Source organism: Pseudodesulfovibrio karagichevae, from assembly GCF_041414475.1.
GTDB lineage: Bacteria > Desulfobacterota > Desulfovibrionia > Desulfovibrionales > Desulfovibrionaceae > Pseudodesulfovibrio > Pseudodesulfovibrio karagichevae.
Genome location: NZ_JBGLYH010000001.1, coordinates 115344 through 173014 on the forward strand (window position 1 = coordinate 115344; position 57671 = coordinate 173014).

38 protein-coding genes and 1 tRNA gene (2 of these 39 cut by a window edge) are annotated in these 57671 nt (G+C 62.1%); 27 read left to right on the forward strand and 12 right to left on the reverse strand.

Going from position 1 to position 57671, the window contains the following annotated elements:
- Both pepT and AB6M95_RS00480 read left to right on the forward strand, forming a co-directional pair.
- Positions 1–1095 carry the 3' portion of a peptidase T gene (pepT, locus tag AB6M95_RS00475; RefSeq protein ID WP_371384764.1) on the forward strand. It extends 162 nt beyond the left edge of the window, so the window shows 1095 of its 1257 coding nt (coding positions 163–1257); its start codon lies off the left edge, out of view; the stop codon is at positions 1093–1095.
- 184 nt (positions 1096–1279) lie between these two features.
- Positions 1280–1807 carry a class IV adenylate cyclase gene (locus tag AB6M95_RS00480; RefSeq protein ID WP_371384765.1) on the forward strand — a complete coding sequence of 176 codons (528 nt, stop codon included), beginning with the start codon at positions 1280–1282 and terminating at the stop codon, positions 1805–1807.
- Positions 1808–2286: 479 nt separating this feature from the next.
- On the opposite strand, the gene AB6M95_RS00485 is transcribed toward AB6M95_RS00480, so the two are convergent.
- The gene (locus AB6M95_RS00485) at positions 2287–3501 is read right to left on the reverse strand and encodes an ISL3 family transposase (protein ID WP_371384766.1); all 1215 of its coding nucleotides are present in this window, start codon (positions 3499–3501) and stop codon (positions 2287–2289) included.
- Positions 3502–3859: 358 nt separating this feature from the next.
- Here AB6M95_RS00485 and AB6M95_RS00490 point away from each other — a divergent pair, with 358 nt between their 5' ends.
- From AB6M95_RS00490 to AB6M95_RS00565, 16 genes are all read left to right on the forward strand, one after another.
- The gene (locus AB6M95_RS00490; protein ID WP_371384767.1) at positions 3860–4906 is read left to right on the forward strand and encodes an IS1595 family transposase; all 1047 of its coding nucleotides are present in this window, start codon (positions 3860–3862) and stop codon (positions 4904–4906) included.
- A gap of 75 nt (positions 4907–4981) precedes the next feature.
- Positions 4982–5920 carry a hypothetical protein gene (locus tag AB6M95_RS00495; protein ID WP_371384768.1) on the forward strand — a complete coding sequence of 313 codons (939 nt, stop codon included), beginning with the start codon at positions 4982–4984 and terminating at the stop codon, positions 5918–5920.
- A 97-nt stretch (positions 5921–6017) separates the two neighbouring features.
- A complete protein-coding gene (locus tag AB6M95_RS00500) occupies positions 6018–6686 on the forward strand; it encodes a Crp/Fnr family transcriptional regulator (RefSeq protein ID WP_371384769.1) in 669 nt (222 codons plus the stop codon).
- A 75-nt stretch (positions 6687–6761) separates the two neighbouring features.
- The gene (locus AB6M95_RS00505; protein ID WP_371384770.1) at positions 6762–10520 is read left to right on the forward strand and encodes a proton-conducting transporter transmembrane domain-containing protein; all 3759 of its coding nucleotides are present in this window, start codon (positions 6762–6764) and stop codon (positions 10518–10520) included.
- Between the two features lie 4 nt (positions 10521–10524).
- Entirely contained in the window at positions 10525–11475 is a 951-nt protein-coding gene (locus tag AB6M95_RS00510; RefSeq protein WP_371384771.1) for a respiratory chain complex I subunit 1 family protein, read from the forward strand.
- Between the two features lie 11 nt (positions 11476–11486).
- Positions 11487–11930 carry an NADH-quinone oxidoreductase subunit B family protein gene (locus AB6M95_RS00515; RefSeq protein WP_371384772.1) on the forward strand — a complete coding sequence of 148 codons (444 nt, stop codon included), beginning with the start codon at positions 11487–11489 and terminating at the stop codon, positions 11928–11930.
- Positions 11930–12466: a 4Fe-4S dicluster domain-containing protein gene (locus AB6M95_RS00520; RefSeq protein WP_371384773.1), complete on the forward strand. Its 537-nt coding sequence runs from the start codon at positions 11930–11932 to the stop codon at positions 12464–12466. Before AB6M95_RS00515 ends, AB6M95_RS00520 begins: the two co-directional genes overlap by 1 nt.
- Positions 12467–12468: 2 nt before the next feature.
- A complete protein-coding gene (locus AB6M95_RS00525; protein ID WP_371384774.1) occupies positions 12469–13008 on the forward strand; it encodes an NADH-quinone oxidoreductase subunit C in 540 nt (179 codons plus the stop codon).
- Entirely contained in the window at positions 13008–14090 is a 1083-nt protein-coding gene (locus AB6M95_RS00530) for a hydrogenase large subunit (protein ID WP_371384775.1), read from the forward strand. Before AB6M95_RS00525 ends, AB6M95_RS00530 begins: the two co-directional genes overlap by 1 nt.
- Positions 14091–14130: 40 nt before the next feature.
- Positions 14131–14634: a hydrogenase maturation nickel metallochaperone HypA gene (gene hypA / locus AB6M95_RS00535; protein ID WP_371384776.1), complete on the forward strand. Its 504-nt coding sequence runs from the start codon at positions 14131–14133 to the stop codon at positions 14632–14634.
- A 22-nt stretch (positions 14635–14656) separates the two neighbouring features.
- The gene (locus AB6M95_RS00540; protein ID WP_371384777.1) at positions 14657–15217 is read left to right on the forward strand and encodes a 4Fe-4S dicluster domain-containing protein; all 561 of its coding nucleotides are present in this window, start codon (positions 14657–14659) and stop codon (positions 15215–15217) included.
- 4 nt (positions 15218–15221) lie between these two features.
- Positions 15222–17129 (forward strand): anaerobic carbon-monoxide dehydrogenase catalytic subunit, encoded by a 1908-nt coding sequence (cooS, locus tag AB6M95_RS00545; protein WP_371384778.1) that lies wholly within the window; start codon positions 15222–15224, stop codon positions 17127–17129.
- A 57-nt stretch (positions 17130–17186) separates the two neighbouring features.
- Entirely contained in the window at positions 17187–17957 is a 771-nt protein-coding gene (locus AB6M95_RS00550) for an ATP-binding protein (protein ID WP_371384779.1), read from the forward strand.
- Positions 17958–18768: 811 nt separating this feature from the next.
- Positions 18769–19728: a site-specific integrase gene (locus tag AB6M95_RS00555; protein WP_371384780.1), complete on the forward strand. Its 960-nt coding sequence runs from the start codon at positions 18769–18771 to the stop codon at positions 19726–19728.
- A gap of 202 nt (positions 19729–19930) precedes the next feature.
- Positions 19931–20134: a helix-turn-helix domain-containing protein gene (locus AB6M95_RS00560; protein WP_371384781.1), complete on the forward strand. Its 204-nt coding sequence runs from the start codon at positions 19931–19933 to the stop codon at positions 20132–20134.
- Positions 20135–20137: 3 nt separating this feature from the next.
- Positions 20138–21325: a tyrosine-type recombinase/integrase gene (locus tag AB6M95_RS00565; RefSeq protein ID WP_371384782.1), complete on the forward strand. Its 1188-nt coding sequence runs from the start codon at positions 20138–20140 to the stop codon at positions 21323–21325.
- Between the two features lie 77 nt (positions 21326–21402).
- On the opposite strand, the gene AB6M95_RS00570 is transcribed toward AB6M95_RS00565, so the two are convergent.
- Positions 21403–21478: transfer RNA gene (locus AB6M95_RS00570), tRNA-Ala, on the reverse strand.
- A gap of 96 nt (positions 21479–21574) precedes the next feature.
- Positions 21575–22396, reverse strand: coding sequence for a nitroreductase family protein (locus AB6M95_RS00575; RefSeq protein ID WP_371384783.1), 822 nt, complete (start codon positions 22394–22396; stop codon positions 21575–21577).
- Between the two features lie 223 nt (positions 22397–22619).
- On the opposite strand from AB6M95_RS00575, the gene AB6M95_RS00580 reads away from it, so the two are divergent.
- From AB6M95_RS00580 to AB6M95_RS00610, 7 genes are all read left to right on the forward strand, one after another.
- Complete coding sequence (locus AB6M95_RS00580) at positions 22620–23102, forward strand: SH3 domain-containing protein (RefSeq protein ID WP_371384784.1); 483 nt, start codon at positions 22620–22622, stop codon at positions 23100–23102.
- Positions 23099–23998, forward strand: coding sequence for a M48 family metalloprotease (locus AB6M95_RS00585; protein WP_371384785.1), 900 nt, complete (start codon positions 23099–23101; stop codon positions 23996–23998). Before AB6M95_RS00580 ends, AB6M95_RS00585 begins: the two co-directional genes overlap by 4 nt.
- A gap of 1 nt (position 23999) precedes the next feature.
- The gene (locus AB6M95_RS00590; RefSeq protein ID WP_371384786.1) at positions 24000–26105 is read left to right on the forward strand and encodes a CHASE2 domain-containing protein; all 2106 of its coding nucleotides are present in this window, start codon (positions 24000–24002) and stop codon (positions 26103–26105) included.
- A gap of 484 nt (positions 26106–26589) precedes the next feature.
- The gene (locus AB6M95_RS00595; protein WP_371384787.1) at positions 26590–29010 is read left to right on the forward strand and encodes a VCBS domain-containing protein; all 2421 of its coding nucleotides are present in this window, start codon (positions 26590–26592) and stop codon (positions 29008–29010) included.
- A 633-nt stretch (positions 29011–29643) separates the two neighbouring features.
- Positions 29644–38343 carry a cadherin-like domain-containing protein gene (locus AB6M95_RS00600; RefSeq protein WP_371384788.1) on the forward strand — a complete coding sequence of 2900 codons (8700 nt, stop codon included), beginning with the start codon at positions 29644–29646 and terminating at the stop codon, positions 38341–38343.
- Positions 38344–38415: 72 nt separating this feature from the next.
- The gene (locus AB6M95_RS00605) at positions 38416–39246 is read left to right on the forward strand and encodes a hypothetical protein (RefSeq protein ID WP_371384789.1); all 831 of its coding nucleotides are present in this window, start codon (positions 38416–38418) and stop codon (positions 39244–39246) included.
- A gap of 263 nt (positions 39247–39509) precedes the next feature.
- Complete coding sequence (locus tag AB6M95_RS00610) at positions 39510–40850, forward strand: TolC family outer membrane protein (protein ID WP_371384790.1); 1341 nt, start codon at positions 39510–39512, stop codon at positions 40848–40850.
- A gap of 337 nt (positions 40851–41187) precedes the next feature.
- Here AB6M95_RS00610 and AB6M95_RS00615 read toward each other — a convergent pair whose 3' ends face one another.
- The 5 genes from AB6M95_RS00615 to AB6M95_RS00635 form a co-directional block, all read right to left on the reverse strand.
- Positions 41188–43290, reverse strand: a complete 2103-nt coding sequence (locus AB6M95_RS00615) for an HD domain-containing phosphohydrolase (RefSeq protein WP_371384791.1) — start codon at positions 43288–43290, stop codon at positions 41188–41190.
- 45 nt (positions 43291–43335) lie between these two features.
- Positions 43336–44025, reverse strand: coding sequence for a transglutaminase-like cysteine peptidase (locus tag AB6M95_RS00620; protein WP_371384792.1), 690 nt, complete (start codon positions 44023–44025; stop codon positions 43336–43338).
- A 40-nt stretch (positions 44026–44065) separates the two neighbouring features.
- Positions 44066–45394 (reverse strand): HlyD family type I secretion periplasmic adaptor subunit, encoded by a 1329-nt coding sequence (locus tag AB6M95_RS00625; RefSeq protein ID WP_371384793.1) that lies wholly within the window; start codon positions 45392–45394, stop codon positions 44066–44068.
- 7 nt (positions 45395–45401) lie between these two features.
- Complete coding sequence (locus AB6M95_RS00630) at positions 45402–47609, reverse strand: type I secretion system permease/ATPase (RefSeq protein WP_371384824.1); 2208 nt, start codon at positions 47607–47609, stop codon at positions 45402–45404.
- A gap of 623 nt (positions 47610–48232) precedes the next feature.
- Entirely contained in the window at positions 48233–49228 is a 996-nt protein-coding gene (locus AB6M95_RS00635; protein WP_371384794.1) for a zinc-dependent alcohol dehydrogenase family protein, read from the reverse strand.
- Positions 49229–49369: 141 nt separating this feature from the next.
- Between AB6M95_RS00635 and AB6M95_RS00640 the strand changes: the two genes are divergently transcribed.
- Together AB6M95_RS00640 and AB6M95_RS00645 are read left to right on the forward strand one after the other, a co-directional pair.
- A complete protein-coding gene (locus tag AB6M95_RS00640) occupies positions 49370–51190 on the forward strand; it encodes a YgiQ family radical SAM protein (protein WP_371384795.1) in 1821 nt (606 codons plus the stop codon).
- Positions 51191–51351: 161 nt separating this feature from the next.
- Positions 51352–52935 (forward strand): sigma 54-interacting transcriptional regulator, encoded by a 1584-nt coding sequence (locus tag AB6M95_RS00645; protein ID WP_371384797.1) that lies wholly within the window; start codon positions 51352–51354, stop codon positions 52933–52935.
- A 475-nt stretch (positions 52936–53410) separates the two neighbouring features.
- Here AB6M95_RS00645 and AB6M95_RS00650 read toward each other — a convergent pair whose 3' ends face one another.
- The 4 genes from AB6M95_RS00650 to nifE all read right to left on the reverse strand — a co-directional run.
- Positions 53411–53656 (reverse strand): hypothetical protein, encoded by a 246-nt coding sequence (locus AB6M95_RS00650; RefSeq protein ID WP_066802129.1) that lies wholly within the window; start codon positions 53654–53656, stop codon positions 53411–53413.
- Between the two features lie 67 nt (positions 53657–53723).
- Complete coding sequence (locus AB6M95_RS00655; protein WP_371384798.1) at positions 53724–54992, reverse strand: radical SAM protein; 1269 nt, start codon at positions 54990–54992, stop codon at positions 53724–53726.
- Positions 54993–55077: 85 nt separating this feature from the next.
- Complete coding sequence (locus tag AB6M95_RS00660; RefSeq protein ID WP_371384799.1) at positions 55078–56445, reverse strand: nitrogenase component 1; 1368 nt, start codon at positions 56443–56445, stop codon at positions 55078–55080.
- Positions 56438–57671, reverse strand: the 3' portion of a protein-coding gene (gene nifE / locus AB6M95_RS00665) for a nitrogenase iron-molybdenum cofactor biosynthesis protein NifE (RefSeq protein WP_371384800.1). It continues 170 nt past the right edge of the window; the window shows 1234 of its 1404 coding nt (coding positions 171–1404); its start codon lies off the right edge, out of view — the gene reads right to left on this strand; its stop codon occupies positions 56438–56440. Before nifE ends, AB6M95_RS00660 begins: the two co-directional genes overlap by 8 nt.

Here is a 57671-nt window from a genome sequence, read left to right on the forward strand (position 1 = left end):
GCCGAGCTCACGGACTACGGCGTGGTTTTCGGCACCCTGAAGGGCAACGTCGCCGACAACGAGGCCCCGACCATCGCCTTCGTGGCCCACGTGGACACCGCCCCCTCGTTCTTTGCCGAGGGCGTCAAGCCGCTGGTCCACCGCAACTGGGACGGCCGGGCCATCGTCCTGCCCGACGACCCCGAAGTGGTCATCGATCCGGTCATGCAGCCCTACCTGAGGAGCAAACAGGGCGAGACCATCGTCACCGCCAGCGGCACCACCCTGCTCGGGGCCGACGACAAGGCGGGCATCGCCATCATCATGGGCCTCATCGACCACCTCAAGGCGCATCCGGAGATTCCCCGGGGCGACGTCCGCATCTGCTTCACCCCGGACGAGGAGATCGGCCGGGGCGTGAGCGACGCCATGGTCCGCGACCTCAAGGCCGACTTCGCCTACACCCTGGACGGCGAGAATCCCGGCGACCTGGTGGCCGAGACCTTCTCGGCGGACAAGGCCGTAGTCAACATCAAGGGCATCTCCATCCACACCTGCTGCGCCAAGGGCAGGCTGGTCAACGCCCTGTACCTGGCCTCGGAGATCATCGCCCTGCTGCCCAAGGACCATCTCAGCCCGGAATCCACCGAAGGGCGCGAAGGGTTCATCTTCGTGGACAGCATCGAAGGCAACGCCGCCGAGCTGAACATGATGATCAACCTGCGCGACTTCGAGCTGGAGGGCCTCGAGAAGCAGGCCGAACTGCTTCGGACCCTCTGCGAGCAGGTCAACCGGACCGAGCCCAGGGCGCGGATCACCTGCACCGTAACCCCCCAGTACCGGAACATGCGCTACTGGCTGAAGGACGACCCACGGCCCGTGGACATCGCCAAAAGGGCTTACGCCGACGAGGGATTTCCCCCGAACATGCTCGCCTTCCGGGGCGGCACGGACGGTTCGATCATGACCGAGAAGGGCATCCCCACCCCGAACATCTTCTGTGGCATGCAGGCCCCTCACGGCCCCATGGAATGGGTCAGCCTCCAGGACATGGACAAGGCCCTGAGCATCTGCGCCCGCGTGGTCCGCTACTGGGCCCAGGAAGCCCGGGCCTAACCTCGCCCTGCGGACGCCGCGAACCGAAAACAAGGGCCTGCGGAGTCGCTCCGCAGGCCCTTTGGTTTGTCGGGCGGCCACAATTCCCGCTTCAACATGGCACAACTCACGCAGTGAAGGGCAACGGCGTAGACCAAGTGTCTCGGGCGAGGTCGAGATTTGTTAACACATAAAAGGGATACTCATGTCCAACAACATTGAAATCAAGGCCTCGGTTGAAGACGCACAGCACCTGAGGGAGCTCATAGAAACTTCATGCGGAAAACCTTCGGATATATTGATTCAAAGGGACATTTTCTACCGTTTGAACAACTCCAGGCTCAAAATGCGAAACGTAAATGGACACTCTGAGCTGATTTATTACAGCAGAGCAAACACGTCGGGCCCAAAGCTGTCAAAATATCTCAGAGTACCAATAATATTCCCCGGCATTGTCCATTTCGTATTGAAAACAATTCTAGGGGTTCGAGGCGTAGTCAATAAAAAGCGAGTGTTATTCTTTTCCGAGAACACGCGTATCCACCTGGATGAAGTCGACAAGCTGGGCGCATTTCTAGAACTCGAAGTGGTCCTCGAGCAAGCAGAGGACTCCGAAGCGGGCATCGCAAAAGCCAATCAGCTGATGAGCATATTCAACATCAAGGAAGAGGACCTTATCTCCCGATCCTACATTGACCTCCTGGAGAATGACATCGAACCCCACAACCTTTAAGCCGTGCATCGCATCAGCACTCCCTCTTTTCTTCCTATTCAAGACGAGGCCAGAGTTCCACAGCCCTTCGTCTTTCGCTACTGATCTCATGACAATGGGAGTTCATGATCATCCTCACGGTGTGTACTGAGCCCCTCCTTTCATATTTACCCGATATCATTTGTATATTCTTTTACATGCCCCACAAAAAAAGGCTTAGAAGGAAAACCTTCTAAGCCTTTTGCTTTCTTGTGGTGGAGCTGGAGGGAATTGAACCCACGACCTCTTGAATGCCATTCTTGAAGGCGTCAAACCAGAACATATAGATAACAATTCAATTAAACTGGACTTATTTGTCGCCAAGCGATTCGAGACACTCTGTAGCATAATGTGCAGAGGGCGCGGAATGTCGTTGATTTTGCATGGAGTCAGGAGAAAAGCGGACACATAGCGGACACGGAAACGCCCCATTAGTTCGTATACTCAACACATAAAAAGGTTCATCCGGTTAAAGCGTACTTCGATTCATGAATGCCCATAATTCTGAGCTTGAAAAACTCGGTATCCCTATAGCCATAGGCTTGCCGTTTTAGCGTCTTAATCTTGTTGTTTGTTCCTTCCATTGGTCCCGAAGAGATCGGGTGGTCGAACCAGGCGAGGATGCCGAATCGATACGCGGCCATGGTTTTGCCCATCTGCACCAGTGGACCAACGCCTGACTCAATCGCTCGATCTATCCACCCTTGCAGAAAGGCTTCCGCTGCCTGTCTGTCTCTCTGGTTCCATATCTGCCGTAGATCCTCCTTGAGGTAGTAGGCCTTGGCCAGCGGCTCATTCATCCGCAACGCCTCCTCAAGCCGACCATCCTCGCCCCGCTCCTTGTTCAGGTTCTCCGGGTTCTTCAGCAGAATCCAGCGGCTCCCCTTGAGTACGTTCCTGGCCAGCGTGTCGCTCAGCTCTTGGTAAAGTTTACGCCGGACTTCAGTGAGCTTGTCGTTCATCAGCTTGACCACATGGAAATGGTCAAAAACCAAGGGCACGCCAGGCAGGTTTTCGAGCACCGATCCAATGTAGGCGGTACTCATATCCGTTGCCACAGCGCGTATTTTGGTCCGTGAACGCTTCAATCGTGCCCAAAACGGAGTCAGCGCGCTGGCTCCCTTGCCATCTCCAACAAACACGACAGCACCGCTTTGCAGGTCCATGACCAAGGTCAGGTACTTGTGCCCTTTGCGGACGCTGATCTCGTCGATAGCGATGTACTTGAGCCTGGATAGTCGCGGTCTTCCGAAGCGAGCTTGCAGATGGCGTTTGAGGATGTCCTTGACCCCATCCCAGCCAATGCCAAGCAAATTGGAGACATCAAGCATTGTCATCACCTTGCTCAAGGCCAACGCGAAACGCTCGAAAGCTCTTGTGTACCAGCGTCTGGGCTCGGCTATCTTGATGTCGATTCTACGGACACAGCCACAAGCTTTGCACTCGACTCGAGGGACTTCGATGACAAGCCATACTGGCTTAAAACCGATGGGAACCGTTCGTAGCCATCGCTCCGACTGACCCCGCCTGACAACATCTCGACTCCCGCAGCACGAGCAAACAACCATCTTGGGCTTTGGTTGGACAGCGAAAATCAAACTCCCGGCGACATACGACTGCCGGGTGTAATCATAGCCTTGCAGGCCAAAGGCATGGTACAAAAGACTCGTGGACATGGCGGTTTACCCTCCCGATTTTCATTGGCGTGATAATCGGTTGGACGCCATGTCCCTTCATTTTGTCAAAAGTACGCTTCACCCGGATGAACCCATAAAAACTGGTTAGTTCGTGAAAAACAGCTATCAAAAGACCGGAACAGTTTATTTAGCAACCTATCCTGACATCACGCCAAACTGATTGTCCTCGCAACTCATGCTCCCTGTACTGAACAGCAAACCACCGACATACGGAACCACACCATGCACACCATTGCCATTTTGATCATTTTTAATTAACGGCATTTTAAAAAATAATGTTGCTTTTGCCAAAAAAAAGTCTAACTTTTAAGTATGGACTAACAGGAGGCAAAGCGCAATGTCTATCGAATCTGTCATCAACCAGTTCAGATCGCTGAACAAAGACCAGCAGGAATCCTGCGCACGCCGTATTGAATCCTATCTCCACGAACACATCGAGGGGTTGAAGGGGTTCAGGGACACTATTGTCGAGGCGCGTTTTGCCGACGGCAGGCACTGCCCCAGGTGCGGAAGCGTCGATGTGAAGCGCTGGGGCGCTTACAGCGACAAAAACGCCTACATGGCCCGCCAGCGGTACATGTGCAAGGATTGCGGACGCACCTTCACCGAGCTGACCGGGACGCCGATGGCGGGGACCCACAAGCCTGAGCTGTGGTCACGCTACATCCGATGCATGATCGAGGGGTTGAGCCTTCCCCGGACCGCCAAGCGGCTTAAGATATCCGTTCCGACCGCCTTCTACTGGCGGCACAAAATCCTCCGCGCCTTGAAGGCCCTGCACGACAGAGACATTCTGGAAGGTATCGTCGAGATGGACGAGACCTTTTTCGTGGAGTCCAACAAGGGAAGCCGGAATCTGAAGCATCGTCCTCCGAGGAAGCACCGTGGAGTTGCCAGGAAGCGGGGCATCTCGAACGAACAGGTCGCCGTACTGGTGGGCATCAGCCGCGACGGAGACATCCTCAGCCGGGCCGCCGGCCGAGGGCGATTGTCTGCGGACCAAGTAGCTCGGGCTGTGGGCGGCAACCTTATGCCCGACAGCACCCTTGTCACTGATTCAATGTCCGGCTTCACCACTTACGCCAAGCGCGAGGGCATCCGGCATGTCCGCCTGAACAGCCGTCAGGGCGTGTATACACAAGGTGTTCACCACATCCAGCACGTCAACAACTACCATGCGGGCCTCAAGGAATGGATGCGCCGGTTCTGTGGTGTGGCTTCGAAGTTCCTCGACCACTACATGGCGTGGTTCAATCTGCTCCGGGGCGTGACCAAGCTGGAATCCAAGAGCAGGCTTGAGGAGTTCTACCGCCAGTCCTGCCGCAAGACCGCCTACACGCCGGTCAGGGATTTCCGGGAGTTCAAGGTGGGCATGGAACCGTAACCGGTCAGAATATTTCGCTCCGGGCTGGACCGTCCCGCGCCATTGTCGTATGGGGAGGAAAAATCAGGAGCGGACATGAAAGTCGAAATAGGCGAATCGCTGGTAAGGACATGGGTACGCCATTGCAGGGGGTGCCAACTGGCCGAACTGAACTGGAAACCTTCCCCCATATGGCCCGGCGAGATCACGGCCGAACATGAACAGTGGTACAGGGAAGGCGCGGCCGAGTTCTCGGAAAAGGTCTTGAAAAAGACATCCAGTCTTTCCCAGTTCCTCGGCCAGGCTGAAGTCGACGTACTCGGCGTGCAGTTCGTGCAAGGGACGGCAAGGAAAGTCATCGCCGCCGACATCGCCTTTCACACGAACGGGCTGCAATACGGCCCCAAGGCCGAAACCGCCGCCCGGATCGTCAAGAAGCTGTTTAGGACGGCCCTGACCATGGACATCCATTTCCCCGGCGTGCCCGTTGAGATCCTTTTCCTGTCGCCCAAGGTCAACAACGCCACTATCCAAGGCGTGGAGGAAGCCGCCCGGATGATGGAATCCTTCTTCCGTGGGCGCCGGGACGGCTTTCGGTTCCAGACCATCATCAACCAAGGCTTCAAAAACATCGTACTCGACGATGTGACCCCGCTCCAAAAACAGGTGGCCGACACAAGCGAACTATACCTGCGGGCGGCCCAGCTCGTGGGGCTGTTTGAAGACTGTGTTCCGCGTCCCGCAAAGGCCACTGCCGCTCCAGCGCAATCCGCCCCACGCAAAACCGGGCAGACCCTGCCCATCGAATATGTGCCGGGCGACACCAAGGAATTCAAGTGCCTTCTTCTCAAGCAGGGTGCCGTCATTCAAGAACATTACGCCGATGGCAGAATCAAAGAAAGACAATGGGATGCGGGCGGGATGACCGAAACATCCAACGTCAGCGGCAACCTGCGCTCGAAGACTTGGTACAGGAGCGGGACCTGGCAAACCACCGGCATCACCAAGCTTGTCGTGAAAATCGTCGGGCACTAAACCTAATCCTTGAAAAACAACAGAATGTTTTAAAATCCCGTTAATTAACTATGAAAGCATTGAAAAAACCAATAATTATTATCGAACCGAGAAGCGCATGCAGTCTAAGATGAAACTAACAAGCCTCGATCTTGTCGAAATCCTTGAATCAACGGAAAATGAAAATATCCTCATAGCCTTTCGGAGCCGCACTTTTCTCAAAGGCGAAGTACTGGCTTCACCCAGTGACAACGAGAACTGTGTCTTCATCATCCGAGAAGGACGAGCGCGCGTCTTTTTGAGTTCCCCTTCACGCGAATTCATACTTTCTATTCTCAGTAAAGGCGACATTTACAGCACCCACACACGCGCTACGTGTCAGGCATTGGAAGACGGCTCGATGTACATCTGTCCCGTTCGGGACTTCAAACGCATCGCATCGGAGCACAGCGAGTTCACCATGACTATGGTCAAGGTGCTGGGCGAACTGCTCTCCGGGGCATTTTCCATCATCGACGGCTTTGCCTTTCGTGACACCGCGCTGCGTCTGATGCTTTTCTTTTACGAGGAAGCGCTTCATACCGGAGTTGAGCAGGAGGGAGGCCGCTATCTGGAACTTCCCCTCACGGTGGAACAGATCGCCCAAATAGTCGGCGCGTCGCGACAGATGGTCTCCCCCCTCCTCAACGACATGTACAAGTCCGGCCTGATCGAACGGCGTGGTCGAGGTAAGTTCTTCATCCCCGACATGGAACGTCTGAACCAGGCATCGCAACTTCCGTTCTAGTTTTTCGGTTTTGTCAAAGAGTGGACAGAAATCTCCTTCCCGCTCGCCCTATAAAGTGTGCAGGAGGTTTCAGAAATGTCCATTGCACACACCATCTTCGTCGCTTGCGGCGCGCTGCTTATCGTTGGCGGCGAACTGCTGGCGCTCCGCGCCATCAGCAATCTCAAGCGACTACTCATCTTCTCCGCCATCGCCGAATGTGGCTATTTCCTCATCGGCCTGGGCGTCGGCTCCACATCCGGCATATCCGGTGCCGCCCTGCATCTGGTTTACCAGTTCGTCATCAGAAGCCTCGTCTTCCTGACCGCGTGGCGACTCGCCTCGGGGAAAGGTTCATGGGCCCTCGGTTCCCTTCGCGGGAGCAGCAGACGCATGCCCCTGACCACGATCATGTTCGGGTTCGGCATGTTCTCCTTCATGGGGTTGTCTCCGTTCAAGGGCTCAATCAGTAAATTTCTCGTCACTTACTCCGCCATCGAAAACGGCAATTATCTCATCGCAGCATCGGCCACGCTGGGCACCATCATCGCTGCCGTCTATATCCTGCGTGTCATTCAGACCATCTGTTTCGAAGTCAGCGAAGAAGACACTACTCCGGCAAAAGAGAACATGCTCTCGGCTTCCGGCATCATCGTCTTCCTGCTCGCTGGCTTGACTGCAGCCATGACCATCCACCCTGAACCGCTGATCCACTTCTGCGAAGATCTCGCTCTCTCCATGGGTACGCCGGAAACGGGAAGTGAACTGCCGCATTTTGAAAGTCCCTGGCCCATCCAGGTTATCGTCCCCTATCTGGGCGGTTTCGCCGTTTACGTAGTGGGCAAACTCCTGCCCAAAATTCGGGATTTTTCCGCTATCGCGGTGGCTGTAGGGGCGTTGGCCGTCATCATTACAGAACCGCAGCCGAATGCCTTCCTCTTTTTGGGCTCAACCCTTTTCGCCTTTATCTGCACCATCGTAGTCATATACTCCACGGGCTACCTTGGGGAAAAACCGCACGCCAACCGTTACTTCTTCTTCCTGTTCCTGATGTATGGTTCGCTGGTGGGCGTTGCCACGGCAAAGGATCTCGGCAACTTCTATCTCTTCTGGGAACTCATGACATGGACATCCTACCTCCTCGTCATCCACAAGCAAACCGCCAAAGCATTGAAAGCCGGATACAAATACATCGTAATGTGCGTCTCAGGCGCTACCATCATGCATTACGGCATTCTGCTGTGGCACAGTAGCGCAGAAACCTTCGACATCGCTCTGCTCCATTCCGTGGCTCCCTCCACCATTGGATGGACCGGGATTCTCATCGGCCTACTGTTCTTCATCGGCCTCGGAGTAAAAGCGGGGCTCTTCCCGATGCACTCCTGGCTGCCCGATGCCCACCCTGTCGCGCCGTCTTCCATCTCGGCCCCCATGTCGGGAATCCTGACCAAGGCAGGCATTCTGGGACTCATCAAATTCCTGCCGCTGTTCGCAGCCGGGACGATACCCTTCGTCTCCCCTGTCAGCGAAACCGTCTTGCCCACCCTGCTGATGGTTGCCGGAGGTGCCACCTTGCTGTTTGGTGAAATCATGGCCCTGCGCCAGGACGACATCAAACGGATGCTCGCATACTCCACCCTGGCCCAACTAGGTGAAATAACCCTGATCTTGAGCATCAACACATGGCTCACCACCGTCGGTTCACTCGGCCATGTGGTCAACCACGCACTCATGAAGGATCTGCTTTTTCTCACCGCAGGCGCTTTCATCATGCGTGCCGGAAGCCAGCAGGTCAGCCAGCTCGCCGGACTCGGTAGACGGATGCCCATAACCGGTGCATGCTTCGCCATCGGCATCGTCTCCATCATGGGGTTACCACCGTTCAACGGCTTCATGAGCAAGTTCCTCATGCTGTACTCTGCGGTCAATGAAGGCTTCTATACCGTAGCCGCCATCATTCTGGCAGGCAGCCTTATCGGTGCCATCTACTACGGACGTCTGCTCAAGGTGCTGTTCTTTGAAAACAGTTCAACCGAAACCGTTACCGAATCTCCTGCCTCCATGCTGACGGCCATGATCGCTCTGGCCTCCGCTTGCGTCATCTTCGGGCTTCAGCCCTCCCTGTGGATTACTCCGACCGTCCAGGCAGCGACTGCCATCTGGGGGGCGGCCAGCATTGTCGACATCCCGAACCTGACTATCGCATGGCCCACGCCGACGCTGATCCTGGTTCAGGGGGCCGCCACCATGCTTTGCCTGCGCCGCACCCGCGCCATGGGCATCGTTGCCGCAGCAATAACGACCATTGCCGGAGGCTCCTTGTTCCTGATGCCACAGCAGTCGGCCTACGGCACCGCTTTTGTCACTGTGCTGCTCTTCTCGGCAGCGCTCAGTTTCCTTTATGCGGCCCAATACATGGACCACAGCCATCGCCAATGGCGCTTCTTTGCGACCTGTCTGATAATGGTCTGCGGCCTGACAGGGCTTGCGCTGAGCAACAACCTGTTTCACTTCTTCACCTTCTGGGAGATCATGAGCAGTTGGCCTCTCTTCTTCGCCATCATTCATGAAGAGACCTCGGAAGCAAAGCGTGAGGGCACCAAGTACTTCCTGTTCAACCTTGCTGGAGCTTCCAGCCTCTTTCTCGGCGTCCTGTTGATGGGACAGGCGGCAAACTCCTTTGCCTTCAGCGACATCATTACCGCCCTGCCCAATCTGCCCACCTCGGCATGGCTGACTCCCGTCGCTCTAATGGCCGTGGGCTTCTTCATGAAAGGAGCCATGGTACCGCTACGAATCGACTGGCAGATGCATCCCGCGTCCGCCCCGACTCCCATTAGCGGATACATCTCGGCGGTGCTTCTCAAATCGGCCCCATTCGGCATGCTTATCCTCTGTTTCGTACTTGGCGGGTCGGTACTGGAAACCGCTCCCATGCAGCAGATCATGTACATAGGAGCATGGATTGCGGGACTAACCATCTTCTACGCCGCGTACAAGGCTGTCACGCAGTCGAGCATCAAGGGCATTCTCATCTACTCGACGGTCAGTCAGCTTGGCTACATACTCCTGGGAATCTGCCTCGGTACCCCGCTTGGCCTGACCGGCGGCCTAATGCACTTCGTCAACCACATGGCTTTCAAAAACCTTGCGTTTCTTTGTGCCGGTGCATTGATATATAAAACCCACGCCCACTCCCTGAACGAACTGGGCGGAATCGGCAGGCGTATGCCCTTGACCACCCTTGCCTTCGGCGTGGCCACCATGTCGGCGGCGGGCGTGCCTCCGTTCAACGGATTCACCTCCAAATGGCTGCTGTACAACGAACTGGGGGGACAGGGTGAAATCCTGCTCCTCTTGCTGGCTCTGTCCGGTAGCGTGCTCACGCTCGCTTACTTCTTCAAATTCCTGCATTCGGCTTTCCTCGGGCATCCTTCCGCCCGACATGACAACGTGACTGAAGTCGGCCCGCTCATGCTGATCCCCATGGGAATCCTCGCTGCCGTCTGCTTGGTCACCGGTATCTTCCCCGGCCTGCTACTGGCGCCCATCGACACCATACTGCAAACACTGAATCTATCCCCGATCCCAAGCTCTCTCTCCGGCGTCACCGACAGCGCAATGCGGTGGGACGCAACCCTGATAGGCTGTATGCTGCTCATGGCTTTGTTCATGATCCTCGGCCTGCTGCAACTCATGGGCGGTCGCGTCAGGCGAACCAACATGCACATGTGTGGCGTCACCGAACTGACGGAAGAAGCCACCAACGTTACTGCGGAAAACGTCTACGAAGCCCCGCTGGAACTCGTCATGCAAATCAGACGCGCCATCTCGGCCCCTTTCATCAAGGAGTAACATCATGGTCAACGATTACATTCACGCAGCCGTCGCCATGCTCATCTTCCCCGGCGGCTTCTTCGCCCTGATGACAGGGCTGGTCTTCAAAGGCATTGACCGTGTCGCTGTCGCCAAGCTGCAACGGCGCATCGGCCCTCCAATCCTGCAACCCGTGTTCGACATCATCAAACTGAGTACCAAGGAAATCCTCATCCCGGAGACCGCCAATAAAACGGCCTTCAGGTTAGCTCCGGTCATCGGTTTGTGTGGCAGTCTTGTCTGCGCCGCGCTCGTCCCCATTGCCGGTGTCTGGTCCGGGATTCCCGGAGCCGGGGACATCTTTGTCCTGCTCTACCTCTTCGCACTCCCGGCCCTCGCGTTCATGCTCGGCGGGTCCGCATCCAGCTCACCCTTTGGCGCCATCGGTTTCTCCCGCGAAATGATCATCATGTTCGCCTACGAAATCCCCCTGCTCTCTGTCCTGCTCGCCGTAGCTGTACGTGCTGACTGGCAGCTTTCCCTGGATGCCATCATCGCCTACCAGACAGCCAACGGCCCGTTCCTGTTTGATCCGATCATGGCACCCGCCTTCATCGCCTATCTGCTGTTCATTCCCGGCACCATGGGGGCAGGCCTGTTCGACATCCCCGAAGCGGAAGAAGAAGTCATCGAAGGGCCTGTCCTCGAATACTCCGGCCCACTTCTCGCCCTGTTCAACATGATGTCGGCAGTAAAGCTCATGGTGGTCCTGAACCTTGGCGTGGCTTTGTTCTTCCCGCTACTCCTGCCGGGCGGCATATGGGTCAACCTGCCGTTCCACCTGTTCAAATGCCTTGTACTGATGCTGGCGTCAGTGTCCCTGTTCCGCGCGTCAACCGGGCGTCTTCGCATCGACCAGGCTTTTACCTTCTTCCTGAAGTACCCGTCCTCACTGGCTTACGTCAGTCTGGGTGGCGCGTATTTCCTTCGCTAATCGAGGTTGCCATGCATTCATTACTCAAAAGATTCGTCCACAAATCCCCCTGGCTCTATCGCATCAATGCCGGTTCCTGTAACGGCTGCGACGTTGAGTTGGCGACCACTGCCCTGATCCCCCGCTTCGACGTGGAGCGGTTTGGGTGCAAGTACTGTGGCAGCCCCCGCCATGCCGACATCGTGCTCATCACCGGCCCGCTCACCACACGGGTCAAGGAACGGGTGCTGCGGGTCTACGAAGAAATCCCCCATCCGAAAATCACTGTGGCTGTGGGTATCTGCCCCATTTCCGGCGGCGTCTTCCGCGACAGCTATTCCATTGAAGGCCCCATGGACCGTTACATTCCCATCGACGTCAACGTCCCCGGTTGCCCCCCGCGCCCACAGGCGATCATGGAGGGCATCCTCAAGGCATGCGACATCTGGAAAAACAGAATGAAGGAGGTGGCGTAATGCTTCCATTCCTGAAAATCCTGGCACGAAACATCGCCAAGGGTCCGGCAACCGATCCTTTTCCCTTTGAAGACACTTTCACGCCCAAACGGTTACGCGGCAGGGCTGAACTCGATCCCAAACGCTGCCTCACCTGCGGCATTTGCAGCCATGTCTGCGCAGGCGGAGCCATCGCAATGACGGAGTCGGCAGACGGAAACGGCATGGAATTCCGCCTCTGGCACAATACGTGTACCTTCTGCGGCCTGTGCGCCCACTACTGTCCAGCCAATGCCATTACCATGACCAACGACTGGCACCTCTCCCATAAGCAGGCTGAAAAATACACCTGCTGCGAGGTGCAATTCGTCGAATACCCCGTCTGCAAGGAATGTGGCGAACGCATGCTACCCCAGCTTGAAAACCGTCTCTCCAAGGGGTTGATCGGTGAGGTCGACGCTACAAATATCCTGCACACCTGCCCGGATTGCCGACGCCGTCTTGCTGCTCTGCAACAGATCAACAGTACCGCATTCATGACAGCGGACAGGAGCTGAACATGACAACAAACAAACAGAGAGCTTCTTTTAACGACATCCTCACCGGCATGGACATTGCCATCACCTCCGATTCTAATGGCAATCAGTTCGGCTGGACTTACGTGACGAGTGCACAGGCGCTGCGGCAAGCATCCCTTAGCCTGGCGAACAACGGCGCACGCCTGTGCACCATCACGGCCTTCAATGAAGACAAATTCGCCGAAGGCAGCGACATGGAACTGGTCTACAACTTCGATCTCGACGGAGCCGTGCTGTCTCTGTGCATCCGACTCACGCCCGAAGCATGCACCATCCCGTCCATTGTCGATCATTTCCCCAACGCCGACTGGCACGAAAGAGAATTTGCCGAACTATTCGACATCGAGCTGACCGGACGGGAGAAACCTGAACGGCTGTTCCTCGATCCTTGCATCGATACCGGCATCTTCCATCGACTCATCCCGCTTTCGTCCATGATGAACGGTGCGACCACCAAGCAGTTGTGGGAGACGATCTTTGCCGAGACTGCCATGCCCGACTGGGCCAAGGAGGCAAAATAATGACGACCTATTCCATTCCCGTCGGCCCACTTCACGTCGCGCTTGAAGAGCCTATGTACTTCCGCGTGGACATCGAGGGCGAGACTGTCAAAAACCTTGAAATCAACGCGGGGCACGTACACCGTGGCATGGAGTCTCTCGCTCTCCAGCGCAACTATTTCCAGAACATCACACTCACGGAACGACTCTGCTCCCTCTGTTCCAACAGCCACCCGTGCACTTACTGCATGGCTGTCGAGAATCTCACAGGCATCGATATCCCCGACCGCGCCCGGTATCTTCGGGTACTGGCCGACGAGATCAAACGCGTGGCGTCAAACCTCTTCAACGTCGGCATCATGGCCCACATCATCGGATTTGAATCGCTCTTCATGCACGCAATGGAAATTCGGGAACTGGCGCAGGACGTAAAGGAAGGCGTATACGGCAACCGCATGGACCTCGCCGCCAACTGCATAGGCGGAGTCAAATACGACATTGACGAGGACATCGAAACCTTCCTGTACACCCAACTCGAAGCGATGAAGAAACCGCTCGACGAAATTTATGAGGTATACGAAAAAGACCCGCTCATCACCACGAGGACGAAGGGTGTCGGCATACTCCCCTATGAAGACGCTGTCCGAATGGGAATCGTTGGACCGGTTGCACGCGGCTCCGGGATCGCTTACGACGTCCGGGACAAGGCGCCATACTCTGCCTACGACCAACTCACCTTCACCGTACAAACCGAAACGACTGGAGATGTCCGCAGCCGCGCACTGGTCCGCCTGCGCGAAGTCATTGACGCCATCTCCCTCATGGAACAGTGCTTGAAACAGATGACTGCCGGGCCGACCGTCCCGGACCGTCTGCCGGAAATTCCTGTGGGACAATCCGTTGCCAGGTCCGAGGCCCCGCGCGGCGAACTACTCTACTACCTGAAGTCCGACGGTACGGATCGACCTCAGCGTCTCAAATGGCGCGTCCCAACCTACATGAACTGGGAAGCGTTGCATATCATGATGAAAGGTTGCAAAATTTCCGACATCCCCTTGATTATCAATAGTATTGATCCGTGCATTTCATGCACTGAACGATAAAACCATTCCTCCTTCCAACCTCCTGATGCATAATTTGATTATGCAGGTACGCCTTTCTTCCGCCCTGAAGGAAGGCGTACTTTTTTTGAAACAAAAATACGTTTTGTCAAAAACAGGACAGATTATTTTATCGGTTCACCGTGTAATCGACTCGTCTAATAAACGGCAACTCCATGAAATCAACAATTGGAAAGTATCGGCCATGCATGAGACAGCAATCATCCTAAGCACCATCTCCATTGTGGAAGAAGAGGCAAAAAAGCGCGGCGTTTCGCAAATCCACTCGGTGACCATGTGTGTCGGCGAGTTGGCCTGTGTCGAAGAACAGACCCTCAGAGGGTGCTTCGAAGTTGCCGTCGAGACAAGCACGCTATCAGGAGCCGAACTCATCATTAAACCTGTTGAGGCGGTTTTTTGCTGCGGCAGTTGCGGCGCCTCCAACCGAGGACGCACTTGGTCGGACACATGTCCCCGATGCAAGGCCGCCAACCTCACACTCACGCAGGGACGAGAACTCTACGTGAAAAGCTTCGAGGCCGACTGATCAACTTTTGGAGGGAAAATCTGTGCCCGAACCGAATGAAAACGCCATCATCTACGCCGACGCGTCAAAATGTGTCGGTTGCAAGCAGTGTGAGCTGGCATGTGCGCAGGCGCACAGCGGCTATTCGCTGACCATGGCGAAAGCGAACAACTACAAGCTCGTTTCTAGAATCAATGTCGTGCGAGTCGACGACATCAACGTGCCCATCCAATGTCGACAATGCGAGGATGCTCCCTGTGCCCACGCCTGCCCGACCGGAGCCATCTTCCAGGAAAACGGTATTGTCCAAATCAGCGAGGGCCGTTGCGTCGGTTGCAAGGTCTGCGTCATGGCTTGCCCGTTTGGCGCCATTGAGGTTGTCCGCGAAGGTATCGCCGAAGATGGCCGCACCAACCAGGGGGTTGCCAAAAAGTGTAATCTCTGCGCCCACCGTATTGATGAAGACGGCGAATACCGCTGTGGATGCGTGGAGGCCTGTCCTACCAAGGCCATCCGCCTCATCACCATCGCCGACTATCGAAAGCAGCTCATGCTCGCCAGAGCTCGCGAAGCAAGCCACCCCACTTCCATTTACAAAGGATGACACCATGACCCAAAAAGTTTCTCTCGATAAATCTATGGACCTGCTCGTCCCTCTGGCCAAAAAGGAAGGCATTGAGACCCCGTGGGACCGCTATGAAAAAATGCAGCCCCAGTGTGGCTTCGGAGAACTCGGCGTCTGCTGCCGAATCTGTTGGAAAGGCCCCTGCCGCATTGATCCCTTCGGCAAAGGCCCGGACCGCGGCATCTGTGGCGCAACCGCCGATGTTATTGTGGCCCGCAATCTTATCCGTATGCAGGCTGCCGGTGCCGCCGCACATTCCGAACACGGCAGACACGTAGCCCTCGCCATGGAGCATCTCGTCAAACACGGTCTCGACGCATATTCCATCAAGGATGAAGCCAAACTGATGGCCGTGGCCAACACCCTAGACGTCGATACCAAAGGCCTTTCCACGCAGGAAATCGCCCTCAACGTCGCTCTGATCACCCTCAATGATTACATGAGCCAGGACAACTCCACCGGCTGTACGTGGCTGACCAAAACCTTACCCGCCAAGCGCGTCGAGAAGCTAAAGAGCCTTGGCGTGGTGCCGCACAACATCGATGCCGCTATCACCAACATCATGGCGCGCACCCATGTCGGGTGCGATAGCGACCACGTCAACCTGCTGCTGGGCGGCATCCGCGGCGCACTGGCCGACTACACCGGCATGGTACTCGCAACCGAATTGTCCGACATTATGTTCGGCACGCCCCAGCCTGTGGTCACCAAGGCCAATCTAGGCGTTCTCAAGGAAAATGCGGTCAACATAGCCTTACACGGACACAACCCGCTGCTCAGCGAAGTCATCTGTGACATGGCATTAAAGCTCAACGACGAGGCCATCGCCGCCGGTGCTCCAGAAGGCATCAATGTGGTTGGAGTCTGCTGCACAGGCAACGAGGTCATGCTACGTCGGGGCATCCCGCTGGCAACCAACTATCTGTCCCAGGATCTTGCTATCCTAACGGGAGCCATTGACTCCATGGTCGTCGACGTCCAGTGCATCATGCCATCCATCGGCTCGGTCGGTGCATGCTTCCACACCGAAATCATCACGACCATGCCAGACAACAAAATCACTGGCACCCGACATGTGGAATTCGACGAGGAACACGCCTTAGAGAAGGCTACCGAGATCGTTCGCCTGTCCATTGATGCATTCAAACGCCGCGATCCCAACCGGATCAACATCCCCAAGGTGAAGGAAACCGCCATAGTCGGATTCAGCAAAGAGGCAATCGTCTCCGCCCTGGCTGCCGTCAATGCGGAAGATCCGCTCAAGCCGCTCACCGACGCCATTGTCAGCGGTGCTATCAAAGGCGTCGCCCTCTTCGTCGGATGCAACAACGTCAGGGTCAAGCAGGACCACGCCTACATGACCGTCATCAAGGAACTACTCGCCAACAACGTGCTGGTGCTTGCCACTGGTTGCGGCGCAGGCGCCTTCGCCAAAAACGGCATGATGACGCAGGAGGCAGCCAAGGAATTCTGCGGCGAATCCCTGCTCGGCATCCTGACCGCCATCGGCGAAGCCGCTGGCCTGGAAGGTCCGCTCCCCCCGGTCCTTCACATGGGTTCCTGCGTGGACAACTCCCGCGCTGTTCAGGTCGCCTCCGCCTTGGCCAACGCGCTGGATGTGGACCTGAGCGATCTTCCGGTCGTTGCCTCCGCGCCGGAAATGATGTCCGAAAAGGCCGTCGCCATCGGAAGCTGGGCAGTGGCCCTTGGCTTTCCCACCCATGTGGGCATCATGCCGCAGATCACAGGTGCCCCCGGTGTGGTCAAAGTCTTGACCGAGGATGCCAAGGACATCTTCGGCGGCTACTTCATCCCGGAAACCGACCCTGTCGCCGCAGCCGGCAAACTCTTTGACGCGATCATGGAGAAGCGTAAGGGGCTCGGCATCTAAAGAAACCCCACAACGGCCCGTCGCCCCCGGCGACGGGCCGCATCAAGGAGATATCACATGAAGATTGCTATCACAGGAAAAGGCGGCGTGGGCAAAACAACGCTGGCAGGTTTGCTTGCCCGACTGCTCGCTGATCAAGGCGATACCGTTCTGGCTATCGACGCCGACCCGGATGCCAACTTCGGCTCTGCCATCGGCATCACTCCTGAAGCGCTCGCCACCATCACGCCCATTTCCAAAATGAAAAAGCTGGCCGAAAAGCGAACCGGAGCCGAGGGAGACGGAATGTACTCGCTGACGCCTCACGTCGCCGACATCCCGGACAAATACGCAATCAATCACGAAGGTGTGAAACTGTTACTCCTCGGCACCGTGGAACAAGGCGGGGGCGGTTGCATCTGCCCTGAACATGCGTTGGTCAGAACGCTCATGAAACACATCCTGTTCCAAAAGGGCGAAAGCGTCGTCATGGATATGGAGGCTGGCATCGAGCACCTCGGCCGAGGGACGGCGGAATCCGTGGATGCCCTTATCACTGTAGTGGAACCTGGCTCACGAAGCATCCAGACCGCAAAGCAAATCCAATCTCTGGCCGCAGACATCGGCCTGAAAAATACCTTTGTGGTCGCCAGCAAGGTCCGCAATGACGAAGAACTGGAATTTCTCCAGGCCAACATTTCCGAAGCTACCCTCCTCGGCATCTTGCCCATGAGCGAGGATGTCCGCAAAGCTGATATGCATAACGTCGCCCCCTACGACCTGCATGGTGAAATTGTCGAAGCTGCACGCGGGATTCTTCAAAGGATTGAAGAGGAGTTGAACCAATAAACAGCCTCAAAATACGACCTCGGCCTTCATCATTTTATTAACGTCAGAACAGTTGTTACACATCAATACCAGATTGGGATAACTTGAAACGTGGTTTCTCCTTCTAGAAGAGGGACATCACATGCGCGAAAACACACGCTATCGACCAACTCATTTTATAATTCCGATCCTCAAATCCTTCGATCCAAAGCTGAAAACGCTATTTCTCTCGCCTTCGCGGCACACGGATGAGGACAGCAGCGATGCCCCGTAGGCTGCTTGTGTCACGCTTGCAGAAAAATCGGCTGAAGGAGAAGAAATCCCCCGCCGAAGCTTGCACAAAGGTTCGGCGGCGTCATATGACAGGGCATATCCTCAGGATAATTTCAGTTTGCAAAAGGAGGTAAAACGCACTTTACGCGCGTCATAAGTTCATGACGTTAGTCTGAACTGATGACGCATGAAGAAGCCTTGTGCTTCAACGATCCACGCGCCGTTTTCCAAACAAACGGCCATTTCCAAATCCAAACACGCAGGCTGTAACGCAGCACCCGCCGATGGTGGAATGGCAAGTATCTACGCTTGTCATTGCCGCACTTCCCCTACGGCTGCCATCCAATCCGCAAGACGTACGCGCTTGCGGGGCAGCACCCCTTATTGACTGGGTCTTCCGGAATCTTCTTCCAATGGGAAACGGGCATTCATTCTTCCCTTAGCTGGTGATGCGTGGCGGGTTTACCGCCACAGGCAGGTCTTTCCCGGATAACGGGAAAAGTCCGATCTGCTTGGCCCCGGGGCGCTGCCCCGAACCTTTAACGGAAGGAGAATCCCAATGGGAAAATCCGACAGCCTCAAGTATGGGATCAACCGGGCAACCTTGTCCGGCCCGAAATCGAAACAACACCGGATTCGCCAGACGGCCCACCACTTCGTCAAGGTCTTGCGCCAGGCGAACATGGGAGCCCAAAAGTGGACCAAGGTGACAAACAAACATTTCCAGCGGGTGGCGGATGCCATGCGCGCGGACGGCGTGGGTGACGGCAGGATTGCCGAAGTCTTCAGCGCCGCACGCCACATCTGCCGTGCATACGGAAATAACCACATCAGCAAGAACAACGCGATCTTCGGGGTCAGACGCGGGTCCATCGCCAATGCGACATCCCGTGCAGTGAGCCCGGAAGTCATCCAAGACACCCTGACCCGCATGCGGAACGACACGTCGTATCCGCAGGCGGGTCGGGCGGCGGCACAAATCGAGCTAATGTATGAGCTCGGGCTGCGTCGGGAAGAATCGGCCAAGCTGGACTTGCCCAACGATTGGGACCGGGAAAGCCATAGCCTCCTCGTGCGATATGGCACCAAAGGCGGCAGGCCCCGGACACTATATGACCTGTCCCCACAGCAGGAAGCGGCTCTTGAGCGAGCCGAAGAATACGTGTCCCCTTCCGACCGAAAGGGCATCAACAATCTCATGCCCGAAGGCATGGGCGACGAATGGCTGCATCGGCTGGATTATGCAGCCAGAAAGCACAGCCTGACGGGCAAGGATGCCGGGGGCACCCTGCACGGCCTCCGTCACGAACGTTTTCGACAGATGTATGCGGACCATACGGGCTTCGAACCGCCGAACCAGTACGATAGTGTTCAGGCATTCCACGAAGCCGCCCAAGCAACGGCCGGGGATAACTGGCCCCAGCTCGACGACGAAGCACGCGACAACATCGAAGTGGCGGCGGGGCATTCGCCCGGTCGCCGGGACGTATCGAACGCCTACCTTGGCTGTTCCATTTAGAAGAAGCCCCGCCATTTCCGGCGGGGTTTCATTTTTTTCTTCCGACCCCCTGTTTGCAGTTTGACTTTTCTTATCCTGAGGGTGTCAGACTTAAGGGTTGGCTGAATTCATAAATTTCAAACCCTCAAACCGAAAGGGAGCTGAAAACGGGTACGCATAAGCGGTAGGAGGCTTTACGTTCCAGCCCTACGGGGTAAAAAAAATGTCGGATTCATTGAACCTTTTCACCATCAAGGAAGTTGCAGGCGTCCTGCGTGTTCACAGGGCAACCGTGTCCCGTTTAATCACCGCTGGCGCGTTGGGACACATCGCGGTAGGGTCACGAAAGCTGATCCCGGAAACGGATTTGCTGGAGTTCATTGAAAATCGAAGAAGCTTGGCGGCGAACAGTCCGGAGGAGGGATAGCCTGTGGCTACCGTTACTATCGCGACACGTTCGCTTAAAAAAGGAAAAGCCTACGTTATTCACTTCAACAACCCGGAAACGGGCAAGAAGGAATACCATAAGACATTGAGACGGAAAGACCTGGCCCAAGAGGAAGCTAATCGGCTTCGCACCCTGTTGGACAGCGGCAGATTGCCGACCAAGGATACCCGGCAACCGAAGCAGCAATGCCTGCCCACCTTTGGACAGGCGGCCCTGCTCTGCCAAGCCGAGTGGGATCGAAAGCTGGGAGAAGGGAAAATATCCAATGCCAGCCATTCTGGGTACGGCTACCTGCTGGCCCCCATCATAAAGGAATGGGCGCACACCCTGCTCCATGATCTAGACGAAGACACCATTCGGGACTACCGCATCCGTGTCGCGGAACAGACCAAGGCGAAACTGGTAGCCAGGGGCGAAGAAGGCAAGAACTGCAACGTGCTGGCAAATCGGCGCTTATTCGTAATCAAGCAGGTCTTTGCTCAAGCTAAGCGTCACGGCCTGATTGATAAGGATGTTGCAAAGTCCATCCCGTACCTGTCCGAAAAAGACAGTGAGAGGAAAAAAGCCCAGAAGCCCATTGAAGTTGACGCCCTGCTTGAAATAGCAGCCCAACGCAGGGCAAAGCACTATATGGTGTTGGCAATCCTGCTGGCAGTGGAACATGGATGCAGCACACAGGAAATACTGGCGCTGAAAAGTTCAGATATCGACCTTGATGAAAACCGCATCACATTCCACCGCACGAAAAACGGTGTCACCCGATCACACCAAATCATGCCCCGGACCCGGAATGCGCTCATCGCTCGATTCGAGCATGTCACCCAATATCGGAAAAAGCGCGGCGTGAAGGCCAAAGGCAATTCCGTGATCGGGCACATGGACGGCACCCCGTTCAAGTCAATCGACACCGCATGGTCAAACCTGTGCAAAGATCATGACTTCAACGATCTGCACTTCCATGACCATCGCCACACATACTGCACCAACGTGTTGTTGTCCGGCAGCACGCTCAAGGAGACCAACGTCATGATCGGCCACAAAACGCTGCGCATGACCGACAGATATAGCCACCTTGAAGGGGTGATGGATAGCACCCCGCAGGACCGTCTGGCCGCGCGCTATGCCATGACCGGCACGGACGGCACCCCGTCGGAAGCGGCGGACACATAGCGGACATATTCCCAAAAGTGCCCCAAAACCACGAAAAAAGGATTCCAAGCATTAGCTTGAAATCCTTAATTTTCTTGTGGTGGAGCTGGAGGGAATCGAACCCACGACCTCTTGAATGCCATTCAAGCGCTCTCCCAACTGAGCTACAGCCCCACGTCGTTGGGAAAGCCAACTTGTCCCAAGGGGGCGGTTTTTGTCAACAGGAAATGTGCACAAATTTCACCGGGTCGGGACACTTTCTTTATCCGGCTAGAACTCCGCCCGGCGGATGACGCAGCCCGGCCGCTGGACCGTGCGGTGATATTTGACCGCAGGCTTGCCGAAGGACATGGCGCAGACCAGGAGGTGGTTCTCCGGGACGCCCAGCCGGGGCCGGAACTGCGGCACGATGCCAGTGAGCAGGGCGCGGGCGATGCCGTTCCAGACCGTGCCCAGGCCGTGGCTGTTGGCCAGCAGCTCGAAGTAGCTCATGGCGATGTGGCAGTCCGCCATGGGCGCGAGCGAATCCTCCGGGGCCGTGGCCAGCAGCAGATGCGGGGCGTTGCGGAAAAGGATGTCCGTGCCGTCCTCGCAGCGCCGCACGTAGTCGGCCATGCGCTCCCAGCCCGCCGGGAACCCCTCCTCGCGCAGCATCCTCAGGGCCTCGGCGGTCACCTCGGTGCGCAGCCGGTCCATCACGGCCGGGTCGTCCACCACGGTCAGGGTGACCGGGCGGAGGTTCACGGCCGTGGGCGCGTGGGAAGCGACCTCCAGCAGATGATGAATCAGGGCCGGGTCCACGCCCTCCTTCCGGTAGCGGCGGGTGGAGCGGCGGCCCATGATCAGGGTCTCCATCCTGGCGGGCTCCGGAAGCATGCCCTTGAGCGGCAGGCTGTCGGCCGGGTCCTTGCCGAAGACGCTCACCGCGCCGGGCTTGCACACGGCCAGACAGTGCTGGCACTCGATGCACCGGGTCTCGTTTTCGGGCCGGACCACGGGCAGGTCGTCCATCTCGATGACGCCCCAGAGACAATCCTTCGCGCATTCCCCGCAACGGGTACACTTGTCCGCATCCACCGTGAAATTCAGCATGATCCCTACTCCCTGTCTGGTTGATTTCGCCCACTATAGCATGTCCGGCCGGGAACGGAAGCAGGCACTTTTCCGTGGGGCGGTTTCGTTTAGGTAGGAATCATGTTTTTCCGCCCGGTTGTACACCGAACACCGGCCGCCCGCCGAATTCACAAATACGCCGTTTTGGTATAGAGGCAAGTATGGTGCGGCATTCCGCAACGCCTGTTTCGAGGAGGGGGACATGCAACGCACGATGAAGACAGCGACGGCTGCGGCGGCCCTGATGGTCCTGGCGGCCGGCCTGGCCTGGGCCGCGCAGCTCCTGAGCGTCCAGGTGCGCGCCGGGCAGCTGCGGGACAAGCCGGGCTTCCTGAGCAAGGTGGTCGGCGAACTGGAGTACGGCGACCGGGTGGACCTGAAGGCCGAGAAAGGCGACTGGCGGCAGGTCAGGTCCATGGGCGACGGCCGGTCCGGCTGGATGCATTTTTCCGCCCTGACCGAACGGGAGATCATCCTCAACCCCACGGACAAGGACGTGCAGGCCGCCGCCAGCTCGGATGAGCTGGCCCTGGCGGGCAAGGGGTTCAACAAGCAGGTGGAGGACCGCTACCGGAAGCAGACCCGGCTCGACTACGCCCAGGTGGACGAGATGGAGAAGATCGCGGTCCCGCAGAAGTACATCCGCGAGTTCATCCTGGCGGGCCGCCTTGGAGGCGCCCAGTGAGACGCAGGCGCTTCCTGAAGACCCTGGCCATGGCCGCCCCGCTCCTGCTTTCGCCCCTGGCGCCCAAGGCCTTTGCCGGGCTGTTCGACGGACTGGCCGACGTCCTGCCCGACGAGGTCGCCTCCGTGCTCAAGAGCGGCAAGAAGCTCATCTCCGGGTTCGAGGACATCACCCCGGAGCAGGAGCACTACATCGGCCGAGCCGTGGCCGCCGTGATCCTGTCCAAATACCCCTACTGCAACCACCGCAACGGGCAGCGCTACGTCAACGTCATGGGCCAGGCCCTGGCCCAGGCCTCGGACCGGCCCGAGACCTTCGGCGGCTACCATTTCCTGATCCTGGACACCCCCGAGATCAACGCCCTGTCCGCGCCCGGCGGGTTCGTGTTCGTGACCAAGGGGCTGCTCGGCTGCTGCGGGTCCGAGGACGCCATGGCCTCGGTCCTGGCCCACGAGATCGGCCATGTGCAGCGCAAGCACGGGCTCCAGGCCATCCAGAAATCGCGCATCACCGAGGGGGCCACGGCCCTGGCCCTGACCGGCACCGCCACCCTGTCCGGGGGCAAGCTCAAGGAAGTGACCCGGGCCTTCGACGACTCCATCCAGGACATCACCACGGCCATGATCGACAGCGGGTACTCGCGCTCCTTCGAAGAGGAGGCCGACCACGACGCGGTGGCCATCATGCAGCGCATGGGCTACGACCCCAACGCCATCGTGGACATGCTCAACGTCATGCGTACGCGTTTCACCCCGCAGAGCAAGGGGTTCGCCCGGACCCACCCCTCACCCACGGACCGGATCAACAACGTCCTGACCATGATCGGCAAGTACCACCGACCCGTGGCGGTCAAGCCGCGCAACGACCGGTTCGCGAGCATGACCAAGGGGCTGTAGGGTGCTCCCGAGCCTGAAGAAGGGCCTGGCCGGGCTGGCCGTCGGCCTCATCGGCGCGGCCCTGGCCCTGGGGGCGCAAGCTCTGGGCTGGCTCGAGGTCCCGGAGAACCTGACCTACGACCTCCGGGTCCGGGCCCTGGCCCGACCGGGGGCGGCCACGGACCGCATCCGCCTGGTCCTGCTCGACCAGAAGTCCCTGGACTGGGCCAAGGAGTCCTTCGGGCTCGGCTGGCCCTGGCCCCGGCAGGCCTATGCCCCCATGGTCGATTTCTGCAAGCGTGCCGGAGCGGCCTCCCTGTCCTTCGACGTGGTCTTCACCGAGCCGTCGGTCTACGGGGTGGACGACGACCGAACCCTGGCCGAAAGCCTCCGCGCCATGGGACGGGCCGTGCTCGCGGCGTCCTTCGCCCGATCGAACGGCTCCACCGAGGCCTGGCCCGCCCACGTGCCCGAGCCATCCTTCACAGTCGGCGGCGACGGCCCCCTGCCCGAGGCCGGGGTGGCCGCCTTCCCCATCCCGGACCTGACCGGCGGCGTTGTGTGCGTGGGCAACGTCAACGTCTCGCCCGACGCGGACAACGTGTACCGAAGCTTTCCCCTGCTCCTGAAGTTCCACGGCCGGTACGCGCCCTCCCTGCCCCTGGCTGCGGCCCTGGCCGGAAATCCCGAGCCGGTGGCCCTTGCTCCGGGCATGCTGACGGTGGGCTCGACGCGGGTGCCGCTCACATCCAGCGGCGACGCCATCCTGAACTACCGGGGCCGGGGCGCGTACAAGGCCTACGGCGCGGCCGCGCTCATGGAGAGCGGCATGCGGCTGGCCGAGGGCGGGCGGCCCGTGGTGGACCCGGCGGACCTCAGGGGCAGGCACGTGCTCTTCGGCTTTTCGGCCACCGGGCTGCTCGACCTGCGCTCCACGCCCTTGGGCGGGATCTCGCCCGGCGTGCTGGTCAACGCCACGGCCCTGGACAACCTGCTGTCCGGCGACTTCCTGCGCGCAGCCCCGCCGTGGACGGACGCGGCGTCCACCCTGCTCCTGGCCGTGCTCGGCGGTCTGGGCGTGACGCTCCTGTCCAGCCTTTGGGGGGCGGTGGCGGTCTCGGCCTTCACCCTGGCCGCACCCGTGGCCCTGGGTTCGGCCCTGTACCTCCAGGGCATCCGCTCGGGCATGGCCGAACAGCTGACCGGGTGCCTGGTCGCCCTGTTCCTGGCCGGGACCTGGAAGTACGCCACCGAGGGCCGCCGCAGGCGGTTCATCAAGTCCGCCTTCAAGCAGTATCTCAGCCCCAAGGTCATCGACCAGCTCCTGCTGCACCCCGAGCGCCTCTCGCTCGGCGGCGAACGCCGGGAGCTGACCATCTTCTTCTCGGACCTCCAGGGGTTCACCTCCATCTCCGAAGGACTGAGCCCCGAAGAGCTGACCGGGGTGCTCAACGATTACCTTTCGGCCATGACGGACATAATACATTATTATGATGGGACCGTGGACAAGTACGAGGGCGACGCCATCATCGCCTTCTGGAACGCGCCCATGGACCAGCCCGGCCACGCCCTGCTCGCGGTCAGGGCGGCCCTGGCCTGCCAGGCTCGGCTGGCCGAGATGCGCCCGGCGCTCAAGGAGCGCACCCGCGCGGACGTCCTCATGCGCATCGGGCTGAACACCGGCCCGGCCGTGGTCGGCAACCTCGGCTCCAGGGAGCGCTTCGACTACACCATGCTCGGCGACGCCGTGAACCTGGCCGCCCGCCTGGAGTCCATCAACAAGCAGTTCGGCACCTACACCATGATCTCCCGGGCCACCCTGGACCGGCTCGGCGGCGAGATCCCGGTCCGTGAGCTCTCCAGCCTCCGCGTGGTGGGCAAGAAGGAGGCCGTCACCGTCTACGAGCCCATGCCCGCCGAGGAACACGAAAGGCGTCGCGACGACCTCGCCATGTTTGCCCGGGGGCTCGCCCTGTTCCGGTCGGGAGACTTCGCGTCCGCCGCCGCCCTCTTCGAGGCCATCGCCCCCCGCGACCCGGCCGCCGCCAGCTACGCGACCAAGTGCGCGGAACTGGCCGCCGCTCCGCCCGAACATTGGGACGGGGTCTGGACTATGACCGGCAAATAGCCCGCGCAGCCGGGACTATGCGCGTGCGGACGCCCCGGCCCCGGCGGCGCGGGAGGTTCTCAACAGCGCATTTCGGCCATGCTCTGCTCGCCGTTTTTTCATGGCACCCCTTGGGGACCGAAACCCACTGCAAGTAATCCGAAGATTGGACCAATTCCTTTTTTATGAAATTTTATCCTTTTATCCAAGTATGTTGAAGGTAGCAAAAAACCCGCTTTTCATGGGGAAAACCATTCGTCGACCACTTTTTTTTAAACAGGGGTATGTTTAAAAAAATTTACAACAGTATTTATTCACTGTTAACAACCGTTTCAAATCCGCCTTGCAACCCCAGCCGGGAGTACCCCCCTGGACGCTTTATCCACACCATAACCCACTGGCTTATTGAATTATTTAATATTGACTAAAAAAAGGTCAATGCGTATAAAATAGGACAGATTGCTCACTCAAAATTTCGGATCACGTTCATACCAAGGAGACCACCATGGCCGACAACAGCATACACGAGTTACAGATTTCGCTCCCCGGCAATGGCAACACCGAGGTGTATCATCTTGACGCCGACACCCCGGTCAGATTCAACTTCGACCCGTCCAACGCCGTGTTCACCGGCGAGAACGGCAACCTCGAGATCGCGGTCGACGGCGGCGGGACCATCATCCTCGAAAACTACCAGGCGCTGGCCGACTCGGGCCACCTGCCGTTGTTCGAGATGCCCAGCGGCGAGATGGTGGCGGGCGACACCTACATGTTCGCCTTCGCCGGGCCCGACCAGAACGGCGACATCGAGACGGCCGCGGGAAACGCCGCCAGCGGCTCCGGCGCGGGCCAGTACACCGATGACCACGGCGCGCTGTTCGACGGCATCAACGCCCTGGGCGGCCAGGGCGACGCCTACGATCCGCACGCCTTCCCGACGTCCGATCCCGTCACCGGCATACTGCTCGACAACACGGCCGCCCCGGAGAACGCGGCGCCGACCCTCGACCTGTCCACGCGCACCGTCACCTTCGTGAGCGAGGATGCGCAAAACAACAACATGATCGGCGTCTACCAGCTCGACGCGAACGGCAACCCGACCAATCCCGAGATCATTCTCCTGGACTCGAACACCGCCACGCCGGGCCAGGTGCTGACCACCATCGAAGACGGACAGGAACTGCACTACTTCCTGGTGGTCGGAGCGGACCACGCCGGGGGCAACCCCGTCTTCACTCAGGACGCCTCCGGCAAATGGGTGATCTCCTTCGACGGAGACCCCAATTCCTATGACGTCCGCTTCGACGATTACAACGGCGCGAATCTGAACCACGACTTCGAAGCGACCTTCCGGTTCACGGTCAACGACCAGGGCCGCGTTATCGCGCTGGACGACCAGATGCGCAATTCCGACAGCCCCCTGGGGGACGATGACGACGACTTCAACGACACCATCATCCAGGAAAACGCCAACGCGGGCACCGGGTTCGACAACACCTTCCACGAGGGCCTCAACCCGGTCCACATCGCGGGCGAGGTGAACATCTCGGACGCGGATTCGGCAAACATGTCCCAGGCGGTCATCACCCTGACCAACGCGCAGGCCGGAGACTCCCTGAACATCGACACGACCGCCCTGTCGTCCCTGGGCATCACCGTCACGATCAGCAGCGACGGCTCGGTGATCACCCTCACCGGCGACACGACCATCGCAAACTATGAGTCCGCCATCGAATTGATCACCTTCAACAACACCTCGGCCAACCCCGACACCACCGACAGAATCATCGAGGTCCAGGTCTGGGACAACCACACCTCGCCGACCGGGGCCGCGAGCAACGTGGCCACGGCGACCATCGAAGTGGTCGCCAACCTGGCCGATGCCCACACCCTGCTTGCCAATCCCACCTACGGCAACAGCGCCTCGGCCTCGACCTCCGGCAGCGTGGCGGCCGCCATGGCGACCGGCAACGTGCTCGACAGCTACGGCTCCGAAGTCTCGGCCGCGGTCGCTATGGACTCGGTCGCGGGTGCCTGGGGCACCCTGTCGATCGCCGCCAGCGGCGAATGGACCTACACCCCGTACGACAGCGCCAGCATCGATACCACCGGCCTCGACCATCCCACCGTGGAGACCTTCACCTACCAGGTGGTCGACAGCGCCACCGGCGGAGTCGAGACGGCGACCATGTACATCCCCGTGCATGTCGACACCAATGCCGCGACCAGTTTAGGTGTCGGGTTCCACCTCGGCACCAACGGCAACGACGTCTTCTACGGCCATGACAACGGGAACACCATCCTTGCCGAAGACGGCAACGACTTCGTATACGGCGGTGCGAACGGCGACACCATCTACGGCGGCTCGGGCCATGACTATGTCAGTGGAGGCGGGGGCAACGACACCATCTACGGCAACTCGGGCAACGACATCCTGGTAGGCGGCGCGGGCAACGACCACATCTACGGCGGAACCGGCAACGACGTCATCTGGGGCGGCTCCGGAAACGACACCATCGACGCCGGCGACGGCAACGACACCGTGTTCGTCAGCTCCGGGCACGACACCGTGGCCCTGGGCACGGGAGCGGACACCATCGTGGTCGACCCGACCTACCTGACCTCCGGCGAAGGCGGCGGGTCCATGACCGTGACCGACTACAACATCACCGAAGGCGACCATCTCGACCTGAGCCACCTGTCAAGCGGCGTGGTGGAACTCACCTCCACCAGCTCCAGCGGCGACCTGGTCCTGACCTTCTCCGACGTGAACCACGCGGGGAACAGCATCACCATCACCCTGCAGGGCGTGATGTCCAGCTCCCACGACGCGATCGCCCAGCATGCGACCGTGGACCTCTCTGCCACCGGCGACGACCTGAACCATGTGATTCAACAGATCATCGACAGCAGCCACACCGTCTAAACAATCCTCGCTCCCGGCCCGGTCCTGCGGCCGGACCGGGAGCGAATTCCCTCGCGCCCTCGCCGTTCGAAGAGGACCGCCCCCCCGGCACCGGCTTGCCTCAAGGCCGCCCGATCGGGTCAATACCCCCACGAGCCGGCGAGATACGCCCTCTCCGCCGCCCCGCCCGCCTGCGGCGGACGCCCACCGCGCACGACACGACCATCTATATGTATTGATGGAAACCGCCCATTCGCGCCCGACGCATTTTTGGACCTTCAAGCCGAGGGCGAAACGACTCAGAACCGGCATGAAAACAATAATCATTTTTAATTATATTTTTTCCACCAACAAAACCGGTGAATTGAATGTCAAAATGAGGCTGAAGTAGATGGGGAAAACTGCAGCGCCGCACAAAATTTACTAACTATTACTTGTTGAAAACTTTAAACAGCCCATAAAATTCGTCAAAAAACAAGCATATGAACACCCCCTGCAACTCCTGACAAAAATGGCCGTCGATTCACTTTGTCCACAGTTTAACACACTGTATTGCAAGACTTTTTCGTAATTGACTAAAAAACAGACCATGGATATATTTGCCCTCAGACGATCCGAACAGAATCACTTCAATTCATACTCCCGAGGTTCACCATGGCGGACACGACCAATCAGCAGCTTCATATTTCGCTCCCCGGAGCCGGCAATATACAGACCTACCACCTCGACGCCGACACTCCGGTCAAGTTCGACTTCGACCTGGGCAACGCCGTGTTCGCCGGGGAGAACGGCAACCTCGAAATCACCGTCGAGGGCGGCGGCACCGTGGTTCTCGAGAACTACGAGCCCCTGGCCGACACGGGCAGCCTGCCGCTGTTCGAGATGCTCAATGGCGAGCAGGTGGCCGGAGACGTCTACCTCTTCGCCTTTGAGGGCGCGAACCAGAACGCGGACCTGGAGACCGCGGCGGGCAACGCGGCCGGCGGTTCGGGCGCAGGCCAGTACAACGACGACGCAGGCACCCTCTCCTCCGGCATCAACGCCCTGGGCGGCCAGGATGACGCCTACGGCACGCACGCCTTCCCGACCCTCAGCGGCGCTCTGGGCCAGCTCGCCCCCGTCGCCCCCATTGCGCCCACGGCCAACGACGACAGCGCGTCCATCTCCGAGCAGGGCGACGCCGACTTCGCCATCGGCCGCCACCTCGTCTTCGTGGACAACATGGAGCAGTACCAGGAGGCCGCGCACCTCGCCTCCAGCGGCGACGGACCCGCGGTGAGCGAGTTCTTCCCCCTGTCCACGGGCGGCGGTTTCTACATCAATTATCCCAACCCGCCCCAGACGGACGGGACCATCCAGGGCAACGTCATCGACAACGACATCGACCCGGACACTCCCCACGACCAGTTGTCCGTGTACACCATGGACTTTGACGGCGTGAACCATGATGGCGCGGATCCGTCGGAGGTGCGGATCGAGTCCGACGACACCGTGATCGTCGGCAAGTACGGCGTCCTGGTGGTGGATGCCGACGGCCACTGGGAATACACCCTGAACCAGAGCTGGGCCGACGCGCTCAACGAGGGCGAGTCCTACGACGAGGTCTTTCACTACAACATCACCGATCCCGGCGGGCTCGTCTCCGACACCGCCACCCTGACCATCACGGTCAACGGCGCCAACGACGCGCCCGTGGCCCACGACGACCTGAACGTCCAGGCGGTGGAAGGCGGCGACTCCAGCGACTACGGCCTGCACGCCAGCGTGTACGACGCCGACATGAACGGCGGCGCGGGCGGCGACGTGGCCGTGCATGACAGCGAGCACCACGACTATACCCAGGACGGGTCCGTGGTGGTCCACGGCAACGTCCTGTCCGGCGACGACGCGGGCTCCGTGGCCGACACCGACGTGGACAGCGGCGACTCCCCGGACGGCCAGACCATGTTCGTGATCGGCGCATACTCCCACGCCACCCAGACCATGGACTACGTCCTGCCCGACGAGCAGAACCCCGATTTCACCCCCTCCGCCGACCAGGCCTACGACCAGGCCCGGATGGACCCGAGCGCTTCGGTCACGGTCAACGGCGAGTTCGGCGTGCTGACCATCCACGCGGACGGCTCCTACGACTACCGCCTCTACACTCCCGAGGACGGCGACGCGTACAACGCCCTCAACGCCCTGAACTACGGCAGCGAGGACAACGTGGACGCCTTCTCCTACGGGATCATGGACGACTCCGGGGCCTTCAGCTACGCCAACATCTCCTTCACGGTGAACGGCGCCAACGACGCGCCCGTGGCCATGGCCGACACCAACAACGTGGCCGAGTTCGGCCTCAGGTTCGCGGGCGACGCCGACTACTCCGCCGTGATCTCCGGCAACGTCATCGCGGGCGACGCCCACGGCGGCGTGGTCGACACCGACGTGGACGACACGCAGATGTTCGTCTCCTCGGTCTCGTCCCAGACCGACCACAGCGGCACCCTGTACACCGACGACAACATGGACCCGAACGGCTCCGTGACCATCGACGGCGAATACGGCACCCTGACCATCCACACGGACGGCAGCTACGACTACACGCTGCACAACGAGTGGGACAACGTCCAGGCCCTGCAGGAAGGCGAGGAGAAGACCGACGTATTCACTTACACCCTGACCAACCCCTACGCCGACGGCGTGTACAGCGAACCCGCCACCCTGACCATCACCATCAACGGGGCCAACGACGCCCCGGTAGCCATGGCCGACAGCGCCACCCTGACCGAGTCCGTGGACGACGCGGCCCCGGCCACCGTGAGCGGCAACGTGCTGGCGGGAGACGACCACGGCGGCGTGGCCGACACCGACGTGGACAACCAGACGACCGACTTCACGGTCACCTCCGTCACCGGCCACGGCGGCACCGATGCCGACGCGACCGGCGGATTCGACATCGTCGGCCAGTACGGCACCCTGCACATGAACGCGGACGGGTCCTACACCTATACGGAAAACCCGGAGGCCACCAACTTCCTGAACACCGACAGCGATCCGGTCACGGACACCTTCACCTACACCATGTCCGACAACCAGGACGGCCACCCCGGCACCTCCTCCGCCACCCTGACCATCACCATCAACGGGGCCAACGACGCCCCGGTAGCCGTGAACGACATCAACGTGGCCAAGGAAGCGGGCTTCTACACCGACGGCTTCGACGCCGCGGGCAACGTCATCCATGGCCAGGACCTGCTGGGCGGACTGATCAACATCGGCGGCGACTCCGACGCGGACAGCTCGACCCTGACCGTCACGCACGTCACCGCCGACGACAACGCGGGCAGCGAAGCGGACATCAGCGGCGAGACCTCCATCGTGGGCAAGTACGGCACCCTGTACATCGAATCCGACGGCTCCTACCACTACGAGGTCGCCAACGACTCCCAGATCGTCAATGAACTGAACGCCCTGGACCATCCCACGGACAGCTTCACCTACACCGTGTCCGACGGCCAGGGCGGCACCGCCACCGCCACCCTGGAAATCACGGTCCTGGGTTCGGACGACGCGCCCACGGCCGTCGACGACGCCAACAACGGTTCCGTGGTCGAAGCGGGCGCGACCGAGGCCGGCAACCAGTTCGCCCACGGCTTCGTCCTGGCCAACGACAGCGACGTGGACAGCTCCGTGATCTTCGTGACCAAGATGGGAGCCGGGGCCGAGGGTTCGGAAACCGGCGGCCAGAGCTCCGCGAACCTGATCGGCTGGTCCTCGGTCGAGGGCCAGTACGGCACCCTGTACTTCAAGCCCACCGGCGAATACCGGTACGAACTGAACAACGACGACCCCGACACCCAGGCCCTGGCCCAGGGCCAGGTGGTCCACGACGAGTTCAACTACACCGTCAGCGACCTCCTCGGGGCGACCGACACGGCCACCCTGTCCATCGAGGTCACCGGCTCCAACGACGCGGCCACGATCACCGGCGACTCCACCGGGGCCGTGACCGAGGACGTGAGCGTCACCGATGCGGGCCTGCTGACCGATTCCGGCCGACTGTTCGCCTCGGACGTGGACAACCCGGACAACCTGTTCCAGGCCGACACCATCACCGATTCCCAGGGCGGCACCTTCCACATCAACGCGGACGGCACCTGGACCTACGAGATCGACAACGGCTCGGTCCAGCACCTCGGTGAAGTGTCCGGCGTGAACAGCGGCTTCTCCAACGATTTCATCGTCCATTCCGCCGACGGCACCGAGCACACCGTGACCGTGAACGTGAACGGCGTGAACGACGCCCCGCTGGGCGCGGACTTTTCGGTCCACGGCGGCGACTACGGCGCCCCCGTGCACATCGACTTCGACCAGGCTCCCATCAGCGACGTGGAAGACGACTACGCGCCGGGCGACGGCCTGGACACCGGGGTGGTCATCACCGGCCTGCCGGACCACGGCGCGCTCTACTACGGCGACCATGAGGTGACCCAGGAAGACATCGATAACGGCACCCGGTTCGACGACCTGGACAACTTCACCTACAAGGGCGATGCCCCCGCGACCCAGGGCGTGCTCCTCGGTTCCCGCCTGGCCGAAGACGCCGGGCTGGACACCTGGGGCGAGCCCGAGGACAACTCCACCCGCCAGCTTTCGGTCGACACCGACGGCGACGGGAACCCGGACGTGACCATCACCACGCACATCAGCGAGGGCAAGCTCAAGGTCTACGCCGACCAGCAGGACCACATCGACCACGGCCTGGCCAACCCCAGCCACAACGGACTCGACTCCGGCGAGACCCTGACCATGACCTTCGAGGGCAGGGACGTGTCCTACGCCGAGATCGGCTTCGGCGGCCTGGGCGGCTACTTCGACCACGGCAGCCAGCAGAACGGCCAGGCCACCTGGGCCGTGTACGACAACGGCCAGCTGATCGCCTCGGGCACGGTCGACAACTCGGTCATGACCTGGACCAACGCGATCACCGGCCAGTCCGGGACCATCACCGGCGGCGACGGCGACACCTTCCAGTCACTCGTCCTCGACCAGACCATCCTGGGCGGCGAGCACTTCGACAAGGTCGTGTTCGGCACCACCGAGGACGGCCCCCGCGACTGGAACGCCAACTGGGAGCTGCAATACGTGGACGTGGAGTTCGCCGGAACCGACACCATCACCTACCGGCCCATCGACAGCGAGGGGCAGGTCAGCGACGGCGACTACACCGTGACCGTGGACATGCTCCCCGGCTCGGTCAACGAGGACCCGGCCGCCGTGAACGACGCGGCCTCGGTCCACGAGCCCAACGGCGACGGCCTGGACTACTCGGTCTCGGCCAACGTCCTGGCCAACGACGTGGACGCGGACAACACGCCCGGCGAGATGTCCGTGACCAAGGTGACCTTCGGTGACACCACCGTGGACTTCGCCGCACACCAGATCACCGGAACTCACGCGGAATGGGGCGCGGACGGCACCGTGACCATCCACGGCGAGCACGGCGACCTGGTCATCGGCGCGAACGGCGACTACACCTACACCGCCACCGACAACACCCTGGCGCCCGGCGACGCGCCCACCGAGACTTTCACCTACACCATGACCGACGGCGACACCGTGGACAACGACCCGGTTTCCCAGACCGCCGACCTGGTCATCACCGTGAACGGCCTCAACGACGCGCCCGACGCCGTGGACGACGGCGTGTCCGGCCTGACCGGCGCGACCCACGACGTGGCCCTGAACATCGCCAACGGCTTCGCGGCCGACGGCATCACTATCGTCGAGGACCAAACCACCGACCATACGGTCATCCACGACACCTTCGGCCTGGGCGTGAAGACCGGCCCCGGCGACAACTCGGCCATCGATACCACCCAGGGCGCCGAGAAGGTCACCTTCCAGTTCGACGATCCGCAGACCCATGCGACCATCACCCTGGCCGACTTCAACAACACCGACCACGACGACGACGCGATCATCACCCTGCTGAACGCGGACGGCGAGGTGGTCGGGACCTACAACGTGGGCGTGGACCAGACCGACCCGACCATCGACCTGACCGGCTCCGAGCCGTTCGTGTACGTGGTCGTGGAACCGGCGGGCAGTTCCGAGGACGGCTTCTACGTCCAGTCCATATCCGGCCAGGTGGCCGACTACTCGTCCACGGACGGGGCCATCGTGGTGGCCGAGGACTCCTCGATCTCCATCAACGTCCTGGCCAACGACACCGACCCCGACCTGCCCAACGACCACCTGTCCATCACCGGCCTGGGCGACCCGGCCCACGGCTCGGTGGCCGTCGTCAACGGCGAGGTCGTGTACACCCCGGACGCCAACTACAACGGCGCGGATTCCTTCACCTACACCATCACCGACGACCACGGCGCCACGGACACGGCCACGGTCTACCTGAACGTGACCCCGGTGAACGACGCGCCCGTCGCCGCGAACGACACCGTCACCGTGCTCGAGGACCATACCGCCACCGGCAACGTCATTGACGGAACGCCCGGCACGCACGCGGGCCAGGACTCCGACATCGACGGCGACAGCCTGACCGTGACCCAGTTCACGGTCCACGGCGACACCGCCACCTACGGCGCGGGCGAGACCGCCCACATCGACGGCGTGGGCGACCTGGTCATCAACGCCGACGGCTCCTACACCTTCACCCCGGCGGCCGACTACGACGGCGACGTGCCCACGGCCACCTACACCGTGACCGACGGCAACGGCGGCTATGCCTCGGCCGACCTGGCCATCGACATCACCCCGGTGGACGACAATACCCCGCCCGTGGCCGTGGACGACACCGGCTCCGGCTCGGGCTCCATCACCGGCGACGGCGGCGTGATCGGCAACGTGGAAGGGTCCGACGCGTTCCACCTGGTGGCCCAGGAGTACGACGCCCAGTCCGGCAAGTGGGTGCAGGCCACCTTGAGCGACTGGGGCAACAACAACGGCTCCCACTACGGCGTGGAGTCCGCCTCGGGCGGCAAGGGCAACGGCAACGGGAACGGCGGCAACAGCGGCGACGACAAGTTCATCGAGAACAACGGCAACGCCGAGCGGCTGCTCATCCAGTTCGACGACCCGCAGACGTCCGTGAGCCTCAAGCTCACCGGCGACGGCAACGGCCAGGAATCCCTCCAGGCCTGGGACGCCGACGGCCACCCGATCAACGACCTGGTCATCAGCGAATCCGGCGACGTGGTCACGCTCTCCAGCCCGACCGCCGTCATCGGCACCGTCGTGGTCATGGCCGACCCCGACGATCCCAACGCCTCGGTGGCCCTCAAGGAGGTCACCGGCTCCGATCCGGTAGACCATCTGTCCGGCACCTTTGAAGCCGCCGTGATCATGGGCAACGTGCTGGCAAACGACCACGACGCCCAGGACACCGACTACACCGACGGCCCGGGCTTCCCGGCCGGTTCCACGGAACTGACCGTTACCGGCGCGGCGGCGGGCGACCTGGACAACCTGACCCAGGCCGAATACGACCAGCACCTGGCCAACGGCGACTTCAACGGCGACTCCGGGACCTTCAGCCTGACGGACGACGGCGCGGGCGCAACCGTGCACGGCCAGTACGGCGACCTGGTCATCGCCGACGACGGGGCCTACACCTACACCACCCACGACGGCCTGCCCGCAGGCGACTACACCGAGTCCTTCACCTACCAGGTGTCCGACACGGACGGCGCCGTGGACTACGGCGTGATCGAGGTCAATGCGACCATCAACACCCTGGTCGCCCACGCGGAACTCGGCCACGGGGCCATGGTCACCGACACCCAGGAACCCGCCTACCAGTGGCAGAGCGGCTGGGGGCATGACATCAACTTCACCAACCAGACCGACGGCAACCCCAACGAATGGCAGACCCTGGCCCACGACATGGGGCTCAAGGTGTCCGCCACCATCGACGGGTTCCCCGCCTGGGTGGGCGAGCAGTCCAACGGCATCGGCGTGAACACCCCGATCTTCCCGGACAGCCACAACATCGAGAACGCGCCGCTGTTCCATGAGGCCCTGACCCTGGACTTCGGCCAGGAAGGACACGACCTGCCCGAGCAGCTCTATCTGATGCTCAACGACGTCAGCACCGGCGAGGGCGTGGTCTTCCGCATCACGGACAGCAACGGCCACACCTTCACCGTCAACGTCGGCTCGGGCGGCAACAACGCGACCTACACCGACGGAACGGGCACCGTGGTGCTGACCAAGGCCAACAACAACCAGTACTACATCGCCGGCAGCCACGGGGAGGCCGACGGCACGGGCGAGCTGCTCATCAAGTCCGTGACCATCACCGGCGCGAACTGGACCTCGTTCTCGCTCAACTACATCAACGCCACCATGGGCGGCGAGTGGGTCCAGCACGGAACCACCGGCGAGCTGACCCTGCCGCCCGTGAGCGGCTCCCTGTTCGCCAACGTGTACAGCTCGGACGACGCGGCCATGACCGCGGCCCTCGTGGGGTCGGGCGTGGGCGCCTGGGGCACCGTGCAGATCGCGGAAAACGGCCAGTGGACCTACACCCCGAACGAAAACGTCCACTCCATCACCACCGACGGGCTGACCGCGCCCACCGTGGAGCAATTCACCTACCAGGTGACCGACTCCCACGGGCTGACCGACACCGCCACCCTGTACGTCCCGGTGCACGTCAACACCACGGCCTTCCACGGCACGGACGGCGCCGATCAGTTCTCCGGTACCGACGGCGGCGATCTGGTCTACGGCCAGGACGGCAACGACATCATCAGCGGCCATGGAGGCAACGACTTCCTCTACGGCGGCGCGGGCGACGACACCATCTACGGCGGCGCGGGCCACGACTTCATCAGCGGCGGCGACGGCAACGACCACCTGTACGGCGGCGACGGCAACGACTACCTGTTCGGCGGCAACGGCAACGACACCCTGTGGGGCGGGGCCGGAAACGACTTCATCCACGCCGGGGCGGGCGACGACACCATCTTCGTCAGCTCCGGGCACGACACCGTGACCCTGGGCGCGGGCGCGGACACCATCATGATCGACCCGTCCTACCTGACCCCGGGCGACGGCGGCGGGTCCATGACCGTGACCGACTTCAACATCGGCCAGGGCGACCACTTCGATCTGAGCGCGCTGACGGACGGCGTGGTGGACGTCACCTCCGCCGGGGACAGCGGCGACCTGGTCCTGACCATCGCCGACGTGAACCCCGCGGGCGACGACATCACCATCACCCTCCAGGGCGTGCTGCCCCCGACGCACGACGCGGTGGACCACCATGTGAACATCTCCGCCTCGGGCGACGACCTGAACACGGTGATCCAGCACATCATCAGCTCGGGAGGGCATTCGTCCTAACCGACGAACATTCCCCGGCCCGGCCGGGAAAGGGCGACAGACTGCGATTTTCTCCTATACAAGGAGACTGATATGACCGATAGTACGTATATGAACGAAACCACGATGCTCGGCACCTACACCCTTGACGGGAACGTTCCGGTCGATCCGGAGATCGTCCTGTCCGACTGCCACGACACGGCCATGCTCGGCCAGTTGGTGGGCATGTTCGCGGGCGACGCCGACATCCGGTTCTTCCTCCTCCCGGACGTGGACCGGGCCGCCGTCGACCTGGGGGCGGACTTCCACTTCATCAAGGACGCCGGGGACTGGGTGCTGGCCAACAGCAACATCATGCACCCCGTCCTGTTCGACGACGCGGGATTCAACCCCGGCGGGCACGAGGGGACCTTCTCCATCTCCCTGCTGGGCGACGGCACCTACGCCCTGAACACGGGCCCCGTCGCGGAACCGGGCGCGGACCTGCCGCACGACGCCCTGCTCGTGGACCTGCCCGAGCACGACCTCTTCGTGAACGGGCACACGGCCCACCAGCCCGGCCACGCGGAGGCGCACATGGACGGCCACGAACTCCACGCGGGCGCGAACGAAGGCGGCCTGTTCATCGACCCCTCGGTCCTCGGCCACGGCCAGAGCGAGATCGTGGTCACAAACTTCACCTTCGGCAGCAACCACCTGGAACTGCCCGACAACATGTCCGTCAGGGACGTGGTGGTGGACAACGAGCACGACCTGACCTCGGTGATCCTCAGCCAGAACGACCACGCGGGCGACGACATCGTGGTCAAGCTGCTCGGCGTGTCGCACCCGGACATGCCCACGCACGACTTGCACATCGACGCGAACCACTCCGGGGACGACCTCATCACCCACCTGATCCATTCCGGTCGGCACGTGGACTAGTTTTACACGGCGTGCCCCCCATCCGACAGACAAAAACGTGTCCTGCGGGGCACGTTTTTTGTTTCTCGGCTGCAGCTGCGGGCACATGACCGATCCGGCGGAAACATCTATTCGATATTCATAGACAATCAGGCACCTGGGTCGCCGAGGCCCGGCTTTCTTGAATTTGTGAAGATCGGGCCCCGCCAATCTTGACCATAATTATATAACCGGCTACAAGTTTAGCAGTAAGTACCTTTCAAAACCCGAATATGGGGAATAAAATGAAAAAGCATGTTCTCGCAATTCTCATCCTCGCCTTGTCGCTGTCGGTGCCCGCTTTTGCCGACAACGGCAAGACGACGCTCAAGGAGAGCGTCGTCGCCGCGGTGAAACAACACCCGCAGATCAAGGCGCTTCTGAACAACAAGGACGCCGTCGCCAAGGCCAAGCTTTCCGCGCTGGGCCGCTTCTTCCCGTCCCTCGACCTGACCGGCGAGTACGGAAAGCAGCAGTACAGCAGCGCCACCACCCGCAACAACACCGATGAGCGCTGGCGCACCCCGACAGACTTCCGGGCCACCCTGACCCAGCCCATTTTCGACGGCTTCGACCGCTGGCACGACTTCAAGCGCGAAGGCGCCCGCCTGACCTCGGCCGAAGGCCGACTGGTGGACAACGTCGAAACCGTGGGCCTGGACGCCGTCCGCGCCCATGTGGATGTGGTCCGCCTGCGCAAGCTGGTCTCCCTGGCCGAAGACAACATCGCCGCGCACCAGAACCTGCTCGACTCCATCACCGAGCGCGTCCAGGGCGGAGCGGGCAACCGCGCCGACGAAATGCAGGCCAAGGGCCGCGTCGCCCGCGCCGAGACCACCCTGGTCACCTACACCGGCGAACTGCGCACCGCCGAGGCCCAGTACATCCGCACCGTGGGAACGGCCCCCACGTCCCTTGCCGATCCCCAGTACCTGCCGAACTACATCCCCGGCAAGGCCGACGACATCCTGCAGCTTTCCCTGGACAACAACCCCAAGATCGCCGTGTACAAGGCTGAGATCAACGTGGCCGAACAGACCAAGGGCCAGCTCGAGTCGACCATGTACCCGACCGTCGACGCCTACCTGTCCACCCGCCACACCGACAACCTCGACGGCGTGGATTCCTATGTCCAGGACAACAAGGCCATGCTGCGCGCCCAGTGGAACATCTTCAACGGCACCAGCGACTACTACGACATCAAGACTGCCGCCGCCCGCATCCGCGAGGCGCAGGACAACCTTCAGGACACCACCGACGACATCATCCGCCAGGTGGCCTCCACCTGGGCCGACTACCAGTCCAGCCTGAGCCAGATCGAGAAGTACCAGGAAGCCCTGCAGTACAGCCTCGAATCCCTGGACATGTACCTGATGCAGTTCAACGTGGGCCAGCGCTCCCTGCTCGACCTCCTGGACGCCACCAACGAGGTGTTCTCCAACCGCGTGCAGCTCGAGACCGCGACCATGAACCGCGACTTCACCGTCTACAAGTTCCTGGCCCTCGAAGGTCAGCTCATGAAGACTTTGGAGATCGCGCCCAGCACCTACGACAACATGTCCGCGGAGACCACCGCCGCCAAATAGCCAAGAAGAACTGCGAGAACAGTCTTCCAGGGGCGCAGCCATCGTGGCTGCGCCCCTTCTTCTTTTGCGCGCGGCCGGGGCCTCCCTCTCCACGGGCAGGCTGTCCGGATTTCCCGGTGCAGGCATGTACGGCCTGCAATCATTGGATTGCATCCCTCCGCCCGCCCCTCATCAAGCGATTCGGTTCTTCCGGCCCTCGGCGCACGCCCTCCTCCCTGCGGTTGCCCGGCCCGAAACGCTACAGCCCCGCCATCGGAAGCCGCCGTCCCGAGCCCGCAAAAAAGGCCCCGGCGCGATGCCGGGGCCTTTTGCATGACCAGATGGATCGGATGGAGGGCTAGTCCTTGTCGGCAAGCAGCCTTTCCCCGGACGGGGTCTTGATGACGTCGGCCAGGGCGGCGACCACGGCGGGGTCGAAGCGGTTGCCTTCGCTGGCCAGAATCTCCAGGGCCTGTTCCGGGGCCTTGGCGCCCCGGTAGGAGCGGGGACGGATCATGGCGCAGAAGGAGTTGAGCACGGCCAGGATGCGGGCGAGCACGATGATGTCGCCGTCGGCGAGCTTCTTGGGATAGCCCGTGCCGTCGAGGCGCTCGTTCATCTGATAGATGGCCGTGAGCACGCCCTCGGCGATGTCGATGTCCTTGAGGATGCGGTAGGCGTGTTCCACGTGCCCTTCCATGACGGACATCTCCTCGGGAGTGAGCTTGCCCGGCTTGGTCAGGATCTCGTTGGGCACGAACATCTTGCCGATCTGGGACAGGTTGGCGGCCGTCTCGATCTCGGCGATGTCCATCTCGGACAGGTGCATGGCCTTGGCCACCTCCACGGACAGCCCGGCCAGGAGCTTGGTGTGGCCGCCCAGGTACGGGTCGGCGGCCTCGATGGTCGAGCCGAGCGCCTCCATGGCGTTCTTGATCAACCGCTTGTTCTTCTCCTGCGCGGCCACGTACTCGGTCACGTCGCGGTAGACCTCGACGATGCCCTGGCAGGTGCCGTCCTTGGCGCAGTACGGCGACTTGGACACCTGGAACTGGTGCCGCCGGGAGCGGATGAAGATGGGCTCGCTGATGGTCATCTTGCGTTTCTCGCGCACGACCACCTCGTCGATGGCCTCCAGCCGCTTGGCCGTGTCGAAGCCGAACACGGCGGCGGTGTCCATGCCGATGAGCTCCTCCTTGGGCCGCCCGGCGGCCGCGGCGAAGGCGTCGTTGACGTAGGTGAACTTGCCCTGCCCGTCCTTGAGCACGATGAACTCGTCGATGTTGGCGTTTATGGAGTCGATGAACAGCTTCTGCTCCTCGATCTGCGTGGCCAGGGCGCGGAACTGCTCGGCGATTCGCTGGCTCTGCACGCCGGTCAGTATCCACCAGGCCAGCCCGGCGATGAGCAGCGCGGTCAGGATGCCCAGTCCGGCCACTATGTAGACGGTGCGGTTGTAATCGACGACGGGCTTCATGGCCTGGCCGTAGTCGATCTCCTGGACCAGCCACCAGGCCGGGCCGGGGATGCGCACGCCCATGGAATAGACCTTGGTGTCGGCGTCCTCGATGCTCGGCCGCAGCCCGAAGGGGATGTGGCCGTCCGCGTCGACCTTGACAGGGAAGCCCACGTCCAGGAAGCCGTCGGCGGTCCACGGCGCGACCTCGCGGTAGCCCGCCCCGCTCTTCTGCATCAGCCGGGTCTTCTCGCCCTTGGCGGCCAGGGGCGAATTGGACAGCAGCTCGGTGATCTTGCCGGAAATCTGGCGGGTCATCATGAGCACGCCCACGGCCTTCTGGCCGGTGGCCTCGTCCGTGCCGCCCACGGCGTCGGGCGGGTAGACCGGCACGAAGACGTCCATCTCCAGGCCCTGTGCGGTCTTGCGCAGGGTGGAGTACTGCGGTCCGCCCTGCTTGATGGCGGCCATGGCCAGCCCGGTCTGCTCCTGGTTCATGGGCGGCAGGTAGCCGTCGGTGGCGATGTAGGCCTCGCCCTTGCGGCTCAGGATGCGGGCGTTGAGGAAGCCCGCGTAGGTGGAGAACTCGCGCAGCATGTTCTCCATCATGGGCAGCTGTTCGGCCAGGGTCGCGCCCTCCTGGCCCTCCACGGACTGGTCGGAGTGCAGCCGCCCGAAGAGATTGGACAGGTCGCCCGCGTAGGTGTCCACCTCCGAGGCGTAGAGCCGGAAGAGATCGGACTTGATCAGCCGGTCGCCCTGGTGGGACAGGTTTTCGAGCCAGGAGGCGATGACCTCGGTGCGCCCCTGGATCAGCAGCTGGAAGCGCTTCTGCTGGTTCTCCAGCAGCGAGGCTTCATTGTCGCGCACCGCTCTGGCGGCAAGCACGGCGATGCCCACCGAGATGACCAGCACGAAGGCCAGGACCACGCCGATCTTGACGCCTTGTCCGGCCCCTCCGATGGACGTGGGGACCTCTGCGGTCTTTGTAAGATGTTCAGCCATGTCGATAACTCCATCTGGTTTGTGACCAGCCCGAGAGGGCGGGCCTTATTGCTTCGCCTTTTCGTAGGTGGTCCGCTTCTGGGGAGCCACGTGCATCCAGCGGTAATGCTCGTTCACCGAGTACTGCGGGATGTAATGCTTGTACTTCGTATGGGACAGGACCATGTCGGTCTGGTTGTCGAGAATGTAGATGTCGTCCTTGGCGTAGACCGCCAGGACCGCGTGGCCAATGCCCCGGATGGCGTCGCGGACGGCCACGATGCGCATCTGATCCGGGGAGAAGCCGAGTTCCTGGAGGGCATAGAACTTGGCGATGGCGTAGTCCTCGCAATCACCCGATTTCTTGAGGAACTCCCAGGGCGTCTCCCAGTAGTCGCTCACGCCCCAGTTGGCCATGTCCAAACGGTACGGCCACTTGTTGAAGAATTTGGTCACGGCCCTGAGCCGGTCCAGCTCGGGCTTGTCCTTGAACTGGGCCTTGAGGGTGCTCCAGGCCTTATTGGACGGATGGTTGGCGGTCCTGTCGTCCTTGAAATAGCCCTTCCAGGCCTTCATCTTTTCGAGGACGCGGGTCCACTTGGGCAGCTTCTGCAGCTTGCCCTTGAACTCCATGGTCCCGAACAGCTGGCGCTTGTCGGGCCTGGCTGCGGCGGCGTCGGCCCCCGGGGCGGCGGCGAAGGCGTCGGGAGGCCGGACCAGGGCTACGGCGATGCAGGCCGCGCAGAGCGCAACCAAAGCCGCCGAGTATATCCCCCGCACCGGCCTCATTCACGCCTCATCGTTCCCTGAGCGCGTTCTGCTTGGCCTTGAGCAACGGCTTGAGCAGATAGGCCAGGACCGACTTGCGGCCGGTCAGGATATCCACGCTCGCGGTCATGCCCGGAATGATGGGCAGCTGCTGGCCACGGTAGGTGATGGCGTTGTCCCTGGTGCGCACCTTGACCAGGTAGTGGCTCTCGCCCTTCTCGTCCTCGATGGTGTCGGCCGAGATGTTCTCCACCGTGCCGTACAGTCCGCCGTAGATGGAGAAGTCGTAGGCCGTGATCTTGACCTGGGCCTTCTGGCCGGGATGCAGGAAGGCGATGTCCGAGGGCTTGACCTCGGCCTCGACCAGCAGGGTGTCGTCCAGGGGCACGACCTCCATGATGGACTCGCCGGGGCGGATGACGCCGCCGATGGTGTTGACCATGATGTGCTTGACCACGCCCCGGACCGGCGAGCGCACGTCCGTGCGGGTCACGCGGTCGCCGCCGGAGCTCAGGTTCTCCAGGATGGAGTTGAGCTCCTGCCTGCGGGCGTTGATCTCTTCCAGGGCGTTGGCACGGTACTCGGCCCTGGCCTGGTCGATGCGCCCCTTGGCTTCCTTGGCCGCCCGCTGCACGCGGGGAATGCCCAGGGTCAGGGCCTGCATGTCGCCGTGCATCTGGAGCACGGTCTGCTCCAGCCGCAGGTAGTCGAGTTCGGAGTGGATGTGCTTCTCCACCAGGGGCTTGGCGATGTCGCGCTGCTTCTCGGCCACTTCCAGGCTCTGCCTGAGCTGGTTGCGCCGGGCGACCATCTCGTTCACTTCCTGCTGGCGCTGCTGGTACTGGTCCTCGAGCAGGCCGATGTCGATGTTCAGCTTGTTGCGCTGGGCCTTGAAGATGCGCCGCTGGTCCTCGACCAGCTGGGGGGCCTTCGCGACGACGTCCGGCGGAAAGTCCGGTTCCTCGTCGCCGTTGGCCTCGGCTGTGAGCCGGGCGATGGCCGCCTGGTGTTCCAGGGCCTTGCTCTGGGCGTCGCGGTAGTAGCTGGCCGCCTGTTCGTTGGACAGGCGGCAGAGGATGTCGCCCTTCTCCACGGTCTGGCCCTCCTGGACGAAGAGCTCGTTCATGATGCCGCCCTCCAGGTTCTGGATCTCCTGGATGCGCTGGGAGGGGATGACCCGGCCGAAACCGCGCGTGCGCTCGTCGAGCATGGCCCAGTTGGCCCAGAGGATGAAGATGACGATCAGCAGGAGGATGGCCGTGGACATGATGTAGGCGAGCCGGTGGCCCCTGCCGTACATGGCCTGGTCCACCTCGCTCATGAACAGCAGCGTTTCTCTATCGAATTTCTTGCTCATTGCATCCTCACAGGGAAACCTTGATTTGACCTGTCCGCAGCCCGTCGAGCACGGCCTTCTTGGGCCCGTCCACGACGATCCTGCCCCGGTCCATGATCACCAGCCGGTCCACGAGATCGAGCATGGAGTGGCGGTGGGTGATGACGATGAGCGTCTTGTCCTCGATGTACTTCTTGAGCCGCTCCTTGAGACGGTACTCGGACTGGTTGTCCATGTTGCTCGACGGCTCGTCCATGATCAGGATTTCCGGATCGGGCAGGATGGCGCGGGCGATGGTCACGGCCTGGCGCTGGCCGCCGGACAGGGAGGTGCCCCGCTCGCCGACCATCATGCCGAAGCCCGCCGGGTGGTCGCGGACGAAGTCGTTGACCCCGGATATCTCGGCCGCCGCGTTGATGGACTGGTCGTCCGCCTCAGGCAGGCCGAAGGCGATGTTGTCCTTGAGCGTGCCGTAGAAGAGCAGGCTGTCCTGGGAGATGTAGCCCACCTTGCGGCGCAGGTCGGCCACGTCCATCTGCCTGAGGTCGATGTCGCCCACCTGCACCGAGCCCTGCACCGGCTGGTAGAGGCCCACGCAGAGCTTGCCCATGGTGGTCTTGCCCGCGCCGGTGCGGCCGATGATGCCGACCTTCTCGCCCGGCGTGAGCTTGAGGTTGATGTCGTGGAGCACGGCCTTGTCCGTGCCGGGATAGCTGAAGGACACGTCGGTCAGGGTCACGGACGGCTCGATGACGCCGTAGTGGAAGGTCTCCTTGTCGTCGGGCCGCTCGGACGGCATCTCCATGAGCATGTCCAGGGCGTTCAAGGCCATGCGGGACTGCTGGAAGCGGGAGAGCAGCCCGGCCACGGCGGACAGCGGGGCCATGGACCGCCCGGACAGGATGTTGCAGGCGATGAGACCGCCCACGGTCAGCTCGCCCTTGGAGATGAGGTACACGCCGGTGATGACCACGGCCACGGAGACCATCTGGGTGACGAAGACCGAGAAGGTGATGGACACGTTGGCGATGGTCTTGGCGTGGCTGTTGGAGTGGGCGGACAGGCCGACCACGTTCTCCCAGCGCGCCTGGATGCGGCCCTCGGCCATGCTGGTCTTGATGGTCTCCAGCCCCTGGACGACCTCGAACAGGAGCGCGTATTTCTGGGTGGATTCCTTGTAGTGGTTCTCGATGATCCGCTGGAAGGGAATCTGCATGAACACGCCCACCAGGATGACCAGGGGCACGGCCACGAAGATCGGATAGGCGATGGGCCCGCCGATGTAGTAGATGACGCAGATGAACAGGACCAGGAACGGCAGGTCGATGAGCGCCACCAGCGACGACGAGCCGAAGAATTCGCGCAGGGACTCGAACTCGCGGATGTTGTTGGCCACCGCGCCCGCGGATTCCGGCATGTAATCGAGCCGGGCCGAGGTCAGGTGGTTCATGATCTTGGAGCCGATGAGCACGTCGGCGTTGCGCCCGGCCACGTCCACGAAATAGGAGCGCAGGTTCTTGAGCAGGAAGTCGAACAGGTAGGCGATGGCGATGCCGATGGCCAGCGCCCAGAGGGTCTCGGTGGCATTGTTCGGGATGACCCGGTCGTACACGTTCATGACGAAGAGCGGCGAGGCGATGATGATGATGTTGGTCATGATCGAGGCGCCGATGACGTGCTTGTAGATGGGCCAGAACTTGCCGATGACCCCCCAGAACCAGCGCTTGGTCTTGAGCAGCTTGAGCTCGCTGGCCCGCTTGTCCAGCTTGGACGTGCGGTGGCAGAAGATACTGTACCCGGTGTACTCCTCGTTGAGCGTGGAGATCGGAATCTCGGTCTCGTCCATGCCGTGGCCCGGCACGATGACGCGGGCCATGTTGCCGGTGAAGTCCAGGAGCACGCAGGCGTTGCCGCCGCGCAGCAGCAGGATGCACGGCATGACCAGCTTGGTGATGGACTGGAGCTTTTCGCGGTACACGGTCTTGGCCTTGATGCCGATGCGCTCGGCCGAGCGCACGATGGAGGCGGCGGTGATGACGCCCTCCTGCTGGGGGATGCCCGCCTTGAGCGTGGCCGAGGAGACCGGCTTGCCGAGCAGTCGGCTGATGATCGACAGGCAGATGACCAGGGGCGGCTGAAAATCGATGTCCTTGGGGGTCAACCGCTCGTCGGTCTCCACCCGGATGGGCTTCTGCATGCCGGGCATGCCGGGCATGGCGGCCATGCCGGGGGGCATCTGCCCCTTGACGGGCTGGCCCGGCTGAGGCTGCCCTTGCTGCGTCTGGCCCGGCTGGGGCTGGACTTGCTGCGTCTGGCCCGCCTGGGGCTGGCCCGGTTCCTTGCCCGGATGCTTGCCGGGCGCGCCCTCCCCGACCGGGACGTGCCGGACCTGAAGGGGTTTGTCTCCCGAGGCGGCCTGGGGCGCGGGCGAAGCCGAGGGGGCCGGTCCGGCCGGTTTTCCGGCGGCGGAACCCGGCATGGGTCCGGCGTCCAGCTGTATGGACCTAGCCGAAGACTTCCCGTCATCGGCCTTGCCCGGAACGGGACCGGGCGCGCCCTCGGCGGGCCTGGGTCCGGCCGGTTTCGGCATGGCTTCGGACCCGGTCCCGGGTTCCTGAACGGGCTTCGAGGCTGCTGGTGACGCTGGCTTTTTCTCGGGAGGCATAGATTTCACTTGGATGAGGATTGGTTTTGCGCGCAGCGGCCGCCAAAGAGGGCCGCCGTCCAATTCTTACAGTATTAGAGTCCCAATCTTTATCGTGAGGCCTGTTTTGTCAAGCCTCAATTGGATTCTTCCTTGTATCCCGCACAGTTCAAAAAGCCGTGCGGGGCGAAATTCCGGTCCGGCGAGCCCGTGTCTCAGGCGCCGACCGCAACCCCGATCTTGCCCATGGCCTGGCCCGACGCCCAGTAGCGGTGGGCCGAGGCGATGTCGCGGAAATCGAAGCGGCGCTCGTCCAGGAGCACGGCCAGTTCGTCCGCATCCACCAGCCCGGCCACGTTCTCCAGGATCTCGCCGAGCCGCTCCCGGCCCTGTCCCGTGACCAGGGGCAGGAGCATGAAGACCACGTGCAGGGACAGGCTCTTGGCGTGCAGCGGGCCCAGGTCGTGGGTGGAGCGGGTGTTGGTGGAGACCACCCGGCCGCCGGTGCGGGCCGCCCGGAAGGAGTTGTCCAGGACCTTGCCGCCCACGGTGTCGAAGACCGCGTCGAACCCCTCGCCCCCGGTGTATTCGTCGACGTACTCGTCCACGGTCACGGCCTTGTAGTCGATGGGCGTGCCGCCCAGAGCCTCGACCACGGCCGCCTTGTCCGGGGACGAAACCGTGGCGAAGACCTCGGCCCCGGCATGGACGCCGAGCTGCACGGCCATGTGCCCCACGCCCCCGGCGCCGCCCTGGACCAGGAGGCGTTCGCCGGGCTTGAGCCCGCTCTTGTCGAACAGGGCCAGCCAGGCCGTGGTGGCCACCAGGGGCACGGCCCCGGCGTCGGCCAGGTCCATGTTTTCGGGCGCGCGGCCCAGCAGCCGCTCGTCGGCGGTCACGTACTCGGCCAGGGTGCCGGGCAGCCCCCTGACGCCGCCGGGGCAGCCGAACACGCGGTCGCCGACCTTGAAGCGGGTCGCGCCGGGCCCCACCGCCTCCACCGTGCCGGACATGTCCATGCCCAGCAGGGCGGGCAGCTCCGGCGCAAAGGCCAGGGCCGCGCCCAGGGTGGCGATCTTGTTGTCGATGGGGTTGAGGCTCGACCCGGCCACGCGGACCAGGACCTCTCCCGGCCCGGGTTCGGGCACAGGCACGTCGCGCTCGGCAAAGGGATACTCCCCGCCGTATTCCGTCAGCAGCATGGCTTTCATGGTCACATCCTCCGGTCCGGCCATACTACCCGTATCCTCCCGGCCTGTACAGGCCCCCGGCAGGCCGGGAAGCGGGCGGGCTGGAAGGGACGGGGCGTAAAATAGGTGGACCTGGACGGGCGCGTGGTTCATCATGAGAGGATGTCACGCAACGAACACACGCAACGACTCCGCCAGCCCGAGGTCCTGCCCATGTCCCGCGAGGAAATGGACGCGCTCGGCTGGGATGAGCTGGATATTCTCCTGGTCTCGGGCGACGCCTACGTGGACCACCCCTCCTTCGGCGCGCCCCTGCTCGGCCGCTGGCTGATCCGCCACGGCTTCCGCACGGGCATCTGCGCCCAGCCCGCCTGGGACAGGCCCGACGACATCCTGCGCCTGGGCCGCCCGAGGCTCTTCGCGGGCGTCACCGCCGGGTCGCTCGATTCCATGCTGGCCCACTACACGGCCTTCCGCAAGAAGCGCTCCGACGACGCCTACACCCCGGGCGGCAAGGCGGGCGCGCGGCCCAACCGGGCGTGCATCGCCTACACCAACGCGGTGCAGCGGGCCTTCCCAGGCCTGCCCGTGATCCTGGGCGGCATCGAGGCGTCGTTGCGGCGCATCTCCCACTACGATTTCTGGTCCGATTCGGTGCGCAAGTCCGTGCTGCTCGACTCCAAGGCCACGGCCATCACCTACGGCATGGCCGAGAACGCCATCGTCACCCTGGCCGAGACCATCGCGACCATCCTGGACGAGACCGGCGAAGTGGACCTGCGCGCCCTGCGCCCCCAGCTGGCCGGACTGCCCGGCCTGGTCGTGGCCGGAACCAGGGACGACATCCCCGCGGATGCAGAGGTCCTCGAACTGCCCTCCCACGAAGCGATCCTGGACGACCCGAAACAGCTCATCGAGGCCACCAGGCTGCTCGAAAAACAGGTCCACCAGAACAAGGCCTGGGCCGTGCAGGAGACCGGCGGACGCATGGTCCTGGTCGCCCCGCCCGGCCCCCTGCTCGACACGGCGGGGCTGGACGAGCTGGCCGGGCTGCCCTTCACCCGGCTGCCCCACCCGTCCTACCGGGAGCGCATCCCGGCGGCGGACATGATCCGCACGAGCGTGACCACCCATCGGGGCTGCGCGGGCGGCTGCTCGTTCTGCACCCTGGCCCTGCACCAGGGGCGGACCATCCGCTCCCGGAGCAAGGGGTCCATCCTCAAGGAGGTCCGGGCCATCACCGAGGTCAAGGGGTGGACCGGGTCCATCTCGGACGTGGGCGGCCCCAGCGCGAACATGTGGGGCGCGCACTGCGCGTCCGACCAGTCCGCCTGCGAGCGGGCCAGCTGCCTGACCCCGCGCATCTGCAAGCACTACCGCGTGGCCCAGCGCGACTTCGTCTCCCTGCTGCGGTCCGTGTCCGACGTCAACTCCGTGGACCACGTGCGCGTGGCCTCGGGCTGGCGCATCGACCTGGCCGTGACCGACATGCAGGCCCTGACGACCATGATCCGCGAGTTCGTGGGCGGCCAGGCCAAGGTCGCGCCAGAGCACCAGGTGGACCACGTGCTGAGGCTCATGCGCAAGCCCGGCTTCGAGACCTTCGAGACCTTCCTGGACCTGTTCGACAAGGAGTCGAAGAAGGCCGGGAAGAAGCAATACGTCGTCCCGTACCTCATGTCCGCCTTCCCTGGCTGCACCGAGGACGACATGCGCGCCCTGCGCGCCTGGCTCGACGCGCGCGGCTGGAAACCCGAGCAGGTCCAGTGCTTCATCCCCCTGCCCGGCACGGCGGCCGCAGCCATGTTCCATGCACAATGCGACATGCAGGGCGAGCCCATCTTTGTCGCCAAGACCGACGCGGAAAGGCTGCGCCAGCACGCCATCCTCATGCCGGACACCGGACGCGCGCCCGGCGGCAAGGGGCACCACGGCAAGGGGCGGAGACAGCCCCGGTCCGGAGGAAATCGCCGCGCTCGCTGATGAAACCGGCGTGGCGCGCAATGTTGCAGATATGTATATCCTTTGTTCAGGAATGACATATTTGTTAAAATAATTCTCCCTTTTCGTATGCGGCGGCGGCCCGGAAAGCCAAGCCCCGCGCCACATTTCGCGCATGGCATCGCGCTTGCTATTCACTTGCCATGCTAGCGAATGTCCCCGGATTAAAACTGTCGGCCCTGCAGTCCATCTGCCAGGTCATTGACCAGGCCATGGACCTGCAGTCGGCACTGGACGGCGTTCTGAAGATCCTTTCCGAACAGCTGTCCATGCAGCGGGCCACGGTCACCCTCTTCGACCCCGAGACGGGGCAGTTGTCCATCAACGCCTCCTACGGCCTGACCGCAGAGGAGAAGCGGCGCGGCGTGTACCGGCTCGACGAGGGCGTCACCGGGCGCATCTTCCAGACCGGCGAGCCCTACTACGTGCCGGACATCGACAAGGAGCCGCTCTTCCTCGACAAGACCGGTTCGCGCCGGGTCAAGCGCGGCATGATCTCGTTCATCGGCGTGCCGATCGTCCTGCACGGCGACCCCATCGGCGTGCTCAACGTAGACCGCCTGTTCGAGGACGAAATCAGCTTTGAGGAGGACGTGGACTTCCTCAAGGTGGTGGCCACGCTCATCGGCCAGTTCCTCAGCCTGAACGAGAAGATCATGGCTCGCGAGGCCGCGCTGAAGCGCGAGAACACCTCGCTCAAGTACCAGATTTCCAAGAATTCCAAGGGCCCGTACATCGTCGGCCAGAGCTCAGCCATGGTCGAGGTGCAGCGCCAGATGGAGAAGGTCTCGCCCACCCGGGCCACGGTCCTGCTGCTCGGCGAATCCGGCGTGGGCAAGACGCTCATCGCCCGGATCATCCACGAGCTGTCCGAGCGCAAGGGCAGCCCGTTCATCAAGGTCAACTGCGCCTCCATCCCCGGCAACCTCCTGGAATCCGAACTCTTCGGCCACGAGAAAGGGGCCTTCACCGGCGCGACCAACACCCGGCCCGGCCGGTTCGAGGAGGCGGACACCGGGACCATCTTCCTGGACGAGATCGGCGAACTGCCCATGGGGTTGCAGGCCAAGCTGCTGCGCGTGCTCCAGGACAAGGAGCTGGAGCGGCTCGGCTCCAACCGGACCCGGACCATCGACGTGCGCATCCTGGCCGCCACCAACCGGGACCTCGGCCACCTCGTCGAGCGCGGGCGGTTCCGCCTGGACCTCTACTACCGGCTGAACGTCTTCCCCATCCGCGTGCCCGCCCTGCGCGAGCGCAAGGAGGACATCACCGGCCTGCTCAACCATTTCCTGCACAAGATGGCCAGCGACTACGGGCGGAGCATCCACCTGACCTCCACGGCCCTGGACGCGCTCATCCGCTACGACTGGCCCGGCAACGTGCGCGAGATGCAGAACCTCATCGAGCGGCTGGTGATCATGTCCGAGGAGGACCGCATCAGCCTTGAATTCCTCAAGTCCTACCTCGCTCCCGGGCAGTCCGCCACGGTTCAGGAGGCCATCCCCATGTCCGAGGACGCGCCGCGCCACACCTCGCTCAAGGAGTTCGAGCGCAACGAGGTCATGGCCGCGCTGGAACGCAACGGCTGGGTCCAGTACAAGGCCGCCGAGGCGCTGGGCCTGTCCGCCCGCCAGATGGGCTACCGGGTCAAGAAGTACGGCCTCGAATCCATGATCGCCGAGGGCAGGGCCAAGCTGCGGCGCATAAAGGAAGCCCAGACCTAAATTTTCGGCATACATACCTCCACCCCACGCAAGACACCCCCCGCCGGACGTTCCGGCGGGGGGTGTCCGCCGTTTGAACGGCCGCGCCCGCTTGCCTCCACGCCCGGAGGACTTATTATATGGGGAGACGAATGCATCCGGCCCCCGGCCGGAAAGGAGGCTGCAAAGACCTACGTTACCGCAGCACGATTCGACAAAACCCGTCTGGAAACCGACGGCGCGCTCCGCGAAAAGGCGGACCGGGTCCAGCACTATCTGGAAGAGATCGCCCTGGACGTCGGCCTCGACCCGAGCAAGAACGTGACCCGCGCCGAGGTGGACGATGAAGTCCGCATCGGCATCAGCGAGGAAATGGACGAGTTCTACCGCGAGGCGCCCGGAAGCTGGCGTTTCTACTAGACGCCGACAGGCACACAAGGATAGAGGCCCCGCCGGGCAACCGGCAGGGCCTCTTTTTTTGCTTCGGACCGTCGGGTTATTCAACCGCGCCCAAGGTGCGCACCGAGGCGATCTTTTCCCAGTCGTAGTAGGTGTTGATGTTCAGGCCGTCCTTGACGCAGGTCACACGGACGAACTCCTCGCCCAGGAACAGGGTGGCCCCCTCGTAGACCTCGCCCTCGTTGACCTGGATCTTCACGTCCTTGCGCAGTTTGCGGGACATGGTCCCCTGCACCGGTTTGGACGCGTACTCGAAAACCTTTTCCAACGTCGCCTTGTTCATGAGTTCTCCTCCATTGGGATTGCTGCCGGTTGCGGGCCGAAGCCCGGAAAGACCGTTGTCCCGCGGATTAGCCGCAGCCCGCGCCGCCTCCGGCGCAGCCCGAACCGATGCCCGCGCGGCGAACCTTGAGGGCGTTGATGTCGCCGCCCTCGAAGACGAAGCGCAGGGCGTCCTCGATGAAGCCGTCCACGGGGTAGGACTGGATGTCGTGCTCCTCCAGGAGCATGCGCGGGGTCTCGCCCACGGCGGCGCAAAGCACCGCCCGGCAGTCCTTGAGGGTGGCGGCCAGCTCGGACCAGCGCTTGGGGCCGCAACCCGCCTGCGGGGCCTGGCGCTCCTCGATCAGCCGGTAGCCGCCGGTCTCGGACTCGCCCCAGATCTGGAAGGACTTGGCCTCGCCCAGGTGCTGGTTGACCAGCAGCCCCTCGCGGGTGGCCACGGCCACGAACGGGCGAGCCATGGTCGCCTCCAGGGGCTTGAGCTTGGAGCAGGCCTGGAGCGTGCCGCACAGGGCCGTGGACTGGTCGTCGCTGAGCAGGCCGACCGCGTCGGCGCGGCAGCGCTTGCAGTGGGTCATCTGCTCGATGAACGGCTCGGCCTCCTTGCGCAGGGGCAGGACGGTCTCGCGGCCCGGCTCCGGAATCCCGGCGAACGGGGTGTCGGCCGTGGGCTTGAGCGGGATCATGTTCTGGATGTCCGCGCCCAGCGAGGCGCAGACCTTGGCGACCTCGACGATGTGGTGGTCGTTGACGCCGGGGATGACGATGGAGTTGATCTTGACCGTGATGCCGCGCTCCTTGAGGCCCTTGATGGCCTTGAGCTGGCGGTCCAGGAGAATCTCGGCGCCCTTCTCGCCCCGGTAGACCACGTTGCCGTCCTTGACCCAGGCGTAGATCCTGGCCCCGATGGCCGGGTCCACGGCGGAGATGGTGATGGTCACGTGGGACACGCCGAGCTCCGCGATGTCGTCCAGGTACGGCAGGATGCCCATGCCGTTGGAGGACAGGCAGAAGAGCAGCTCGGGGTGGCGCTCGTTCAGGAGGCGCATGGTCTCCAGAGTCTCGCCGGGGTTGGCGAAGGGATCGCCGGGACCGGCGATGCCCGCCACGGTGATGCGCGGCTCCTTCTCGAGGACCTTGTCCATGTATTCCGCGGCCTGGAACGGCTTGAGCACGCCGGAGGTCACGCCGGGGCGGGACTCGTTCACACAGTCGTACTTGCGGTTGCAGTAGTTGCACTGGATGTTGCACTTGGGGGCAACGGGCAGGTGCACGCGGCCACAGCTTCCGGCGCTCTTCTTGTTGAAACAGGGGTGCTTGGTGGTATCCTTGGACATATCGGTTCTCCTGTGATGGTCCGGCGGACGGGGGCCGGGCTGCTTGTCGGTTCTCAGTCTGCCGCGTTGGAGTTGCGTTCTCTGATTAAATATATCCGTAGCCGATGGGGGAATCGGCCTGCTTCTTCTCGATGACCGCGTTGACCACCCGGTCGAACAGGGTCTGGGTGCCCTTGTAGCCGAGCGTCAGGGTGCGCTGGCCGCCGAAGCGGTCGTGGATGGGGAAGCCCACGCGCACCAGGGGCACGTTCCATTCCTTGGCGTAGCGGTAGCCCTTGGAGTGCCCCACCAGCAGGTCCGGGGCGAGCTCGCCCGCCTCGGCAGCGATGTCATGGAAGTCCACGCCCTCGCGGACCTCGGGGGCCATGCGGGCCACGCCGTCGGTGACCTTGGCGATGGCCGCCTCCAGCCCCTTGCCGCGCGCGCCGGTTCCGGCCAGGACCACGTCCACGCCGATCTCGGCCAGGAAGGCGCACAGGCCGACGACCAGGTCCTCCTCGCCGTAGACCACGGCGCGCTTGCCGAAGATGTACTTGTGGCCGTCCACGTAGGCGTCCACCAACCGGCCGCGCTCCAGCTCGTAGCGGCGCGGCATGGGCTTGCCGGAGAGTTCCTCCAGGATCTCGAAGAAACGGTCGGACTCGCGCAGCCCCATGGGCAGGCCGATGCGGTGGTTGGCCACGCCGAAGCGCTCCTCCAGGCTGGTGCCGCCGGTCTTGGGGGGCAGGCAGCGGCCGAACTCGATGGTCCCGGCGGCCGCGCTCATGGTCTTGATCTCGCTGATGGGCGTGCCGCCCTCGGGGATCTTGACGTAGTCCTCGAGCGCCGGACCATCCAGGGACTCGGAGATGTCGGGCAGGATGGTCGCCTTGATCCCGAAGTGGTCGCAGATGTCGCGCAGATGACGGACGTCCTCGCAGGAGACCAGGCTGGGCAGGATGTTCACCCGGCCGTCGTCGTCCGCCTTTTCCAGGCAGAGCTGCTCCACCAGGGAGCGGACCGCGCCGTGCCAGCCGTCCATGTGCGTGCCGTTGTAGCTGGGGGTCGAGACCCGGACCAGTTCGGGCAGATCGAGGTCGCCGAATTCCTTGTAGAACTCGTGGAAGTACATGGGCACGTCGTCGCCGATGGTCTCGGTCAGACAGGTGGTGGCCACCCCGATGAGCTTGGGATCGTACTTCTTCATGACGTTGAGGATGCCCTTCTTCAGGTTCGGGCCGCCGCCGTAGATGGCGTTCTTCTCGCCGAGCGCCGAGGAGGCGATGTCCACAGGCTCGCGGAAGTGCGAGATGATGTAGCGGCGCATGTAGGTGGCGCATCCCTGGGAGCCGTGCAGGAAGGGAATGGCCCCTTCCACGCCCCGGAAGGCCATGGAGGCCCCGAGCGGCGTGCACAGCTTGCAGGCGTTGGTCGTGGAGACGAAATTGGGTCTTGCGGTCTTGGCGTTACTCATTGACGGCCTCCTTCCGGGCTTCCTTGGCGAGGTTGACGCGGTTAGCACGCCGGGGGGCGAACCGCCAGACCGGGGACATGGCCGAGGCGTGGATCTCGCGGGCGAAGTTGAGCATGCCCGCGAAGCCTTCCAGGGCCTCCTTGCGCTCGTGGTTGTGGTCGCAGAAACCCACGCCCAGCTTGTAGGCGATGGGCCGCTCCTTGACCCCGCCCACGAACACGTCCACGTCCTTCTCCTTGATGAAGTGGGACAGTTCGAGCGGGTTGGCGTCGTCGATGATGACCGTGCCGGGATCGGTGATCTCGGCCAGTTCGGCGTAGTCTTCCTTGGTGCCGGTCTGGGAGCCGACCATGACGACCTTCATGCCCAGGTGGCGGAAGGCCTTGACCAGGGAGAAGGCCTTGAAGGAGCCGCCCACGTACATGGCGACCTTCTTGCCTTCCAGGTCCTTGCGGTAGCGGGCCAGCTCGGGCATGAGCTTGTTCAGCTCGTCGCGGACCAGGGCCTGGGTCCGCTCCACGATCCCAGGGTCCTTGTCCTTGAAGAAGTCGGCCACCTTGTACAGGGAGTCGGCCATGTCCTCGATGCCGAGGTAGGAGACGCGCTTGTACGGGGTGCCGAACTCCTCCTCCATCATCTTGGCCAGGTCCATGGTGGCCCCGGAACACTGGACCAGGTTCAGGGCCGCGCCGTGGCAGCGGGCGATGTCGGCCACGCGGCCGTCGCCGGTCACGTTGGCGACCACCTGAACGCCCATCTTCTCGAAGTACTCGCGGATGATCCAGATTTCGCCCGCCAGGTTGAAGTCGCCGAAAATATTGATGGAGACGGGCGAGATGTCGGACGTGTCGCCCTGGCCGATGAGCCGGAACATGGCCTTGCACGCGGCCAGGTACCCGGCCCGCTTGTTGCCCTTGAACCCTTCGGACATGACCGGGAGCACGGGGATGCCCTTCTTCTCGGTCATCTTGCGGCAGACCGCCTCCATGTCGTCGCCGATGAGCCCCACGATGCAGGTGGAGTAGACAAAGGCGGCCTTGGGGGAATGCCGGTCGATGAGTTCGTCCAGGGCGGCTTCGAGCTTTTTCTCGCCGCCGAAGATGACGTCGGTTTCCTGCAGGTCCGTGGAAAAGGACAGCCGGTGGAGCTCCGGGCCGCTGGACAGCGAGCCGCGGATATCCCAGGTGTAGACCGCGCAGCCGATGGGGCCGTGCACCAGGTGCAGG

What these genes read in the sequence shown, in the direction of transcription:
- AB6M95_RS00625 (WP_371384793.1), bottom strand. Translation starts at nt 45,394, where the DNA reads ATGAGCAAGAAATTCGATAGAGAAACGCTGCTGTTCATGAGCGAGGTG.
- AB6M95_RS00615 (WP_371384791.1), bottom strand. Translation starts at nt 43,290, where the DNA reads ATGGCTGAACATCTTACAAAGACCGCAGAGGTCCCCACGTCCATCGGA.
- AB6M95_RS00610 (WP_371384790.1), top strand. Translation starts at nt 39,510, where the DNA reads ATGAAAAAGCATGTTCTCGCAATTCTCATCCTCGCCTTGTCGCTGTCG.
- AB6M95_RS00560 (WP_371384781.1), top strand. Translation starts at nt 19,931, where the DNA reads ATGTCGGATTCATTGAACCTTTTCACCATCAAGGAAGTTGCAGGCGTC.
- AB6M95_RS00635 (WP_371384794.1), bottom strand. Translation starts at nt 49,228, where the DNA reads ATGAAAGCCATGCTGCTGACGGAATACGGCGGGGAGTATCCCTTTGCC.
- AB6M95_RS00550 (WP_371384779.1), top strand. Translation starts at nt 17,187, where the DNA reads ATGAAGATTGCTATCACAGGAAAAGGCGGCGTGGGCAAAACAACGCTG.
- AB6M95_RS00485 (WP_371384766.1), bottom strand. Translation starts at nt 3,501, where the DNA reads ATGTCCACGAGTCTTTTGTACCATGCCTTTGGCCTGCAAGGCTATGAT.
- AB6M95_RS00605 (WP_371384789.1), top strand. Translation starts at nt 38,416, where the DNA reads ATGACCGATAGTACGTATATGAACGAAACCACGATGCTCGGCACCTAC.
- AB6M95_RS00515 (WP_371384772.1), top strand. Translation starts at nt 11,487, where the DNA reads ATGCATTCATTACTCAAAAGATTCGTCCACAAATCCCCCTGGCTCTAT.
- AB6M95_RS00555 (WP_371384780.1), top strand. Translation starts at nt 18,769, where the DNA reads ATGGGAAAATCCGACAGCCTCAAGTATGGGATCAACCGGGCAACCTTG.
- AB6M95_RS00510 (WP_371384771.1), top strand. Translation starts at nt 10,525, where the DNA reads ATGGTCAACGATTACATTCACGCAGCCGTCGCCATGCTCATCTTCCCC.
- AB6M95_RS00480 (WP_371384765.1), top strand. Translation starts at nt 1,280, where the DNA reads ATGTCCAACAACATTGAAATCAAGGCCTCGGTTGAAGACGCACAGCAC.
- AB6M95_RS00580 (WP_371384784.1), top strand. Translation starts at nt 22,620, where the DNA reads ATGCAACGCACGATGAAGACAGCGACGGCTGCGGCGGCCCTGATGGTC.
- cooS (WP_371384778.1), top strand. Translation starts at nt 15,222, where the DNA reads ATGACCCAAAAAGTTTCTCTCGATAAATCTATGGACCTGCTCGTCCCT.
- AB6M95_RS00490 (WP_371384767.1), top strand. Translation starts at nt 3,860, where the DNA reads ATGTCTATCGAATCTGTCATCAACCAGTTCAGATCGCTGAACAAAGAC.
- AB6M95_RS00505 (WP_371384770.1), top strand. Translation starts at nt 6,762, where the DNA reads ATGTCCATTGCACACACCATCTTCGTCGCTTGCGGCGCGCTGCTTATC.
- AB6M95_RS00500 (WP_371384769.1), top strand. Translation starts at nt 6,018, where the DNA reads ATGCAGTCTAAGATGAAACTAACAAGCCTCGATCTTGTCGAAATCCTT.
- AB6M95_RS00595 (WP_371384787.1), top strand. Translation starts at nt 26,590, where the DNA reads ATGGCCGACAACAGCATACACGAGTTACAGATTTCGCTCCCCGGCAAT.
- AB6M95_RS00655 (WP_371384798.1), bottom strand. Translation starts at nt 54,992, where the DNA reads ATGTCCAAGGATACCACCAAGCACCCCTGTTTCAACAAGAAGAGCGCC.
- AB6M95_RS00575 (WP_371384783.1), bottom strand. Translation starts at nt 22,396, where the DNA reads ATGCTGAATTTCACGGTGGATGCGGACAAGTGTACCCGTTGCGGGGAA.
- AB6M95_RS00640 (WP_371384795.1), top strand. Translation starts at nt 49,370, where the DNA reads ATGTCACGCAACGAACACACGCAACGACTCCGCCAGCCCGAGGTCCTG.
- hypA (WP_371384776.1), top strand. Translation starts at nt 14,131, where the DNA reads ATGCAGGTACGCCTTTCTTCCGCCCTGAAGGAAGGCGTACTTTTTTTG.
- AB6M95_RS00660 (WP_371384799.1), bottom strand. Translation starts at nt 56,445, where the DNA reads ATGAGTAACGCCAAGACCGCAAGACCCAATTTCGTCTCCACGACCAAC.
- AB6M95_RS00530 (WP_371384775.1), top strand. Translation starts at nt 13,008, where the DNA reads ATGACGACCTATTCCATTCCCGTCGGCCCACTTCACGTCGCGCTTGAA.
- AB6M95_RS00520 (WP_371384773.1), top strand. Translation starts at nt 11,930, where the DNA reads ATGCTTCCATTCCTGAAAATCCTGGCACGAAACATCGCCAAGGGTCCG.
- AB6M95_RS00600 (WP_371384788.1), top strand. Translation starts at nt 29,644, where the DNA reads ATGGCGGACACGACCAATCAGCAGCTTCATATTTCGCTCCCCGGAGCC.
- AB6M95_RS00650 (WP_066802129.1), bottom strand. Translation starts at nt 53,656, where the DNA reads ATGAACAAGGCGACGTTGGAAAAGGTTTTCGAGTACGCGTCCAAACCG.
- AB6M95_RS00645 (WP_371384797.1), top strand. Translation starts at nt 51,352, where the DNA reads ATGCTAGCGAATGTCCCCGGATTAAAACTGTCGGCCCTGCAGTCCATC.
- AB6M95_RS00630 (WP_371384824.1), bottom strand. Translation starts at nt 47,609, where the DNA reads ATGCCCCCCGGCATGGCCGCCATGCCCGGCATGCCCGGCATGCAGAAG.
- AB6M95_RS00525 (WP_371384774.1), top strand. Translation starts at nt 12,469, where the DNA reads ATGACAACAAACAAACAGAGAGCTTCTTTTAACGACATCCTCACCGGC.
- AB6M95_RS00495 (WP_371384768.1), top strand. Translation starts at nt 4,982, where the DNA reads ATGAAAGTCGAAATAGGCGAATCGCTGGTAAGGACATGGGTACGCCAT.